Origin of the sequence: Candidatus Marithrix sp. Canyon 246 (assembly GCF_001723685.1) — a bacterium.
Taxonomy (GTDB): Bacteria; Pseudomonadota; Gammaproteobacteria; order Beggiatoales; family Beggiatoaceae; genus Marithrix.
This window is the reverse complement of sequence record NZ_MCBX01000037.1, coordinates 1-57671: the sequence shown is the minus strand read 5'-3', so window position 1 is coordinate 57671 and position 57671 is coordinate 1. Positions and strand designations below refer to the sequence as shown.

Below are 57671 nucleotides of genomic sequence, written 5' to 3'. Positions count from 1 at the left end.
ATTGACATGATCAATACCAACACCAATCTCTGCATTAGCCTTAACAGCCGCGATTTGTTCTGCATTTAATTGAAAACGTAGAAAGTGTACTGCTGATGTTTTATCACTGGTAGTACGGTCTAAATCTTCGTCTGCTATTGCATAAATTCGATCTGTGTCAGCAATTTCTATCCATACTTGGTTTTCAATTTCAACTAGTTTAGCTAGAGCCGCTTGGCGTTCTGCAACATCGCTGTATTCTATCATAAATGTGGCTTTCCAATTGTCTCCATCTGGAATTAGTGGATTATAAGCCGCTAATTCTTCTTCAATTCCTGCTGGTTCAAAAATCCGCTCAACTCGCAACATTTCTTGAATTTGATATTGCATAGTTAAACGATCTTCAAAATATAATGTCGCATGGTTTCCAATCGGCACTCGGCGATTTTTTTTATGCGCCATTACTTGTGCGCGAAATTCTGCGCGTTTTTCCGCATATTGTTCTAAGCTGTATAAATCACTACGTGTTAATTTTTGCATAATTAAATTCCATAAGCTTGGCATAATAATGTCATTGGATGAGTAGGTTTTGCTGCATCTGCTCCTAAACCATTTTCAATTTGATGCCCTGCCATTGGGCAATCGCTACTGTAATAATCGGCTTCGGCTTTTTTGACGCGATTTACTACTGGCTTGACTATTTTCATTGAAGCGGCATGAGTTTCAGCTTTGATCGCATATGTGCCATCATGCCCACTACAACGTTCTATTGCTTCTATTTTGGTTTCTGGAATTAATTGTAAAATGTCACGAGTTTTCATTCCAATATTTTGTACTCGTAAATGGCAAGATACTTGATAAGCAATTGTTCCTAATTCTTGTTTAAATTCAGTATTTAATTTGCCTTCTTTATGTCGTAACATCAAATACTCAAAAGGATCAAACATAGCTTGTTGTACCTTTTTAACAGCGGCATCATCTGGGAATAATAAAGGTAATTCCTGCTTAAACATTAATACACAAGATGGAACTGGTGCAACAATATCATAACCTTGATCAACTAATTTTTCTAAAATTGGAATATTGGCTTCTTTTGCTGCTTGTACTGATTCTAAATCTCCTAATTCTAATTTTGGCATTCCGCAGCAACGTTCTTTTTGTGTTAAGATTACTTTTATGCCATTATGTTCAAATACTTTTATTAGATCTTGATTTATTTCAGGTTCATTATAATTACCATAACAAGTTGCAAATAATGCTACTTTCTTTGCAGATTCAATTGCTGTACGTGTTTTATCGCGTTTACGTAAAGTATTAGTATGAAATTTGGGTAATATAGCATCAGCACTAACTCCAACTACTTTTTCTGTTATTTTTCTTAAAGTTTTATTATTATTAGCGGCATTAACTACTTGTGATATAACTGGAATACCTAATAAAGTTCCTACTGTATCTGTAGATGTTAAAATTTTATCACGTAATTTAGTCTTTTTATTTTTAAATTTAACTGCTTTAGCTCTTAACATTAAATGTGGAAAATCTAAATTCCAAGGATGTGGAGGAACATAAGGGCATTTAGTCATATAACACATATCACATAAATAACAATGATCCACTATATCCCAATAAACAGATTTGTTTACAGAATCTAGTTCACCAGTATCAGATTCATCTACTGCATCAAATAGAGTAGGAAATGATTGACATAAATTGAAGCAGCGGCGACAACCGTGACAAATATCAAAAACTCGTTCTAATTCTTCAAATAAAGAACTTTCCTTATAAAAATCTGGATTTTGCCAATCAACGGCATGTCTGGTGGGAGCTTCTAAATTACCTTCGCGTTGCATAATAAAGTCTCTTTGTAATGTTGTAAATCCCCCATAAGGGGGAAGGAGGGGGTGATTAAGCGTCTAAATTATCTAAAGCTTTTTGAAAACGGTTAGCATGTGAACGTTCTGCTTTAGCTAAAGTTTCAAACCAATCAGCTATTTCATCAAAACCTTCTTCATTGGCTTTTGTTGCCATGCCGGGATACATATCAGTATATTCATGAGTTTCACCAGCAATAGCGGCTTTGAGATTATCAGCAGTTCCACCGATAGGTAAACCAGTTGCTGGATCACCACAAACTTCTAAATATTCTAAATGACCATGAGCATGACCAGTTTCGCCTTCAGCAGTAGAACGGAAAACTGCTGATACATCATTGTAACCTTCTACGTCAGCTTTAGCTGCGAAGTATAAATAGCGACGATTAGCTTGTGATTCACCTGCAAAAGCATCTTTTAAATTTTCTTCAGTGTTACTACCTTTTAGTTCCATAAAGGATTCTCCAAGAATATGATTGAAATTTAATCGTTTACAATAATGCTACTATTTGCTTAATAAGTCTAATTGTTTTTATTGTTTAGTTTAATAAGTTAAACTTATTACTAAACTAATTCATCCCGTCGTTCTTGTAAACGTTCAAGTACTAATTTAATGTGCATACGCAGACCATAAAATTCACCCATATGTGATAGGGGTACTGACACTTGTTCAATTAATTCTTTTTGTAGAAATTTTAATCGCTCAATTTTTTCATCAATAATATTGACTTCTGAAAACTTATGAATTTGTTCATCAATTTCACGTAACAATTCATACCAACGAAATATTTTACGGCGAATAGTAAAAGTATATATTGGTAAAAACCCTTTAAATAAAGGTAATAAAATAGCAATTAATGGAATTAACAATATTTTTAATCTATCAATAGAAGTAGCTAACCAAAAAGGGAAAATCTTTTCTAAAAAGCTGGGTCCTGATACCAAATAGTGTTCTGCTGTTGAATTCATTGGGAATTCTACAAACCTATTTGATGGAAATTGATCTTGTTGTTCTAACATCCCACCGTTTTTATGAACTTTGATTAAGCTTCTTAATAGTAATGGAATCAGATCAGAATGCAAATCTTGGCGAACTACAAGACTTGCTGTTGCCGCTAATAAAATTTTATTGTTAGCAGGAATATTGTTTTCTAAGTCAATCATGCCTTCTCCAATTTCAATATGAGTTAAAAAAGGATAACGGCTACTATAAGCTAGATGTCGTCTAAAATTTAGAAGTTCAATTGCAGGATTACTTAATAATTCAGTAATAATACCAGCTTTAGGAGAAGTTACAAAAAAAGCTGCATCAATTTCTCCAGCTGCTAATTTTGCTGCCGCTTTCCGACTAGACAAATTTAAAAAGTTAGAATTGTCTGGAGTCACATGATTAAAACTCAATAATTGGATAGCTAAAGGCTTGGTACCACTACCATTTTCTCCCACTGCTATGCGTTTGCCGCGCAAATCAAATAAATATTTAATTGGCTGATCTTTACGATGAAAAACCCAAACTGGTTCATAAAATAAACTAGCTAAAGATTGCAAACCTTCAACTTCTTTTGCGGTACCACCTTGCACTAACCCAATTGAGGCTTCTCCAGATTTGAGTTTTTGCAGAACTTCAATTGATCCTGCTGTTGGTTGAATTTCTAAGTGAAATCCTTGTGCCGCTAACTGCTTTTGGTATTGCAAAGAAGACTTGTAATAGCCTCCACCTTCTCTACCAGTAGCCATACTGATTTCTTTTGGTGGTGGTGGCTCAACAAATTGGTATGCGATTAGAAAACTTAAAAAAATGATTGCAATAGTCACAATCGAAACCTTACAGAATCTACACTTCATTATATAAACCTTTTTTTAATTAATGGAATAGTTTATTGGATAAAAGTCATTTTGACATATTCTTTACAATAAATTCAAGATTCTTTATAAACATTATATTTTATAAGTGAATGCTTTACTAAATATAAACTATAAATTGGTATTTTTTGTGCTTAGGTACTTAGTAAGTATTAAGTTCATATGGTATATTTACTGCTTATAATTAATAAAATAATCATGAAAACTTTAAAAAATATAAATAAACACATTCAAAAAACAACTAATACTTTTATTCTTATAACTATTGTTTTAGGAGCATTAACAATATCAACAAATAGTCAAGCAAATGAATATATAAATATTACAGAAAGTGAAATAATTTTTGATTGGAAAAAACCAAAAAAAGATATGCCTTAATTATTCATATGGTAGGGGTTCTAAATATTCCCCTACAAAATTAATGTTTAATCTCTTCTAATTTAGGTAATTCAATCTCCTTCACAATTTGTGACTCTGTCAGAGTTGCGTTTGATTCTATAGTTTGTGCTGTTTTTTCGGCTGAATTAAATTTTAAAAATTTTGGCACCAGAAAATAACCAGCTATCAATAATCCCACCATTATCAACAAGAAGACACGAGTTTTACTCTTTTTTTGTCTTGAATCATATGAACTATTCAGATTTGCATTAAAAACCATATTAAAATTCCTTAAAAAAACCTAGCAATAGATGATATTATATATTAAGATATTATCTTAATCAAAAAAAAGGATAACTTACTATGAAAAAACTTTTATTATTATATATTATAATAATACCTATATTATTAAGTTGCAATGAAACTGATACTAATGTTCTACGTTTTGGATTATCAGCAGCACCAATAAATTTAGATCCTCGTTTTGCTACAGATGCTACTTCTGCGCGAATTTGTCGTTTATTATATCGTCGTTTAGTTGATTTTGATAAAAGTTTACTTCCTATACCTGAGTTAGCTACTTGGAAACAAGTTACACCCACACATTATCGTTTTAATTTAGGAACTGATGGGCGAAAATTTCATAATGGCAATGATTTAACCGCGCAAGATGTAAAAGCTACTTATGATTTTATTTTAGATAAAAAAAATGCTTCCCCTCATAAAGGTAATTTAAGCGTCATTAAAGAAATTAAGGTTATAGATGATAATACAATTGAATTTTTCCTAGACAAAGCTGATGCTTTATTTCCCGGGCGTTTAGTTATCGGCATTTTGCCAATAGATATGATAAATAATCAACACCCTTTTAATAAAAAACCAGTTGGAAGTGGCGATTATAAATTTATTAAATGGGAAAAAACTGGTAATTTATCTATACAACGACAATCAGATGGACAAATGGTTCAATTTGTAGAAGTGAAAGATCCTGTTGTTAGAGCATTAAAGTTAGTGCGAGGAGAAGTAGATATATTACAAAACGATTTACCTGCTGAGTCAATTGAATGGTTAAACACACGTTCAGAGATTAATATTACTAAAGTTCAAGGTACTAATTTTAGTTATTTAGGTTTTAATTTAGAAAATGAAGTGACTGGGAAATTTGCTATTCGGGAGGCAATTGCATATGCAATCAATCGTGAAGAAATTATTAAGTCTGTTCTTGGTAATGCTGCTCGCATAGCACGTAGTTTTATGTTGCCTGCCACTCATTGGGCTGGGCATCCAAATTTACCAACTTACGATTATAATCCTGAAAAAGCTCGCGCTTTATTAGCAGAATTAGGCTTTAACAAAGAAAATCCTTTCAAATTATCTTATAAAACTTCTAATAATCCTGTTAGAATTCGTGTTGCAACAGTTATCCAGCAACAATTAAAGTATGTAGGAATTGATATGGATTTAAGAACTTATGATTGGGGTACATTTTATGGCGATATAAAATCTGGAAGCTTTCAAATGTATAGTTTGTCATGGGTAGGAATTAAAATGCCTGATATTTTTCAATACGTGTTTCATAGTAAGTTTATGCCACCTAATGGTGCAAATAGAGGGCGTTTAAATGATTCTGAAATAGATGCTTTGATTGATCAAGCTGGTGCTGCAACGAAGTTATCAGATCAGGCTGTTTTATATAGGAAGTTGCAAGAAGCTTTATTAAAGAAACTGCCTTATGTGCCTTTGTGGTATGAAGATCATGTTTTGGCTACTACTAAACATATTAGCGGCTATGAGTTAGCCGCTGATGGTAATTATGATGGTTTAAAAACTGTGATGATGGATTAAACCCGTCATGGTTTTTTTAGAAACCATATACTAAAGTTACAGCAGTAATTCCATCAGTTTTTTCGACATTGGCGGGAACTTCGCTATTGTTTTTAAGTGAATATGAGAATTTCATAGCGATAGTATCAGTAATACTAACCTTTAATCCTGTATTGGCTTCGCTATGAATATTTTCACTACCAGCATCTATCGAAAAATCTTGAGTAAATGTGGTATGACTACCAATTTTTTTGCTATAGTCAATTTTAGCAACTGCAATTGGTTCTTGTTCAGCATCAGTAGCACCAATTAATTGACTTTGTCTAAAACCTATACCGATATCTAAACTTAAGCTAGTCATTTTCGTTTTAAAGACATTAAATCCATAACCTGTACTAATTGAAGTTTGATAATCATAGCCACTGAAACGATCATCTTCATATTTAATTCTATTGAACCAATATTGTGTTTCAGACCATTTATAATTACTTTGAAATTTCAAGCCATAACTTTCAGCAGTTAATTTATTGCTATCTTCTGCACGCAAACTAGCGATATTGAATTGATGTTCCCAACTTTGTTTTAGATAATTAATTCCTAATTTTCCAATTATATTTTGAGTGTCAGTATTACCACTAGTTTGAGTAAAACCAAATTCACCTTCACCCTTCCAAGTTTTTTTATCATCATGATCTGATAGTGCTATTGTTTTTTCATCCTTAAAGCGATAACCATCTGCTAGTGCCATTTGAGGAATGGATACTAAAAACACAGTAGCTATAAAATATTTTTTATTCATAATCAAAATACCTTGTTGTAATTATTAATTTGAAGCTTTTAAACTAACATAGGTTTTATCTAATTTACAAGGATAAATTACGGCTTGTATTAGTTGTTATTAAAAAGAGCTTGACAAAAACTAATACAACAATTATGATAAGCAGCATGATTATTTCTCTATACACAGTAAAACCTTGGCAAAAATGTCTGCGATTATTCGTAGCTATTGTTGCGCTTGTCTGTGTGCCGAGAATGTCATGAATTAATTAATAATATATTAATAATTAAAAGAAGGCCACAGACGCTTGACGTTTGTGGCCTTTTTTTTTGCCTTCAGGAATTAATACAATGTCTGTCCCAATTGCCTATTTAGGTGTGATTATGATTTGGTCAACAACTCCTTTAGCTATAAAATGGAGCGGTGAAACAGGAGTTTTATTCGGAGTTACTACACGTATGCTCTTAGCTGCTAGTTTATGTCTGGTGATTATTGCCTTAATGCGTGTCAAATTTCCTTGGCATAAACGCGCACGCCGTAGCTATTTTGCCGTCAGTATCGCTATTTATGGAGCAATGATCACCACTTATTGGGGCGCACAATTTATTCCTTCAGGGCTGATTTCAGTTATTTTTGGGATGACACCAATCGTTACTAGCATATTCACTATGATTTTGTTAGGTGAACGCGACATTAATATCAAAAAATGGGCTGGAATGATATTAGGTATCATAGGCTTAGCTATTATTTTTCATGCTGAATTAAATATTAACGCCAATAGTATTAAAGGCTTCTTAGCTGTTTTGCTTGCTGTATTTTTATATTCTTTTAGTAGTGTTTGGGTAAAACGCGAAAATGTTTCCATTCCTGCATTAGCAATGACAGCAGGCGGATTATTAGTAGCTTTACCATTTTATGGAATAACTTGGTTATTAATAGGAACAGAAACTGTACCAACTACAATATCGACACGGGGCTTATTATCTATAGTATATTTGGGTATATTTGGCTCTGTTATTGGATTTATGTTTTATTATTATATAATCAAAAACATTGACGTTAAAAAAGTTGCATTAATCACTTTAATAACGCCAATTATCGCACTTATTTTAGGACAATATTTAAATGGTGAAAATATTCATATGACAATTTGGTTAGGCAGCGGTATAGTATTGATTGGTTTAGCAATATATCAATTTGATGAATTAATTTTCTAATTCCCGAAAACCATTAGCCCGCAAGCGGCAAGAGTCACAGATTCCACAAGCTTCGCCTTTTGAATTAGGCTGATAGCATGATATTGTCATGTTATAGTCTATTCCTAGCTCTATTCCGGTTTTTATTATTTCAGCTTTGCTGAGATTAATCAATGGTGTATGTATCTTGAATTTTTTGCCTTCTACGCTGGCTTTTGTCGCGACATTTGCCATTGTTTCAAAGGCTTTAATAAATTCCGGGCGACAGTCTGGATAGCCTGAATAGTCAACCGCATTTACGCCTATAAATATATCATAAGCTGATAATACTTCTGCCCATCCTAGTGCTAGGCTCAGAAATATGGTGTTACGAGCTGGTACATAAGTAACTGGTATATCATCTGATATACCTTCAACAGGCACTTTAATGTTATTATCAGTTAAAGCTGAGCCACCAATGTCATTTAAATTTAAATTAATGAATTTATGTTCAATAACACCTAATGTGTTTGCTACTTTAGTAGCAGCTTCTAGTTCAACGCGATGACGTTGCCCATAATCAAAACTGAGGGCATAACAATCATAAGATTGTGATTTAGCAATGGCTAAGGTAGTGGCAGAATCTAATCCACCTGATAGTAATATAACGGCTTTTTTAGTCATTTGATGATTTTACAAAAAAATGAAACAATAATCTCAACATAATGTAAGGTTGATTAGAAGCTAAGTAAACCTGACAGGTTTTAAAAACCTGTCAGGTTTGACTAGCTTATCTCAAACATTCAATTAAAAACATATTATAATTAGAACCTCCATCAACATCACCATAAAATTTAACTTTACCAAAAATGCCAGAGCGATGAGAAATAGCAACTCCAAAAAAACAATTTTTTAATTTTTTGCTATTAAAAATATCACCTAAATTCATATCAAAGCTTAAATCCATGTGATGCAGTAAATGTGAAGTATTTCGGTTTCTACCTTCAAGGCTTTCGCGTTCTACAAAGGGTATTTGATCTACATAAGATAAGCCATTGGCAAATCCTAAACGTGTGCCAATTGACCAAGGAAATTTTTTATAATAGGCTTTTATTGATAAGGTATATTGATTAAAGTCATCTTGTAAGCCGCGTTCAAAATGGCGTATCAAACCAACCTTAGCTACTAAATCTACTGGTAAACCATAAACATCTTCCACTAAAGGTTTACCTAATTCAAAGCCAAGAATACCTGTATGACGATCATCAATTTCCAGATCACCGCGCACAATTTTTTGTAAATCAGTATCCGTGGCTAAGCCACTGGCAATACGATAATAGAGTTTGTCTTCAGCGAAGACAAATGTTTGCCAGTGAGCAATTAGTATATAAATACTAAGAAATTTAATGAATTTTATCACTTTAATTTCTTATATTTAATACGATGTGGATTATCAGCATCTGTTCCTAAGCGGCGATGACGATCTGCTTCATAGTCTGCATAGTTGCCTTCAAACCATGTAACTTTGCTTTCACCCTCAAAGGCTAATATATGAGTTGCAATACGATCTAAAAACCAGCGATCATGGGAAATTACTACCGCACAACCGGGAAAGTTTAATAATGCCTCTTCAAGGGCGCGTAGAGTTTCTACGTCTAAATCGTTGGTTGGTTCATCTAATAATAATAAATTACCACCACTTTTCAATAATTTAGCTAAATGAACCCGATTACGTTCACCACCTGATAAGTCTTTAACTCGTTTTTGTTGATCAGTACCTTTAAAATTAAAGCGGCTTACATAGGCTCTGGATGGAGTTTCATATTTACCTACAATAATATTATCTTGACCATCTGATATAACTTCCCATACAGTTTTAGTATCATCAAGTGCGTCGCGCGATTGATCTACATATGCTAGTTCAACCGTTGAACCAAGGCGTAAATTGCCACTATTTGGTTGTTCTTGTCCAACCATCATGCGAAACAGGGTGGTTTTACCAGCACCATTTGGACCAATAATACCTACAATACCACCTTTTGGTAAATTGAAATTGAGGTTTTCTACCAATACTTCATCGCCAAAACTCTTACTAAGATTTTCTGCTTCTACGACTAAATCACCTAGTCTTGGTCCGGGTGGAATATAAAGTGCTTGGGTAGCATTACGTTGTTGTACATCTTGATTATTCAATTCTTCAAATCTAGCTAGACGGGCTTTACTTTTGGCATGACGACCCTTGGGATTACTTCTAACCCATTCTAATTCTTGCTTAATAGTTCGTTGTCGAGATGATTCTTGTTTTTCTTCAAGAGCTAAGCGTTGTTGTTTTTGTTCTAACCATGAAGAATAATTACCTTCCCAAGGTATTCCATAACCTCGATCTAATTCTAAAATCCAACCAGCAACATTATCTAAGAAGTAACGATCATGAGTAACAGCGACAATGGTGCCGCTATAATCTTGTAAGAATCTTTCTAACCATGCTACTGATTCAGCGTCTAAATGGTTAGTTGGTTCATCTAATAATAACATGTCAGGAGCAGATAATAATAATCTACATAATGCAACACGACGCTTTTCACCACCAGATAATTTAGTAACATCAGCATCCCAAGCTGGCAGACGCAGTGCATCAGCGGCAATTTCTAATTGTCGATCTAATTCCCAAGCATCAGCGGCATCAATAGCATCTTGTAATGTGCCTTGCTCTTCCAATAAGCTATTCATTTCATCATCGCTCATTGGTTCAGCAAATTTCATACTGATTTCATTAAATCTATCTATGATAGCCTTAGTTTCAGCAACACCCTCTTCAACATTGCCACGCACATCTTTATCAGGGTTTAATTGTGGCTCTTGAGATAAATAACCAATACGAATACCGGTTTGTGGGCGTGCTTCACCGGTATATTCTGTATCGATGCCAGCCATAATGCGTAACAAGGTAGATTTACCTGAGCCATTTAAGCCTAAAACGCCAATTTTCGCGCCGGGAAAAAAGGATAATGAAATATCTTTAAGTATTTGTCGCTTTGGTGGAACGGTTCTTCCAACGCGATTCATTGTGTAAATATATTGAGCCATAGTTTTTCTTTATTAAATTAATACAAAAATCCAAATAACCAAAGAGGAATTTTATTAGCAAATCCCATATCTATATCATCAGCGACTACAAAAGAGTTTTTGATATTTTTTATCTGCTGAAACGATTTGTTTTTCCCACCTATCTCAACAGTATATTGGTTTGAAATAATAAAGTCACCGTAAGAAGATAAAAGTATATTTTCATCTATAAGCGTGGCTTCATTATAAAAACTACTCTTGATTTGATTGACAAAAAAAGTCTCTCTTTGTGTACCCTTATTGCAATTTTGAGATATAGCATTCATTAGGTTAGTGTTATACATAAAAAGTTTATCAGGTTTTTCTATAACACCATAGCCTCTTGCTTTTTGATTAACACTATTGGTTATGCTACCTAATTCCAGATAATGAATATATTCTAACAATGTTAATCTGGAAATCTCTATTGCAGTAGCTAGTTTGCTAATATTAGGTTTCATGGGAACAGAAGTGCTTAAAAGATAAACCAATTTTTTGATTTTATCTATTTGTGAATAATTTATATTAGTCACATAAGGCAAATCACCTTCTAATATCTGATTGAGTACACCTATAAGCAGATGATTATAACTATCATATCCTTTCAATATAAAAGGATAACATCCACCACTAAGATAATCATTAAAATGTTCTAATGGTTTAATCTTAGTTAGTATATCATTTGCAATAGTTATATGATTTTCAAAAATATCTGGAATTGAGTATGAGGGAAAAATAGCAATATCTTTAAAGATTAGATATTCTCTAAAAGAGAGGTTTGCTAAACGATACAGTCTAATACGCCTACTCAAATCAGCTTCTTGACTATGAATCTGTATCATAGATGAGCCTGATATAACTAACTTGAGTTCAGTTGTATCATAGATAGCTTTGATATGTGATGACCAATCTTTATATTTATGTATCTCATCTATAAAAATTATCTCACCTCCATACTTCTCAAAATCTGAAGCAAACTCATAGAGTGATATGGTTTTAAAGTATGGATTATCTACTGAGATATAGAGTGCTTTAGGTGAATTAGGGTATTGTTCTTTAAGGTACTGTAACATTAAAGTGGTTTTACCGACTCCTCTTTGCCCTACGATTAGACTAGATCGGTTATGCCAATTTATCTCTTTGTAAAGATAACGCTTTACTTTAAGTTCAATATGCCGTAATAGCTTTTGTTGTTCTTGAAAAAAAATTGTAAAATGTAACATTCAAAATATTGTAGTTTTTGTAATGTGCATTTTACAATTTTTTATAAAAAATTACATCCTAAACATTTTCCAACCGGTTTCAATTGTCCACCACCATTGGCGTATGTTGCCTTCGGTGTTGATCTAGTAGGAACTGTTATGGTTCTACTTTTTAAGACATTATTAATTTTTACATCTTTTCCCGGTACATACCAAGTAACAGTAGTCTTATCATTTTCAGGATCAATTACTGAATGAACAGTTGCATTCACTGTCAAAGGATCATCTGTATTTGCAATATAAAGCGTTGCGCTTGGTGGGCGATTCCATACACCAGAGTTTTGCCATCACCAATTACATAAAAATGCCATGTTCCAGGAAAACGATTTGATTGGCTGCCCCTACCCAAGCAGCAAATACGCGGTGTCACTTTAGTACCGCAAGATGTAGAACTAGGGCAAGCGGTTTTATTACCTTTGTACTCTGAGCAAAGTGAAACTTCGCAATTGCGTTTACAAGGTTTGCAAACCACTGATATAATTTTTTTATTGGAAACTGAACAAAATCAATCATTGTCTATTTACCTAATGCTATGCCTCATTTATATGCATTAGGTATGACTAGTATTGGAGAATTACCTAATTTACAATGGCTGAATGCCATGAGTTTAAGCCCAGCCGATGATATAACCAACAATCAAATCACTTATAATTTATCTCAAACTCAACAACATTTAGATGCATTTGCTGATGTCAGTGATTGGCTTGCCTATAATGATGATAAAGTTACTGCTTTAGCATTATCTCCAGACATTAAAACTTTATTTATTGCAACTAAATCAGAAACAACATCGGAACATCAAGGGCAAATCAGTTTACGTTGTATAGCTTTGAATGATAAAAATGAATGGCAAAGTAGGGGCTTACGTTTAGCAATTAATGGCGAAGTTGGATTTTTAATCGATAGTGCGATTGCAGGAATTCGCTTTGTCGGTAAAGGCTATAGTGGCTATACTGATAGCAAGGGGATGTTTATTTATCAATCTACTGAAAAGGTTAGTTTTTATCTTGGCGATAAAAGCACAGGTATTATTTTAGGAACTGTTGTTCCTAATTCAACCGATAATAAAGGCAAAAAGATTGTTACTGTGTTTGATTTGAGAAAAGTATATAAAACTCTCATTAATCTTAGATTATTAGATTAATATTTAATAATCTAAGATTAGCAATTATTTAGCACTACATTTACACTAGTAGATTCTTATCTATTTCCTCTTTTTCTTAGATGATCTCCTCTTTTTCTTAGATGATCTCCTCTTTTTCTTAGATGATCTCCTCTTTTTCTTAGATGATCTATGATAACCTCTCAACACTTTATTGACATAACGTTTTGTATAAGAGGGAACTTTACCGCCGTTGCGTCTCACCCTACCTTCACCAGCATTGTAGGCAGCCATAGCTAATCTTTTGTTGCCACGATATCTTTTCAATAAATAGCGTAAATAGCGAGCACCACCCATGATATTGGAACCGGCATTACGGCGATTTTTGACACCAAAGCGTCGAGCAGTAGCGGGCATTAATTGCATTAAACCCACAGCACCAGCACTAGATCTAGCTCTAGCATTGAAATTAGATTCAGCTTTAATTACAGAACGTAATAGTCTCGGATCAACTCCTGTTCTTCTCGCAGCCCGTGCTATTTGTTTGCCATAAAGACCATTAACTTTGTAGTATTTACTGGAACGAGACCGAGCAATTTTATATCGCTTTTTACCTAGTCTCTTTTTACGCGCTATTTTCAACCTGCGTTTCTTTTTAGCCTTGTTACGCGCTATTTTCAACCTGCGTTTCTTTTTAGCCTTGTTACGCGCTATTTTCAACCTGCGTTTCTTTTTAGCCTTGTTACGCGCTATTTTCAACCTGCGCTTCTTTTCAGCTTTGTTACGCGCTATTTTCAACCTGCGTTTCTTTTCAGCCTTGTTACGCGCTATTTTCAACCTGCGCTTCTTTTCAGCTTTGTTACGCGCTATTTCCAACCTGCGTTTCTTTTCAGCCTTGTTACGCGCTATTTTCAACCTGCGTTTCTTTTCAGCCTTGTTACGCGCTATTTCCAACCTGCGCTTCTTTTCAGCCTTGTTACGCGCTATTTCCAACCTGCGCTTCTTTTCAGCCTTTTTACGTTGCTCCCGTTCACGCTCAACAGCTATATGACGCTCATTCCATTTGCGCTTAGCTTCAGTCAGTTCATCACTTTCCAATTTTGTAATGAACTTTTGGGTTTCAAAGTTTTTAGAACTAAGACTAACGTCTGTCTTCAGAGAAGCAGGTTTGTTAGGTACAATTTTATCAAGCTTAGCCACTTTTTGATCAATCGCAGTTAAATCAACCTTTTTACTAACAACAGGGTTTTGATTTACATACGGGGTATGTGAACAAGCCGATAAAGCAATAATGACAAAAGCCCAAATTACTATTTTTACCATAAATGTGATCCTACGGAGATTTAAAGATATAATTATAATTAATTACAGTCTCATTATAACTTAAAATGTGATTATATGTTATTAATATATAATATCTTAGCTATTAGTATAATTAATTACCCATTGGTATTCATCTGCCTTAAGTTCTAGTATTTTTTAACGATTTATATTTATACCTTATAATCTAATATGGAATTATTATTCCATTTAGTTCCCATATTACATTTGTTAGAATGCTTTTCAATTTAATGTTCTCGTGTTGCTAAAAATTTTACATTTTCCCAACGTTCTTCTATTACTGATAAATTAACTTTTGTAGGAGCAATATATGTAAGATTTTCTGCACCATCTAATGCTAGATTATTAAATGCTTTACGTTTAAATTCTTCTAATATTTTGTCATCTTCACAACTAATCCAGCGGGCTGTTGCAACTTGTACGTTTTCAAAAGTACATTCAACTCCATATTCATTTTTTAATCGCCAACTTACTACGTCAAATTGCAATATTCCTACTGCGCCTAAAATTAAGTCATTATTGCTTAGTGGGCGAAATGTGGAATACCTGTGAATTTTAAATCTTCTCCTTGAGTAAAAGTGTCACCTATTTATTTGTACATCTCGATTTAAATGCACATGACGCATTTTCATAGCTTGACGATATTGCCCTGAACAAACTCTTAAAAAGGCGATTCTATCGCGATGATATGGATCCATATTTGCTTGAATTTTAAAGATAAAACCTGAAAATTTAGATTCTGATGCTATTTAGGTTCATTTTACTACCGCCATTAACAGTTCAAGAGGAGATATCATTTTTGTAATTGTTCTGATAAGTAGGTACGCAAAAGTTTATTAACAAAAATAAGTACAACGAATTACGTGGATAAACTAATAAAGTTTAATCCAAATAATTTGTTTATCCACGTAATTAGCTGTACTTAATATTATGTAAATATGTTAAAAGATTTATACGTACCGACATATAAATAAATAATCATAGTTTATGTCTAATATTTAATGTTCTCGCGTTGCTAAAAATTTTACATTTTCCCAACGTTCTTCTATTACTGATAAATTAACCTTTGTAGGAGCAATATATGTAAGATTTGCTGCACCGTCTAATGCTAGATTATTAAAGGCTTTACGCTTAAATTCTTCTAATATTTTGTCATCTTCACAACTAATCCAGCGGGCTGTTGCAACTTGTACGTTTTCAAAAGTACATTCAACTCCATATTCATTTTTTAATCGCCAACTGACTACGTCAAATTGCAATATTCCTACTGCGCCTAATATTAAGTCATTATTGCTTAGTGGGCGGAATAGTTGAGTTGCTCCTTCTTCGCTTAGTTGTTGTAAGCCTTTTAGTAGAGCTTTCATTTTTAATGGATCGCGTAAACGGGCGCGACGAAAAATTTCTGGTGCAAAATGTGGAATACCTGTGAATTTTAAATCTTCTCCTTGAGTAAAGGTGTCACCTATTTGAATGGTGCCATGATTGTGTAAGCCAATTATATCACCAGCCCAAGCTTCTTCTGTGTGTTCACGTGTACCAGCCATAAAAGTTAAGGCATTATTTATTTGTACGTCTCGATTTAACCGCACATGACGCATTTTCATAGCTTTGCGATATTGCCCTGAACAAACTCTTAAAAATGCTATTCTATCGCGATGAGCTGGATCCATATTTGCTTGAATTTTAAAGATAAAACCTGAAAATTTAGATTCTGATGCTGTTACTTCACGTGTTGTACTTGAGCGCGGCTGTGGCGGTGGTGCATATTTTATGAAGCTGTCTAATAAGGCTTTGAGTCCAAAATTATTTAGAGCTGAACCAAAAAATACTGGGGTTAATTTACCGGCTAAAAAGTCTTCTAAATCAAAGCTATGACTGGCACCTTGCACTAATTCAATTTCGTCTTTTAATTCATCAATTGTTGTTTGATCTAATTCTGTATCATCAAGATTGTTAAAAGTTTTAGCTTCACCTTTAATGCTATTTTTACCCGCTTCAAATAAGGTGACGCTGCCATCTAATAAGTTAAAAATGCCTTTAAATCTTGATCCCATACCAATAGGCCAATTAATAGGGGCACAATTTATATTTAGGACGCTTTCAATTTCATCTAATATTTCAATAGGTTCTCGACTTTCTCGATCTAGTTTATTAATAAAAGTCAGAATAGGCGTATCTCGTAAGCGGCATACGTCTAATAATTTTATAGTACGATCTTCAACCCCTTTGGCTGCATCTATTACCATTAAGGCAGAATCAACCGCAGTAAGAGTACGATAAGTATCTTCTGAAAAATCCTCATGCCCCGGAGTATCTAATAGGTTGATTATATGATCTTTATAAGGAAATTGCATCACAGAAGAAGTGACTGAAATACCACGTTGTTTTTCCAGTTCCATCCAATCAGAAGTAGCATGACGTGCGGCTTTTCTGCCTTTAACTGTACCAGCTAAACTAATGGCACCACCGAATAATAATAATTTTTCTGTGACTGTGGTTTTACCAGCGTCAGGATGAGAAATAATTGCAAAAGTACGGCGTTTTTCCGTTTCATTGATTGTCATATTAATATAAAATATAGGTTTTCGATTATAGAGTAATAGAATGCAAACATCTAAAGTTAGAATTGATAAGTGGTTATGGGCTGCGCGGTTTTTTAAAACTCGTAGCATTGCTACTAACGCAATTAGTGGTGGTAAGGTTCATGTAAATCAACAGCGTATTAAGCCTTCTAGGGAGGTTCATATTGGAGATGAATTGCTTGTACGTACTGGTTATATTGAACGTACAGTTATTGTAAGGACTTTATCTATACAACGTCGCCCAGCAAAAGAGGCGGTGTTGTTATATGAGGAAACTGCTGAAAGTATTGAACGTCGCGAACAAGAGACGAATTTACATCGTCAAGCGGCTGCTTTACGCCCACGTGGTGTTGGTCGTCCAACTAAAAAACAGCGTCGTCAAATACATAGTTTTACTGAAAAGAATGAAAATGAGTAGATAAATATGGGAAAATTTTTAAAAAATAGCCTAGAATTTTTGGCTATAACATTAGCAATAGTGTTGTCATATTATGAGCTTAAAGAAGCTATTCCGAATGAATCGCTAATTGTTTTTGAAGTTGAACAATTAAAAATATCAACAGATACATCAACATATTCTTTAACTGGAATTGTTGCTGATCAGGATTATTAATTAACCAAAATTTCAACATCTGAACCACCAACTTATCTTATTTCAAGACAATCTTTAAAGCAACAGTTGCAAGAAGATGATAGTTTTTCTTGGGCATTTTTAGAAGATGATAGTTTTAAGTTTTTGTTTGAGTTTAAAGGTGCAGAACCAGAAAAAATTAAATTTGAATGTAAAGTTCAGGCGATTGAAAATAAATCAGTGCCTTGTGAAATCAAACAACAAGACTATATGTCATTGTATAGGGGTATTCCTTGGTATTTCTTCGTTATTGGTATAGGCTTGTTTATTATAATAATAGAAGTTTTTTATATATGGTTAAGAAATCCTAAAAAATATAAAAAACGCAATCAGCTCACAATAGATGAAGATTAAGGCATAGGAACAGAAATATGGAATGGCATATAATTACTGGTAGTAAAGGTGGTGTAGGTAAAACATTACAATCATTATTGTTATCATCATACTATATCCAACAGAAAAAAGTATTTTGGTTCTTGATTTAAATAGCATGAATGTGGATTTTTCGCGTTTGCTTTTTTATAAGAAGGAAAAAGATGCAGCGAAATTTATCCCAATTCCAATGGAATCTGGTCAAAGTGAAAGATTAGCTTTACAAAAAACTTATACTGTAAATCAAGATGGACACAAATATGAGTATATTGTTGGTTCACCATTAAATCCATTTCATGTATATGATCATTCAAGATTTAAAAGTTTACTGGCTGCTATAAAAAATATTAATATTACAAAGCTATTCAATCTACAGCCCTTAGATGCGGTAATTATTGATACAAATTATCACTTTTGTAATATTTTTCATGAGCAAGATGGAGAATATGAAGAATATAAAAATGGTCCATTAAAAGATGAAAGTATAACTATTTGGTTTATGTGGGTTTATCGACAATTAGAAAACCTAATACGTTTAAAATATGATGATGCAGATGTAATAATAAATACAGCGGCAGCAATTGAGAGAAATATTAAAAGTAATCTTACACATAAATCTCCTTTTATGCACGTATTTGGACCTGCTACATTAGTATCTTCTCAAACTGATAAGAAAACTGGTATTGCTTCAGCACTTGCGAGTAAAATCTATGAAGCAATGACTAAAAATACAGATATTCATTTAGATGAATTAAGAAAAATAGAACAATTATCTGTAGGTGATAGTATAAGTTTTAATGATTGGTTAGAAAAGTTGGATGTAGCGCATATTGCTGCTCCGAAAAACAGTGATCCACGTCATCATTTTTTAGATATACTGATTAATGCTACAGAAACATTTGCAAAAGATCATGACGGAAAACGTCCAAACAACATCATTCCATTATCGGTATTTCATCAAGGTTTAAGGTATTATACTGATGGTTGCATTTTTTTCATTCCATATGATATGAAAGAGACCTTTCTCAATTTATTAAAAATTATATTTAAAGATGCAAACTGGCTAGAAAAACCTTCCAATGAACAACTTGGAATAATTGGAGGGGATCAATTTTCCAATTTTTATAGCGAGAATACTAAAATACAATCAACAATAGAGTATGAAGTTATGCGAAAAGAACAACAAGAGTTAGTACAATTATTTGATAAAATTTCTGAACATAAAAATGGTATTGATGCAGTTTTGGTTTGTAATCATGATGATATGCTGTTTTCTAGTACACCCAAACAAGGATCTGAATATGTAGATACAGATTCATTTGTCATAAACATACTTTTTTAGTTTTTGTTGGTACCCAACCAGACGAACTTAAAATAATGAATTATCATATCAATGCACATCTGGATGAAATATATGTTCTGTTGGATAAATTATTGAAAACTGCGTAACATCAGTTAGTTGTTAGTTCTTTCCGCTACTCTCATAATCGCGCTACGAGAGCGCGGATTGTCATTAATTTCTGTTTCATCAGGGAATATTGGTTTACCAATGGCGCGTAAAGTGGGGCATAAAGCGTCAGCGGTAATTGGTAAATCAATGGGAAAATCGTCTCCTCGAACGCAATCACGAATAAAACGCTTGACTATACGATCTTCTAGTGAATGAAAACTAATAATTACTAAACGCCCACCGGGTGCTAATAGTTCTAATACTTGTTCTAATAATGTTTTTAATTGTTCCAGTTCTCGATTAATAAAGATACGTAAAGCCTGAAAAGAACGAGTGGCTGGATGCTTTAATTCTGGTTTTCTGCTTTTCGGATATACTGCTCTAATTAGATTAGCTAATTGATGAGTTGTTTTAAGTTCTGCTTCTTCTTCACGCGCTGCTACAATTGCTTGTGCAATACGTTTAGCATGACGTTCTTCTCCATAAATTCTTAATACTTCAGTTATTTGTTCTAATTTCGCTTCAGAAAGCCATTCAGCTACTGAGATACCTTGTGATGGATTCATACGCATATCCAATGGTCCATCTCGCATAAAACTAAAACCGCGACTTCCATCGTCAAGTTGCGGTGAAGACACTCCTAAATCTAAGAATATTCCATTGACTTTGCCTGTTATATGTTTAGTTAATTCAGCAAAATTACTATGAATAATAGTAAAACGACTATCAGTTAAAGACTGTGCCGCTTGAACAGCGTCAGGATCTTGATCAAAGGCTAAAACCCTGCTATTTTGATCTAATTGATCTAAAATAGCTTGTGTATGCCCACCACGCCCAAAGGTACAATCTACATAAATACCATTGGGTTGTAGATTTAAGCCTTTTAATGCTGGTGATAATAAAACTGGTTGGTGGTTTAACATTGTTAATTGATCTCAATTGACTTGTTAGCTGTAATATCATATAGACTACCTGAAACATACTTATGGAGAATGCTGGCTACCAATGTTTGATAAGGCATACCTTCTTCTAATGCTCTTCTTTGGATTGCTACAAGATCTCGATTTGATATTCTGATATTAATTCTTTTATCTTTCTTAAACGTTTGTGCTGCCGATTGCTCAATAAATTCCTTGCGTGAAGGAGACATATCAGATTCAAATTCTCCAGATTCAAATGCTTGCAAAAGTTCTTGTTCTTCTTCATCTAATTGAAACTGTTTCATTTTTTACCTCGAAGATATTGTTTAGTTGCTTTCCTGCTTGGTATTATTGTTTTAAGGAAAATTTCATGATCATTCTCGACATAGGGAACCAAATAAGCATATTCATCAATAGAAACAATGAATATTCGTTGATTTGGATGAGCAAGATCATCTAATAATCCACCTGATTGCAAGCAGAAAACAACATCTTCAAATGAAATATTTCTCTCAGCAATAAGTTTTTTATTTTTATCTGGGTTCCAGTTAATAGGTTTCATGATTAGTTATTTTAACATATATGTGTGCCTATTGTCATCAAATATTTACATTGAATTCAATTTTTTAAATTTTCCCTATCGATTCTCTCAGTAAAGCAGCACTGATTGAAATAATTGAAGAAAAAAGGCAAATAAAAGCCATCAGACCTGTCAGGTTTTTCTTTCAGCTATTTATTATAAATTAAGGCTTGTAGGGTCGGTGATAACCGACCAAATTAATCAATTACATCATAAACATTTGCCAGCCAGTTTCAATTGTCCACCACCATTGACGTATTTTGCCTTCTGAATCGATGGCAAAAATTTGTTGTTTACCATTTTCATTATAATAAACAGGATCACTAGCAATAGTTTGTCCACCTACGGCAATGCTTAAATCTTCTAAATGCCAACCGCTATCCGTTGTCCACCACCATTCACGTAAGTGATTATTAGTATCTCTCACAAAAATATGCTCAGTTCCATTATCTTCACGATAATAGACTGGATCACCAGCAATGGTTTGCCCATCTACTGCCTTGCTTAAATTTTCTAAGAAACCAAAATATGAACTAAACAATAGTGCGTATAAGTTATTTTTATCATCCCTCATAAATAGATACTCAAACTCTGAATTACTAGGAGCATAGGTTAAATTACCAACAAATTTCGGTAGGACAGTAATCGGGCGATTAAGCCAACTATAATTATTTTCTTTCACACTATCCTCTTCCAGCCTAACATTAGCTGCTAAATAATATCGACCAGCCTGCACATTAGATGGAATCTTTAAAGTTCTCTCTACTGAAGTCCTTGTAAATTGTTTATTGGGGCTGAGAGAAGAATATGTCGTCAAACCAAGGCTAATAGCATCATTGAAACTATGTATATTAGGCGTTAAATACCACTCAATTGTTGGAGATGAAATCGTGTTAGTACCAACATTTTCAATAATGTAGTTATTAACAGTTAAATTGCCACCAGATGAAACCTTTAAAGTCACATCTGCGTCTGAAACTTCTTGTATCCCAGATGAATAATAAAGATGAACACCTAAATCAGTTCTAGCTATTACATTTGATGGAAAGGCTTGACGGATTGCTATTATATCATCACCATACAAGCGTTCATAAACCATATATTGAGGTCGCATATAGTTCATAATAGAAATTTCCTTGAAATTATGGTCCAGCCCCCAAGCATGTCCTAATTCATGAAGACATATATAATTAAAATTAACCAGATTATTATTCTGATTAGTGCTAATCCCATTAGTAGTCCAATCAAACTTACTGTTGAAGGCTATATCTGACTCTATAATGGTATTCGGTTCCAAGTTGTACCAACTAATAAAAGTTATAGCTAACATATTATCGTCCCAAGGGAAACCAAATCTCAATAGCATATCAGCAGAACTCAGAAAGCCAGCAATCTCATTACGACCATTTCTCCAGCCCCACTTATTGTCACTCTTAGTTCTGATTTGGAATATATCAGCATATTTATTCCAATATTCCATTTGATACTTATCATATGGAGAAAATTTGGAGCTTTCTGGAAGCGGATAAAAGACAATTGGTGCTGGCTGCTTCTTTCCCAGAAATATAAAATTATGCGCAATTTATCCACTGTTTGATGATTTTTCAGATGGTGCTATTGGGGAAGGATCATAGGTTTTGGAAGGCAGATCTTTACGGTTAAATTGTCTCAAATTACTAGGGACAGATCTATCTGGTAATGGCTTACTTTTAGCGTTAGGTATTTCTTGCTTGATTATATTGATGAAGTTTTGAAAAGAGATTGGCTTATTTCTGTTGCTTCTGATATTTTGAGTATTAGTATCCCAATTCTTTGCCGAAAAACTGCCTTGATACATTCCGGTAACTGGACTAAACGATGGTCTATCATGACTATCAAGCATTAATAGAACTTGTTCTCCAACTGTGAAACTAGGAACCTCAGAAATGCGGTGTCCGCCTTCACCCGGCAAAAAACCACCAGCAAAAGTTAAAGTTAGCTCTTTTTTTGCTTTTCCAAATAGCACTTCATCAACTTTCAAGCGATAATCAGTTACGATCAGGTTTTTTTCTTATTCCAACGAGGTGTTTTATCTAATATAGTACCCACCAAGATCAACTTGGAACGCTGAATAACTTCTTCTCTATCCATCTGGATGACAGCAGCTTGTGCCGTCGAGAGATAAACAAAGGTAAATAATACACTTGCTAAAAATATTAACAAGCTTCGTACATTATTAATTTCCTATATTTAATATTGATATAAATTTCGGCATAGCCTACCTATTAACTATACCTATATTATATATTAGCATATAATATAAATTGATGTAATTTTTTTTGTGGGCATTGTGATCATCAAATCATAAAAGAATTGAATTATACCAATTTCCAATTCAATCATGGTAAGATTCGTTATCTGTGAGATTTAAGAAAAGGTTGCTATTATGAATATGGTATCTTTTGATAGTCAATTATTACCAGAGGGTAATTTAAGTTTTGATGAGAATGATATTGAATTATCGGCTATCAAAGATAACTCAAATGATTTTCTTTCTCAGGAAGAATTGGATTATTATCTAAATTTGGAGCGATTATGAGACTATTTAACCTATAACTACAGGGATTGCATATAAGCAAAGATTATATAAGAAGGCAGAAAAAGTCGTGACTTTTGTGCGATGCTTGCATCGAAGAGATTTCTATAAATATTTTCCTTAAAAATTATGTCAAATTCAATCATGGTAATATTCCCCTATCGTCATCAAGGTACTTGGATGTTTGATGATGAGCGTGTGGGGCTTGTACAGGAACCTTTTGTTGAAGGTATGCCTGAAATTATAGATTTATTTGTTCAAAATATTCCTAATGCTGAAAAAGGTTTTAAGTTGTTATTTTCTGCTAAACCATTTCCTAATCATCAAGCTAAATTAGTATGGGATAGAGAAGAAGATGAAGGAAATTGGTATCGTTGGGATGAACAAGGTTTAGAAGGTTGGTTGTGCCCAGCTTTGTATCATTATTTTAGTAAAGCACCTTCAGAACTTTATTGTAAAGCTGAAGTTATTGAATTGTAATTATGAATACTTATCTGTTTTATGATTTAGAAACTACTGGTTTAAATAAAGCTTTTGATCAAATTTTACAATTTGCCGCTATTCGTACTGATATTCGCTTTAATGAAATTGAGCGGCATGAGTTTTATGTCAAATTACGCCCCGATATTATTCCTTCTCCTCAAGCTAGTGTTACTCATCGTATTTCTATCGCTAAATCAATGCAACAAGGTATTTGTGAATTTGAGGCGGTTCAGAAAATACATAAGTTAATTAATCAGCCTAATACTATTAGTATTGGTTATAACAATTTAAAATTTGATGATGAGTTTTTACGTTTTTGTTTTTATAGAAATTTACTTGCTCCTTATACTCATCAATATAAGAATTCTTGCCGTCGTATGGATTTGTTGCCAATTGTTACTATGTTTTTTTTGTATAAAAATGATGTATTTAAGTGGGCAAATAGTGATGGTAAGATTTGTGCTATAATGTATGTTATGAAACGTATTGAAATAAAAGACCATGTTTGATATAGAATGGATAAAAAATAAGATCAAGAATGATGAAGATTATTTTTCCATACATGCCGATCAAGAAAGTGGAAGAGGTGAAAGTTGTAATGTGGTAGGCTTTACTAATAATGGATGATGTTCCTTGCTAACAGTGCGAATTTTGTGGAGAGCAATACTTTGAAGGAAAAAGAGTTACGTATTCCTATTGAACCATTTCCAGCAGTGGAATATGTTTAATAGTTTGGTTTGCTGTTTTAAAACAAGAATAAAGTCTCTTTTTTTCTCAGCAATTCCCTCAAAGATGACACTAAACTTGAAAGTTGGTTATATCAGATAACAACAAATGCAATTCTTGATTATTATCGTTCAATAAAACCAACAGAAGATTTGCCAGATTGGCTTGCACAGCCTCAGCCTTCAATGTAATCAAAAAAGAATTATTGTCAAAAACAACTATCTGAGATGAAAAATATTTCATTGTCTGGTGCAAAATATTGAGGTGCTATTTAAAATTAGCTGCGCTGACTTCTTTTCGTTTATTCCGTAAATTCGTTGTACTATTTGAAGTTAATGGCATTACTCCTTTAGAACTTCAACTCTTAACATAATAATCAATAGTAGGAGCAGCCATATTCATCAACAACACCGCAAAAGCCACCGCATCAGGATAAGCACCCCAAGTTCTAATCACATAAATTAATCTAGCTTTATTTGAGGTTGCCGCTGTTGGATCTGTTGCGATAAAAAATGTTCCCATAATTGTTGCGCCACTTAGAAGATGAAATAGTGGATTTGGGTATAAATTTGGGTTGATCAGAAAAAATATTCCTGATATGATAATTAAGCTAATTAGCATTGCTACTGGAATATGCCAAGTAATTATGCGTTTATACAGCAGCCAGCAGCCACCTAACAGAAATGCAGCATAGCCAACCATATAAATGTTTAGCTATAATCCACCACGGCACAAATGGTGGCAAGGCTAAAGCTAGTAAAAAGCTGTTACTATCGCGCTATAATCAGTAATAAATTGGCGTACAGGGCGTTTGCGTATATAGCATCAAAGTTTCACAAGTCAATGCTGTAATACTAGCTAAGGTGTCAATATATCAAATAGTTTTTGAGCTAAATTAATTTTTTTAGTAACATAATTATGGGTATAAATTTGGGTTTATCAAAAAAATATTTCTTATATGATAATTAAGCTTCAATTTTCAATTTTGGTAATTATTTTAACTGCTCCAAATCTATCTGCTATTTGTTCTTGTGTCAAACCTTTATATGAGCGAAGTAATTTCAATTTTTTAGACAGCGTCATAAGTTTAAAAATCCCTTATTTTAGCATAACTTTGTTGCTAAATCATATTAATAATTGTATAATTGTATAATTGTATTAATAATATAATTGTGGAAATGATAAGATGAGAATTGACCATCTTGAAGTAACAAACTTCAAAGGTTTTGAACACAAAATGATTGATTTTTCGCCACGATTTAACGTTTTAAGTGGTGATAATGGTATTGGAAAAACTGCAATCCTAGATGCCTTGGCAGTGGGAATGGGTGCCCTATTATTAGGTTTTGATGATATTAATTCCCGTACTATCAGCTCAACCGAAATACGTCATATTGGATATAAATTAGGACAAGATCTAAAACTTGAACCGCAATCCCCAACAATTGTAAATTGTAAAGGTGAAGTAAATGATACCGGTATCATCAATTGGCAATTGATTAAGGAAGGAAATAAAACAACTCTCCACGAAGCTTCACTAATCATTGAGAAGGCGAAACAATTACAAGAAAGAGTGAGGGCTGGTGATAAGTCTCTTATATTACCCGTGCTAAGTTATTATGGAACTGGTCGCTTATGGTTACAAAAGCCGGAAACAGTTGAAATAGTTAAACCTAATTCCCGATTGTCAGAATATAATACTTGCCTTGATCCTGCCTCCGATGAAAAACAGCTTATGCGCTGGTTTAAAACTATGGAAATTGCTGCCTTACAGCGAAAAGTTTCTATTGGAGTATTAGAAGGCTTACGATCTGCGGTTAAAAATTGTTTGGAAGGCTGTGAATTTGTCTATTTTGATATACCATACGATCAACTCATAGTAATGAAAGCTCAGCAGCAGATTCTTCCCGCTCATCTATTGAGTGATGGACAGCGTACTATTTTAGCAATGGTGGCAGATATTACTTATAAAGCAGCTTCTCTTAATCCACAGTTAGAAGATCAAGTAGCCTTAGAGACTCCGGGTATAGTATTAATTGATGAAATAGATTTGCACCTACATCCCAATTGGCAACGGAAAATAGTCAACAGCTTAAAAACTACTTTTCCTAAAATTCAATTTATCACAACTAGTCATTCTCCTTTTATTATCCAATCTTTGCGTGATGGTGAGTTAATTGATCTTAATAAGTCTCAACCGACTGAATACGAAGATAAGAGTATTGAAGACATAGCTGAATATCAGATGGGGGTAGAAATTCCACAACGTAGCCAACGTTATTTAGAGATGATGGCTGCTGCTAAAGAATATTACCGTGTTTTAGAACAAACCAAGACAAGTTCATCAGAGGAGAACAAGCAACTACTAAAGAATCGATTAGATGAGTTAGCTGCGCCTTTTAGCGATAACATCTCCTATCATGCTTTTTTAGAAATGCAACGTGAAGCGATGGGGCTAGGGTAAATTTGATATGAGACCAGTTGAACGAGGTGATATTCCTACTGATGCCAAAGGTCAATCTAAACAATATAATCAATACAACCAAGCACAGCCGGACTTAATTAGTCGTATAGGCGAATACTGTTCATATTGTGAAAGACCAATAAAAACTAATTTGGCTGTTGAGCATATTCAATCCAAAAATTCTCAACCGCAACTTGAATTATCGTGGAATAACTTTTTATTGGCTTGTACTAATTGCAATTCTACTAAATCAACCAAAGTTCGAGATGATATTACTCAGTCTTATTATTATTGGCCTTCACTAGATAATACTTTTCGTGTGTTTGTTTACAAACCGAGTGGTATGATTGAAATTAACTCTGCATTGAAGGCTTTTGCTTACGCTAAGGCACAAAAAACACTTAAATTGACTGGCTTAGATAGACATCCAAATACCCTGAATAAACCGAGTCCAAAAGATAAACGTTGGCTCCACCGCCAAGAGGCTTGGGATTTAGCATACTTAGCGAAAACTCAGTTGGCTCAGAATAATAATCCTAAAATGCGGAATTTCATTGTAATGAATGCAAAAATTCAGGGGTTATGGTCAATCTGGATGACTGTTTTTCATGATGATTTTGATATGTTGAATAGGTTGATTCAAGCTTTCCCGGGCACTTGTTGTCTATGCTTTGACTCAAATGGTCAGCCGGTTCATGGTCTCCGGGGAGAATTATAATTTTTCTTTATCTAACAGTTGCTGATAAACAAGTGAAATTTAGAATGTTTAAGGAGTTTGGCAGCAGGCTATTCAAATATTAATATACCAATATAAGAATATTTTGGTATGTCTCCGGTTGAGTCAATGACAGCCGGTAAGCCAGTAATTGGTGTGGCAGAGGCTGTGTCTGTTATGTCTAAAGATAAGGCTTTGACTATGCGTGCCGCTTGTGAGAAAAGGGCGCAGTTGTTTAGAACTGAGGTGTTTTTGGAGAAGATGCGGAGGTTAATTTAGTAGAGTGGGCAACAAGTTTGCCCACCCCACTAATTCTATGGCTTTTGAAGTAAGTCAATTATCTGTTGTCTTAATAATTCATTTTCTTTATCCCGCAGTTCAATCATTAACTGTGCCTTTTCTAATTCATGTTGAAGTTCTGTTTGATCAGCTAATTGTAAATTAACATTGCATTGAGTATTGTTATCATTAGCATCAAATAAATTAAATACACTTTTTTCATCCAACCTCAGCAATTTGCCTAAGCCTATCATGACCAACATTTGTCTCACATCGCTCTATCTTAGCATAAGCATAAGTTGATACCCCTAATTTCCAAGCTTGCGCAAAGTTGTTTTTGGCAAGGCTTCTAAAGTATTCATCCATTTATTAAATAAATAACATTTTTTCCTAATTAAAGTTAAACCTATAAATTCTGCTGCATCACATCTGTGAGTTATTTTCTCATATCCTTCGTATAAATTTAATAATCTTTTGGAAGGTGCAGTGTTTGGAAATAAAATTTAACCTAGTCCAATCGCTTCCTTTAAGATACTTCATTAATCCTTTGTGTGACAATCACATCATCCGCTTGAAATTGATCAAGCAAACTCACTGATTGTGTTAATAAAATTATTTGCTTTGATTTAGATAGACTGCGTATTAACCCGTCTAAAATATTTATAGCAAAAGGATGTAAGCCTAATTCAGGTTCATCAAGAATAATGCTTGTAGGTGCTTGTGCTTGAAGCAAAACCGTCGCCAGACATAAGAATTTTAGTGTACCATCGGAAAGATGATGTGCTGTCTTCCATAATTTAAAAAAGCAAATGAAATTGGACTTTCCAGCTCCATTGGCACCAATAAATACATTTAAGTTATGTAAATCAATTTGGGTGTTATTGTGTGATTTATAAGCTTTTAAAATTAATTTTTTTAGTAACATAATTATGGAGTTCAGCTAAAAAATATATTAAGAAATCGTCTCATGTTATTAACTGTTCAACAACTTTATAAACATGTGTTCCAACTTGATTCAGCCATCTTGCTTTAAAATAATTAAACAGGCTTAAAATTGTTTTGTTAGTACAACGAATTAAGAAATAAACGAATTTGATATGATTCGTTTCGTTTATTTCTTAATTCGTTGTACTACAGACCAGTTTTATTTATTAAGGGAGATGTCTATTGAAAACCATTGTCTTTAATTACTGATTCCTCAGAAACAAAAGGAATTCCCCCAAATCGCCCTTGAAGATAAGCCTTTTAAATATTTAAATCTGAATTCATTTTGAGATTTATTATCTAAGAATAGTTTGGGTAGTAAGGCATGTAAACTGTGATCTAGTTCGTCAACTATATAAACTTTTTCTGAGCTTAATAAATCAAATAATATTGGTAAGAAATGGGCAAGTTGTTGTGTACCCGCTGATTCTTTGGCAAAATCAAAAGATACAACGCTTCCATCATTTCCATGATGTTGTGCTTCTAAACGAATAAGTATTGGTTCGCCTAATTCGTTAGCAGATAAGGTATAGGATTTGCCTTTACTAGACATAATAACTGAGGGTTTTTCTTTATTGGCTCTAATTAGAGTTGATTTGGGCGTGTGCCTTGGGCAACAAATTCAAGAAATTGTCTTTGTTTAGTATTTTTACGCGCTAATGAACCACCTAATTCAACAGTAACTTTGCCCGTTTCTGAAGTAACACGCTCGAAATAACGTAATTCTCTTTTGTTAGGAGCATTCTTCAAGCACTCGTTGGTTATTAATAATAAATCCATAATGATAGCGAATATTTTGATAAAAAATAATAAATTCAAACTGACTTGGCTGAGTTCGCAAGATTTTATCAAGACGAAATGGTTTTACTGGAATGGATTTAGTGCCTTGAATTCCATTAACAATAAGCTGTTTGGCAAAGCCTATGGCTTCAATAAATTTGGTTTTACCATGCGCGTTAGCACCATAGAAAATATGGTTTCTTCGGCAAAGCACATAAAATTTTTTACTATAAATTGGAGTAGCATTTTTATTCAAGTCTTAACATAATAATCAATAGTAGGAGCAGCCATATTCATCAACAACACCGCAAAAGCCACTGCATCTGGATAAGCACCCCAAGTTCTAATCACATAAATTAATATCCCAATTCCAGCGGCATAAATTAATCGAGCCTTATTTGAGGTTGCCGCTGTTGTTGGATCTGTTGCGATAAAAAATGCTCCCATAATTGTTGCGCCACTTAGAAGATGAAATAGTGGATTTGGGTATAAATTTGGGTTTATCAGAAAAAATATTCCTGATATGATAATTAAGCTAATTAGCATTGCTACTGGAATATGCCAAGTAATTATGCGTTTATACAGCAGCCAGCAGCCACCTAACAGAAATGCAGCGTTTATCCATTGCCATCTTAATTCAGTTTTCATCGTCTCTAAAGGTGTTGCGCCACTTATTGTATCTAATATTATTGACCAATCACTCATCTGTAATGGAAATGAAATCAATAACACAGCATAGCCAACCATTGCCGGATTAAACAAATTATAACCTAAACCACCATATAAATGTTTAGCCACAATAATCGCAAAAGCTGTTCCTAATACAGTAATCCACCACGGCACAAATGGTGGCAAAGCTAAAGCTAGTAAAAACGCTGTTACTATCGCACTATAATCACTAATAAATTGGCGTACAGGGCGTTTGCGTAGCCATAGCATCAAAGCTTCACAAGTCAATGCAGTAATAGTAGCTAAAAATAAATTAACAACAATATTCCAACCAAAAAAATACGCATATACAACAATACCCGGTATTAGAGCATAGAGTAATTGTTGCATCATTTTGGAGACTGTATTGTTATTATGTATAAACGGTGCGCTTGAAACTTTAAATTCCATATCTTTAATATATTACCTTAACTTGATCTTCCCCAAGCAAATTTTTTAATTCATCCACTAAGTTGGTATCAGGTTTAATACGCCAATTTAGTTGTAAATCTACTTTTGCATCTTGACGCTTATAATGAATTGTAACTGGACATTTTCCATCACGATGAGAAGTCAAGCTATTAACTATTTTTTCAGCTAAATTATCAGATGTGTTTGAAACATATATTTCCAAACTCTTGGCTAAATTTTCACGAGCTATTTCAAGAGTTGAAACGCCTTGTGCAGTCATACTATAACCTCCAGTGTAATCATCTGAACGCACTGATCCGTCTATAATTAATAGAGTATCTTTAACCAACAATTCAGAGACTTGATTATAAACTTCAGAATAAACTTTTACATCTATACGCGCGGTATTATCATCTAAGCTTAAAAAAGCCATACGCCCACGCTTAGTATTAACACGCACATCCATCAACCAACCAGCAACACGTACAGTTTTCTTTCTTTCTGTAGGTTTAATATTTGCTAAACTAGTATGGATAATTCTTTTTAATTCAGGCAAATATGGAGTAATAGGATGCCCACTTAAATAAAAACCTAAGCTTTCTTTTTCTTTATTTAAACGTAGAGTTTCATTCCAATTAGGTACATCTTTAACAAATTCAGGTTTTTTGTTACTAGTTGAATTACCAAAAATATCATTTTGCCCAGCGGCAGTATTACTAGAATTTTGTTCCGCAGTTTTAATAGCAGTATTTAAAGAAGCCATCGTAATTGCACGATTAGGACCTAAATCATCAAAAGCACCTGATTTTATTAAAGGTTCTAATAAACGCTTACTAACTTTACGTAAATCTATGCGATTACAAAAATCAAATAAATCACTAAAAGTTCCATGTTCTTGACGCTCCGCAACAATACTTTCAAGAGCCGCTTCACCAGCTCCTTTAATCGCACCTAAACCATAATAAATAGACAAATCTTCATTATCTACCACAGTGAATTTATAATCACAGAGATTGATATTAGGCGGCAAAATTTTCAACTTCATAGCGCGACACTCATCAACCAACATCACAACTTTATCAGTATTATCAAGATCAGCAGATAACACCGCAGCCATAAAAGCGGCAGGATAATGAGCTTTTAACCAAGCAGTTTGATAAGAAACCAAAGCATAAGCAGCACTATGACTTAGATTAAAACCATAGGCGGCAAATTTCTCCATCAAATCGAAAATCGAAGTGGCAACTTGTTCATCAACATTTCTGGCAGCAGCACCTTTTAGAAATATGGTTCGTTGTTCAGCCATTTCAGCCGGAACTTTTTTACCCATGCAGTTATGGGCAATAAAATCATTCGCTATAAAGTTATGAGTTTCTGGAATAGTTAAATCAAAAACTTCTTCTTTACCAATATGCTCAATACTAACAATCTCATCCCAAAAAATATCCGATTCTGCAATTTGCATCAATTTTTTATTTTCTAAGGCTGTTGCAAAGTTGCGAACCCTATGACGAGCTAAACTCCTAGTAGGAGGCTTTTTAAAATTTAAACCTGATGACATTGAGCCACTTTTCATACCAGCCGCTTGATCAATCAGCTTCCAAGTCATACAGCTGCTTTTTTTTGCATCTGCAATTAGTGTAATAACTTCTGGTGGAATTGTATGTTTTGAGTAATTTTTTAATTTATTTTTAATTACTAGATAACAAATATTAGCTCTATTCGACTTGTCTTCACTAAGAAATGGTTGAATCAACTTGCAAAATTTAAGCATATCTTCACGCCCAGTTATTTGCGCTCTATAAGATATGTAAGGTTTATTTTTATAGATACTGTTTTTGACATTAAATAGAGCAACTATACCTAAACGCAATAATAAATGCTGAATTTGGATTATTAGAATTTTAGATGTTGAATTATAATCACTATGTCCAATTGTTTTGTCAAAGCTCCCATCTGTTGACCATAAAGTTCCTAAAAATAATTGTAATTGATTACTAGATAATGAAAATACCCAATCAGGAATCTCTTTATCTCTGGATAGTGCGCATTTAATATGCTGATCTATCCAATCTCTGAAAGCTGCTAAATGACCAACTCTAGCATATGCTACAGATTTACGCCCGGGGTGTATTTGGTAATCAATTGGTGCTGGATCGCCAAAAAGTTCATTACAACAATTATTAAAGTCAGTAATTAATTCAGAATCAGTATTGCAGAAATAACTATTATTTTTCTTTTTGACAGGAAGATGTCCATCACCAATAAGGTAAGCTGTTAATTTTATTTGAGCATCAGAAATCTTTGATTTATTTGTTATAGGAAGTGTTTTAGCTAATCCTATGCGATCTCCAACCTTAAAAGAGTCTAAAGGTTTCCAGCCTAATAATGTATAAAAAAGATGATCACCTGTAGCTTTAATTTTACGATTAGTTTTAGTTGTTATTTGCCATACATCTTTAACCCCATTAGGATAAATGGCTGTAATTTTTTGCTTACTAATCTTTTGTGTCTGTAAATTTAGACAAAATATCTTACGCCCTAGCCAATATTTTGGTTTTGAAGCTATTTCTTTAAGAGTAAATAAATTTCCTGTTTTTACATCTACAATTTGAGTTGAGCCACTTAAACAACGACGCAATATATCTGCCCCACCCAAACTATACCCAGCCAACACCTGAGCAATTTGCATAACTTGTTCTTGATAAACAATTACACCATAAGTTGGTTTCAAAATATGTGCAAGATCAGGATGCGGATATTCAACTTTAGCACGTCCGTGTTTTCGCGCTATAAAGTCTTCTACCATCCCAGATTGCAAGGGTCCGGGACGATATAATGCTACTAATGCAACTACATCATCAAAACAATCTGGTTGTAATTGTTTTATCAGTTTTTTGATGCCAGATGATTCTAATTGGAATACTGCTGTAGTATCAGCTCGTTTGAGTAATTCAAAAGTTGCGGCATCATCCAGAGGAATTTTCGATATATCTACTGATTTCTCAGCAAAACGATTGATTGTGTCTAATGTCCACTTAATAATAGTAAGTGTTCTTAAACCTAAAAAGTCAAATTTAACTAAACCGACTGCTTCTACATCGTTTTTGTCAAATTGAGTCATTAAATCTGTACTGTCTTGCTCACAATACAGCGGCGTAAAATCTGTTAAAACAGTAGGAGCAATTACAACACCACCAGCATGTTTGCCTGAATTACGAGTTAATCCCTCTAATCTACGCGCCATATCTATTAAAGCGCGTACATCTTCTTCTTCCTCATAACGGCTCTTTAAAGCTGGTTCTTTTTCTAAGGCTTTCTCAAGCGTAATTCCTACTTCAAACGGAATCAGTTTAGCAATTTTATCTACAAAACCATGCGGATGATTTAAAACACGTCCAACATCGCGTATTACCGCTTTGGCTGCCATAGTGCCATAAGTTATAATTTGTGATACGCGCTCGCGCCCATAACGCCTTGCAACATACTTGATCACCTCATCGCGCTTTTCCATGCAGAAATCAATATCAAAATCTGGCATAGAAACCCGTTCTGGATTTAAAAACCGCTCAAATAATAAATCATAGCGAATAGGATCTAAATCGGTTATACGAAGTACGTATGCTACCAATGAACCAGCACCAGAACCACGCCCCGGTCCTACTGGAATATCATTATCTTTTGCCCATTGAATAAAATCCGCAACTATTAAAAAATAGCCCGGAAAGCCCATTTGTATAATAACATCCAATTCCAGAGCTAAACGCTCATCATAAGGCTTACGTTGCTTAGCAAAATCCTCACTGCTAGTATCAAACAAAGTAGGTAAACGTTGTTCTAAACCTAATTTGGCTTGATTACGAAAATATTCCTCAACTGGTTGATCTTTAGGAATATCTGGAAAATCAGGCAGATAATTTTTACCAAGGCTTAATTCTATATTACAACGCTCAGCAATTAACCATGTATTTTCTATTGCTTCTGGTATATCGGCAAATAATTCTGCCATTTCTTCTGGAGAACGCAAATACTGTTGAGAAGTATAACGGCGTGGACGGTTTTTATCCTCTAATACCTTACCATCATGAATACAGACACGAATTTCATGAGGTTCAAAATCATCAGCCTCAAGAAAACAAACATCATTAGTAGCTACAACAGGAACATCCGCCTCTAAAGCTAAATCAACAGCGGCATGAATATATCGTTCCTCATTGGCACGACCAGTGCGTTGTAACTCCAAATAAAACCGCTCTGGAAAGAATTTTTTCCATGCTTCAATATGTTTTCGTGCTAATTCAAAATTTTCCGCTAATAAAGTTTTGCCTATATGACCATGAATTCCAGCAGATAAAGCAATCAAGCCATCTGTTGCACCTTTTAACCATTGAGTATGGATATAAGGCACATTATCACGTTGCCCTTCAGTATAGCTACGAGATATTAAACGAGTAAGATTATTATAACCAATATTATTTTGGCATAATAATACTAAATGAGAAGCTGAATTATCATTATGATACAATCGCGCATCAACGCCAATAATAGGCTTAATGCCTTGAGATTGTGCTGCGCGATAAAATTTTACCAGCGCGAATAAATTACTATAATCAGTAATAGCACAACTTGGCATCTTCGCATCACGTACCGTCTGTACTAACGGTTTGATACGAATCAGACTATCAATTAATGAATATTCAGTATGAAGATGTAAATGAACAAAACGTTTCACGCTTTACTTTGTGGGCCAATTGCCTAATGGGAAGGGTTTTTCATCGCTATTAAATGTTAAAAAATTAAATATTTGATGAATTAAAATGCTAAGACTTTGACTAAAAGGCAATAAACGTTGATTCAACTTACCTGTAAATAATAGGCTGCCGAACTGAAAAAATATCACAAAAAAAGTCAAAGAAATAGCGACATAAGAAATCATAGCATATAAAAATATAAAAAAACCGCGCATCCAGACATTGCTGGATTTGATATTTTCTTTTAATTGCATAATAATTAATAAAACCTGACAGGTTTTTAAAACCTGTCAGGTTTGTTTAAATTTTTAATATCCGCCTTTACGCTTACTTTCTGGTAAGCCAGCAATTTTACTACCTTGCTTATCAGGGCTTTTAGGAAATAGCTGGTAAAGAGATTTACTATCTAACTTGCTATCATTCATAACCTTTTTCATGGCTTTAACGATATTTCTCATATTAGGCTGATTACCAGCATTATTAATATATTCATCACGTAGATAATTAATGACATTGAAATGGCGTTCAGTCAACTCAGTAACACCTTCACCATCTGCGATAACTTTTGCCACATCTTCATTCCAATCATCTATATTATCTAAATAACCATTTGCATTAGTTTCAATTGTTTTACCATTAACTTCGTATGCCATCTTTTTAATATCTCTTATTATAAAATCTATATTTATATATAGAAGAAAAAAAATATATCAAGAGTGTAAAATAAAGGAATACTTGTCACAATCATTGCACCTTATTTACAAATACTCTTAATAAAAACATGCTTTTTTAGGATCGGCTATGCCTCAAAAAAACTGTAGATTGATTGTCGATGAAGAACAACAAGGACAATCAACATTAAAAAAAATACTTGCTGAAAATGATTATGAATTTACGAATGATGAAGATGCTACAGCAGATTTTGTTGTATTAGATATAAAAAAATATCGTCGTTTATTAACAGAACGGGTTCGTTTTGAATGGGCTGTAGAACAATCTAATGATGGTTATTTATTACTAAATAACGGTAACATTATAGAATATGCTAATTCATCAGCGCGTTTTTATTTGGGATTAAAAGATGATTTGACTCCCGAAGGATTTTTTGATTATATAGAAAAACAAAATTTAAAATGTGAACCAGCGGCTGCATGGGATAGTTGGCCAGTTCCAAATATAGGAACCTTGCCTCGTTATTTAGTACGCCCAGAATCTAAGCAAAGTGCTGCTTTATGGTTGCAAGTTAATATTTTAGAACAACCATCTGATAATATTAATAATCAATTAGTACACTTACGCGATGTAAGTGAACATATTAATTTGCAGCAACAAGTGTGGTCATTTCAATCTATGATTTCACATAAATTACGTGCGCCTTTACATGGTTTAGTTAGTCTTCAAATTTTAGAACAAAAAGACGATTTATCTTCGACAGAAGCAAAAGGTTTGTTAAAAATTGCACAAGATAGTGCCAAACGCTTGCGCAATCAAATATTAGAAATATTGCGTTTTATGGATTCATCAAAAGCAATTAAATATCATGATAAATTTAAGTTATCAGACTTATCAACATTATTAACAAAAATCAGAACAGATTTAGAGATAAAAACTATATCTATAGAAATAGACAAGGAACTAGAAAAAAAATCTATCACATTAACTTATAAGGCACTAGAATTAATTATACGCGAATCCTTTACGAATTCAAAAAAATTTCATCCTGAAGAAAATCCTGCGATAGAAATCGCAATTCATGCACAAGATAATAATAGAATTATGTTATCTATTACAGATAATGGTAATGGACTTCCGAATGAAGAATTAAATAAAGTATGGACACCTTACTATCAAAGTGAAAAATATTTTACAGGAGAAGTAAAAGGTATGGGATTAGGTTTAGCAATGATTTCTAGTATAGTATGGGGAAATGGCGGCTCTTGTCGATTATATAATCGTGAAGATGAGTCTGGATTAATTATTGAATTGATTTTACCAATGTTCTAGTCTTGGCACAAGCACATATTCACCCAAGTAACTATGCTTAATCATCCAAGGTTCATTATTTAAGCGTAGTTTCAATTTATAAACGCTCTTATAAATTTGCTTTGGAGTATTTTCATTCCATTCCTTTTCAAGGATTTCTGCAAGTTTTTTCGCATGAATAGGATTAGGAGAAAATTTCCATAAACATTGCCAAATCAGTTTTGATTGTTTTGATAATCCTTGGGGAGTGTAATTTGTTTCTTTTTTCTCAAAGAATTCTCCCCAAACACTGTTATACAACTTTATAACAAAGTCTTGATCAGAATTGTAAGTTTCCAAATACCATATTCCTTTACCTTTTTCACCACCGATTCTCAAACCAAGCGGTTTCAGTTTTTTATTTATGTCCCTTTTTAAACCATCAATTCTATTTCTTAATTCAAAAAACTTCTCATGATATTTGGGATTGAGTTCAGCTTGAGATTTCCATTTTAACTTTTCCTTTTTAAAAGCATCTAATTCAATTAGCCATTGTTTTATATGCTCAACTGTTAAACCTAATTTTCCAGCAATAACTAAAATGGAAAGCAAATTTGTCTGTTGCAGACCCAGTTTAACTGGAGAATTTGCTGAGTTTTTCTCATAAATCACACGATGATCTAAATCTAAAATAAATATTTTGCCAACTTCATCCTTAGCGGCAGCATGGGCAGTTCCTAGTAAAGATTGGCTAACTAATGCCCAAGACGATGGCATACAAATTGGAAGAACCTCAGACATCTTTAATAGTTCCTCAACTTGCTTTGGAAAGCTTTGTTTACTATTAAAAATTGAATATATTTCTTGTTGAATTTCCTTATACAAAATATTATTTAATAAGGCATTTCTAATCATTAACCATTTCTGATCGTGGGCTACTTCACATAGGTCCTTCACCGACAAATTATTGATTAATCTGTCTAAGTTTAAATCCATGTGTTTAATGCGTTCTTTGACTAGGTACAAGTTACCGGGATAAATAACTGCATTATTATTAAACTTAGCACCGGCTCTGATAAATTGGGTTTGAATCAAATTGGCAATTTCAGATAAATCCGCTGGATAAATTTTGCCACGTAAATTAGCCAATATTGCTAATGTTTTTTCTTTATTGAAATCCTGCATATTCTGAACTGCATCAAGTAAAGGAAATAATGATTTATTATTCTGATATTTATATAAATAATCATTAATATTCTTTAATACCCAATTAGCTTGGTCATTAGCGTTTCTAGTAATTTTCCATTCAGCCGGTATGATATCCAACCACCTGTCTTTAATATTATCCACCGCGCTTATTTTTTTGACATAGTCGCTGTTAAAAAAATCTTTTAACTCTTGCGTTTTTTGTTCAAGATAATTCTCAGGCGAACCGTCGGATTCATTGGCACTAGTCCATAATTGACCACATTGTACAAATGGTTTTAGTATTTCAAAGGCTGGTAATGTTAGAGGATGTTCCAATACATTTCTACGATGCACAACAACCACATCATAAAATAGACAAGCATATATTAAATGCCGAATCAGACGAGGCAAATCTGAAGGATTATGACTAATAGAACCACTATAGGGTTCAAGTTCACTGTAGAGACATACTGATTGAGACATGATAATTGATAGGTTTGGCGAACATAAATCAGATGATGATTATTTTATCATAGACTATCATAAAAATAAAAATATTATCCAAAGCATTTGGCGAACATAAATCAGATGACACAAATCATTGAAACATTGATAATCCACAATTTGAACCACCTATTATAGGATATAAAAATTATGAAATTGTGGACTCAGATATTATTGCTAGGTTTACTAGCAATAAATCCAATAACTAGTATGGCATCTAGTGATGACAGTAATAATTGTCAAACCATTTATTTGCCAGAAAAAGAAATCTTGCATGTACCATGCATAGATATAGTTACTAAAGACGGTGATTTATTATTACAATCTTATGCTGTAGATATGCAGCTAGTGCCTAACACTGATCCTCTCCAATTTATACCTCAAAATATATTGGAAGTATCTTGGGATGGTATGAATGCAGCAAATTGTAGAGCAACTTATACTCAAGAAAACGGTACAATTTCTATTCCTTGTATAGAAGTTCCCAAACTCAGTGAAGATGGAGATTATGCAGTTGGTATGAAGCAAGTGCTTTCCGAAAATTCATCGGAATTACCACAGTTTATTATTACTAATATAAAACAACAAACAAAACAAGTAGAAGAACGCTCATTGCGTTCTTCTACCAGAAGTGCAACAAGCTTCAGTACTGGTCGTTATGAAAACAACCAAAACATAAATCGCACACTTTCAATCTCTGGAGTCAGTGGTTTGGAGGTGGAAATTACCGGTGAAACAGAACGGAATTATGACTGGATAACCATTTACGATAGTAATGGACAAGAAGTAAGAAGAACAAGTGGTCCCCTCAATGTTAGTTTTACGGTAAATGGTTCATCTATTCGCGTTAATTTTAGCTCAGATGGCTCAGTTATAAGAAACGGTGCTACAGTCTCTATAAGAGAATTGATAATAGATCGTTTGTCTCCTCCTAACTTGGTCCGTCCTGCAAATAACACAAACAATGTCTCAGACATCGGTCAAACTTTCAATTGGAATCGAGTAAATAATGCTAACACTTATCGTATTGTAGTAAGTACGACAAGTGATTTTAGTGGTTTCAGTGATCAAGGTGCTAATAGTATATGTAATAATACTTGTTTTACAGCAAAAATATCTAGCACTTCCTATAGTGGCTTCAATTTAGCCCAAGGTACTAGTTATTATTGGAGAGTTCGTACAGGTAATAATAGTACTGCTAGTAATTGGTCAACTACTAGACAATTTACTGTAGCACGAACTACTAGTAATCAAGCAAGCTTTAGCACTGGTCGTTATGAAAACAACCAAAACATAAATCGCACACTCTCAATTTCTGGAGCCAGTAGTTTGCAGGTGCAAATTACCGGTGAAACAGAACGTAATTATGATTGGATAAGCATTTATGATAGTAATGGACAACAAGTAAGAAGGGTAAGTGGTCCCCTCAATGTTAGTTTTACAGTCAGTGGTTCATCTATTCGCGTGAATTTTAGCTCGGATGGTTCGATTACAAAAAGTGGTGCTACAGTCACAATAAGCAGTTCAACTGTTAATACTAGCTTTCCAAGCTCCGCATCAGTTGATAGTTTTGTTCAAAATAAGACTGGTACATGTACTGATATGGACGGTAGTTTTGGTTGCCAATGTGTGGATTTGATGCACTCATATATTCAGGATGTTTTAGGTGTTCCACGTTTAACACATGGTATAACAGGTCATGCTTATCAGCTATGGAGTCGTCTTGCAAACGTTACTATATCTTCAGGAACACGACGTGTCCGGTTGGAGCAAGTTCAAAATACTCCTAATGGAGTACCACAAAAAGGAGATATCATCTTCTGGAGGTCAAATGATGGTATAGGACATGTAGCAATTTTTATTGATGGTAATGTTAATGATTTTAGAAGCTTGGATCAGAACTGGATTAATGCAAATTCTAGTCGTGGATCGGCTGCTGCTATAATCACTCATAATTATAATAATGTAGTTGGTTGGTTACATCCAGTATTAATTTCTAATTAAGTATAGTTTCTCAAGTTTTATCTGAGATTAGAAAAGGAGGTCCCTCTTTTCTAATCTCATATCATTATATCAAGGGGGCATAAGGTAATTAAATATGAAAATCGCAACCTCACTATCAGCAAGTTTGATAGCTACATCATTTTTTTGGAGTTCAAATACTTTTGCTGTAAATAAATGGGATACAGTTTACGGTGTATCTGGAAACAATAATAGCAATCTACAAATATTAGAAGGATATGTAACGGATCCCGGGTATAATAATAGCGTGGTACACTGGTATTCTTGCGATTGCAATAAATTGGTAAGCAATAGCAGTTTATGGTATTCACAGTCATCTGCTCAGGAATATGTAGATAAGATGGATTCAGAACATACGTCTGTTGGCGAAGCTGCGGGAGTAGCAGCAGGACTAGGATTATTCTACCTTTTCCTTAAATCTCAAGAGTAAATTTTATATAAACAAATTTAGCCAACCATCATAGCTTTAGATTTGTGGTCGGCTGAAATGTTATCTCGCAAATTGTGTTATTTGATCAATTTAGTTTTAAAATCGTCCATTTCTAACATCATCAATAGATACCCATTTAATACCTTTTGCACCTTTCTCTTCCCATTTACATGATTTACATTTAATAAAGCCTGCTGAGGTTAAAAAACCACTTCGTTTTAAATATATGTTATAAACACGCCAAACATCTTTATCATGTTTTGATACATATTTACTACCAAAAAAACCTTTTTCTCTCACTTCTCGAAAAAATTTTATTTTTCCTATTTCAACAATGAGTCTATTCCCATCCATTTTATGACCACCACAATTTGGACATTGATAATTTTTAAAAAGTAATAGTCTTTTTCAACTCTTTTTCTGTTGAAAAATCAGAATTTGCCTCTATAGCATTATTTCCATGCAACTCTTTAGTTTGTATTTTTTCATATTCAAAACTAATACCCATTTATTATCTCCTACAAATATTTTTTTTGTTTACATTCATCACAATTGTTGATGCCTTGATTTTCTACCAACGAGTCGCACTTATGTTTCAGGGGCAGAGCTAACTGGGGTGATAAAACATCTATCACCTTAAGACTAAAATACTACAAATAATTATTGTCTGTCAAGATATTTGGTGATTTTTTTTATAATTTTCTCCACATCATAAAATAGACAAGCAACAGATGATTATTATTTTATCATAAACAGCCGTGAAATTATCATATGTTCGCCTGATAATTAATTCTTTCCTTAAATATAATGAGTATATAGCTTAGTTATTTACCAACATTTATAACAAATACCTTACACCATTCATTCTCCTTAACACTACCGTCCGCCAGCCTTTTTAAGGCGTGACGATCTTCCTCTCCAATATAGCGTTTGTGATAATTACACCATACCGCCCTTGCTATCTCAAAATCAAAATCATAGCTTGGTCCCGGATAATTATCATTTGTAGCATGAAGCGTGCGGTTACTATCTTCATAGTAACAATGATTACAATTTTTTCGTATTCCTGATGTCATAGAACTAAAAGTTGCCTCTTGTTTGTCTCGTAATTCAGGTTTAAAACAAGCAATAATTGTATCTTCCTTGCTTACTGTCATAACTTCTTTAACTTTTACAAAATATCTTTTTCTTAAATGCTTTCCTTTCCATTTATTTCCTTTTATTCCAAAAATAACAGATAAAATAATAAGTAATGCAATATTAACAATACTTATATTACTTACAGCAAGCATGAATATAAGCATTCCTACAGTACCTAAACCATACATATTATTGATAAAAGCCCAAATCCAAGTAAAGAAAAAAGCTGACCAAGAGAATCCTACTTCTACTACTTCTACAATATCATCATCTTCTACAACATAGTCTTTTTCTAAAAATAATGAGTAGAAACTGTAGTCATTGTAATTTATAGATGATGGTTTTTTATAGACAGTAAATGTCTTCAGTAATTTTCCTTGCCCTGTTCTTATTTTTTTTGGTCTTTTACGCAGTTGCATTAACGATGATTTAAGACGTTTAAGTAAATTTTTCAGGGTTTTCGTGAAATAATTAGGAGTATAGCCATTTTTAAAAAGGAATTTACGGAAAGGTGTCAATTTAGCAAGATCTGTATAAAGCTTACGAATATCTTCATATTCTGGATCCAATTCTCTCGCCCACTCTAAGTATTTCTTTGCCTTATCATATTCTTGTAAGTTAATCTGTAAAAGAGCGATCATGTATAGAGGACCAGCTTTAATTTTATTAAAAATTATTGAATTTACATTAACTTGCAATATTGATATAGCTAATTCCAAGTTTCCACGTTCATAAGCTACTTCTGATAATCTAAAGTAATCACGAATGTCATTACAATCCTGTGTAGCTTGTTTAGCAGCTTCGCTAATTTCCTCAAACTTGTATGTATTTAAACAAAATCCATCTTCAATTTTTGCTGGAACGGGAATTCTTTCCTGTTTCCTACGTTCAAGGGATAAGCCAGTCTCCTTATTTTCTAACTAAAGTTGCTGAACATCATCTTCTCCCTTTGAAAATATACTACTTAAGTGACGATCAGGAGTGGTAACAACAGCCTGAGACATAAATAATTTGGCAAGGTGCAATTCACCCAGTTTATGACAGCACTCACCCATGTTAAACCAATCACCACCACGATTTTTACCATCGTTACAGATATTCTCATATACATAACAATCAAAAGCCTTTACCCATTGCTTACGGTCCTTGTAATTAATGGCTTGGTTGTTTTTTTGGTTCTTTTGGTTCTTTATTTGACCAAGAATATTTACTGGATTATCATCAAAAGCTTGTAATATTCGTTGCTCGGCAACATTGGATTTCGGTATAAGTTTTTGGTATTGCAAGGCTTCTCTCATAGCAATAAAAGCTAATCCTTTCTCATTATTTTTAGAAAAACAGTGGGAAAGGTATATCCAAGCTAGAGGAAGAATGCTGGAGTTTGACTCTGCTGTCCATTGTTCTTGTAATAGCATGGATGAACAAAGGTATGGAATCGCTTGATTATATAACTTTTTTGCCATAAATTTACGAGCTTGTTTCCATGTTTTTTTCTGCTGTTGGTTAACATCTACCTTTTCTGAGACTAAATGTTGGCCCCAATCTCTTTTATCTCTGATTTCTCCGGCTGTTTCAGGATCTATTTGATTCCATAATTTGCAGGCTTGTATTCCTCCTGCGTAGTAGTGATTTATTTTACAAGGGAAAAAACTGCACTTAGGACATTCACTGGATCCTGTGTATTTCTCATCAGTGTGAATAATAATGCCTGAGTCGATATTACGACCAATACGAATTGATCTAGTGTATGGTATTTCCTCTTCATCAGGGCTTGCGCCAAGTGTTTTTAGTGCAGTTGCTGTGAAAGATTGGTCACAAAAATGGTAATGTTTTGTTAAAATTTCGCCGAGCAAATCAACAAAGCTAGTATTATCTGAAATACCCATAAATTTTATTAGATAATAACGCGCATCTCTTGATGCCTTTGGCGAAGTGAATGAATCTTGAGCGAGAAGTAGTTCCCGCAAATAGGCATCATCATCTGCTCTTTGAGTTACTAAATACAAACAAGCTGCTGTAAGACATCCTCCAAAGTTATTATCTGATAATAAGATGCTGTTTAAGCTTGTTTGACTAACAGCTACATCTGTGTCTTGAACCGCAAGGTATAGCAACGCTTTGGCTTGCTCAAGGCAAGTGTTTGACGATTCGCTTAGAAATTCTTGAATAATAGAGACTGGATTATATCCTTTAGCTACTTTTCTTACATCCGCTAGGAATGTTTGATATTCTTCAGTATTGTTAATTTGGTTACAACGTTCTATAAACTGGTAGTCTAATATCTGGATTGACATATAAATACCCTATTAAGCTGACTGACTTTGGTGAGAAATTAACCAAGGAATAAAAAATGGCGATTGCCTAATCTCATCAGGAATAGGATCAGAACCCGGAATAAAAGAAACATGAGAACTCAAAGTACTACCTGCGAATGCAGCAGCGATAACTGATATGACATCAATCCCCGCCGTATAAAGTCCTATGGCAAGTGCCCCTGAACCTGCTGCCACAAGAGTGGTTTTACGATATTTTTCTTTGGCAATTTTGTACTTGTTATCAAGTTCTTGAATACCCTCATCTACAGCTCTGAGAGCATGTCGAAGTCCCTGAGTATCATCTTCAGGATTAATCGAAGTTATTGTATTCTTTAGATGCGTTTGGAAATATTCATAGGCTTGCGGATTAGCTACCTCAATTATTTCCATAATCTGATCAAGCGGTAATCCTCCACTATTGGGCGAATTAAAAACAAGGGTACCTTCCCGTTTCAACATTTTACCTTCTTTCATAAAAAAACTCTTAACAACTGGATCATTTAAATCCACTTTTATTGTTTCTAATTCTTGTACATTAAACAGGACTTTTTCGTTAAAATTCTTACCTTCAATTTTCACAACTTCAGGCACAATACTCATTTTACCAAGTTCTATAAGTGGACGATGCTGAAGTAGCATATTTATTGTTCGTTCGTCAATATTTTGAGTTGGATTTTGAAAACTGTGTGCATACTTACGTTCAGGATTTGTAATTGGAGCAATGCAGATAATCGAATGATCAGAATAAACCGCTGTTTTACGGTGTAAGATATTCCACGGATCTTGATTTCCTTTACTATATTTTTTTACAAGATTAGTTGGAAATCTGGTATTGAGATGATTCAGTTCCAAAAGTTGATCCGGTGATCCACCAAGACCAATCATTTTACTGATAATTTCTTTATTAAAAGCTAAACGTTCTTGTTTATCCAATGTTTGATACTGAGATAATGAACTAATTCCTAGATCATCGAAAGTATCATAAATGTCTTTTTGGAATTCATTGAGTCTTGTTATTTCATCATCATCAATAAATACAAATCCGGGATCGTCGTCCACCAAATCATTCCAACTCAACGCTGCTACAGCCGAATTTTGGTAAATAACTGGTAAACTCATAATACCCGGATACTTCTGTTCAAAGCCTCTTAAACTTAAACGGGCTTCTAGCATTGCTGAATATAGTGATTTGTTTTCTTTAGCAAAAGCAGTGAAAAAAGCTTCTAAAAAACTCAAAGCAACTTCATCTGGAATATTCTCTCGCATGACAATGCTTTGAGGTAAGTGCAATTCAGCTAGTTGGTTTGCTAAGCCAATACCATTACAAGAATTAAAGATCATCAATTGTAATCCCTTTTCAAGGGCATTGGAAATGGCATATTTTAAATCTTCGATTTCGACACTATCTTGATTCAGATAGAATTGACCTACTTTTCCTTCATCATCGCTGGCACTATGCCCAGCAAAGAAGAAAATATGCCATTCTTGATTTATATGTGTTAATAATTCCTTTTTAGTTTCTGGTTTTTTTAATTGAATCTCGGCTTGTTCTGATGATACAATTTCATTTAATACCTTATGATCAAAGTCAGTATTAAGATCATCACTTTGACCGATAATACTTAAAATTTTTACCTTATTTTGTGGTTGAATGCTGGCAAGCGAATTTGGAGATTGAAATGTTTTAGGACCAACAGCAATGGCTGCTCTGCCGAGACAAATGTTTTTAAATAAATAATCTTCCCATTCATGCCAAGGCAATTGCCCTAATTTTGGATTATCAGTCTGAATAACAATTCTTGCTTGCTCCTCACTTGCTTTCAAAGAGGATAATTTTTCTCGAATAAAACTTCGACACCGCTCTCCACCAGCTTCTTGAAGCCAAGACTTAAAACAGTTTTGCAAGTCAGAGTATGAATCCTTACAAGTTTCAAGATCAAAATAATCTTCATCAATTGGCATACCTCGCGGAGTATCAAGGTTTTCTATATGGTTTTTTCGCCATGTTTGATACTTTTCAGGCAGTATGGGGTTAGAAGACAAGGAAGAAACATCTTGTGATAGATTAGTTCCTTCATCCCGCAGCGTTATCTCAAAACCTTTCTCAAAATCGCCAGAAAAATTTAAAGTGATTAATTTTGCCATATAAATTGTCACAAACAGTTAGAAATACTGCTATAATAATCTAATTTAATTTAAAATGGAAATCAAAAAACTCAATATTGTAAATTTTACGCAATTTACGAATTTAACTATAGAATTTTCCAGTGATTTTACGGTCTTTATCGGCAATAATGGGGCTGGTAAAACATCTTTATTGCGGGCATTAACAATACTTTTAACTTGGCTTATTGCTAGGATTGAACGGGAAAAAGGTAGTGGTAGTCCCATTTTAGAAGCGGATATAGAAAATGATGCTAAGTATAGCCAAATAACCATTGAAGTTGGTGATTTATCTGATTTTTTTCAGTGGAAATTAGTAAAGCAACGTAAGGGATTTAAGAGTAAACAGAGTAGTGACTTGAAAAATGTCACTCGTTTAGCAGATAGGTATCGCAACTGTATAAGTCAGGACAACAATAGTAGTTTACCACTAGTGGTTTATTATCCAGTCGAACGTGTGGTTTTAGATATTCCACTGAAGATTAAAAAACACCATAGCTTTGCTCAATTGGATGGCTATGATAATGCACTTACGCAAGGGGTGGATTTTCGTAGATTTTTTGAATGGTTTCGCGAACGCGAAGATACCGAAAATGAAAGTATGCAGCAGATTTTGGAATCACTTAAGGATAATTACCAAGATGAGCGCGGCGGGGGAAAACTATCACAACTTCCTTATGATAAGCAGCTAACTGCGGTGCGTAATGCGATTGCAATTTTTATGCAGGGTTTTTCTAAATTGCGAGTGCAACGTAAGCCTAGATTACGAATGACAGTGGAAAAACATGGCAAAACCTTAGATGTGGCACAGCTTTCCCAAGGTGAAAAATTACTAATGGCATTAGTGGGTGATATTGCACGTCGTTTGGCGATGATGAATCCCGGCTTGGAAAATCCATTAGATGGTGAAGGCATCATACTTATTGATGAGATAGATCTACATTTGCATCCACAATGGCAACGTGGCATCATCCAACGTTTACGCGATACCTTTCCAAATTGTCAATTTTTGCTGACCACACACTCGCCATTGGTGATCAGTGATGCTAAAGATGTACACTGTTATGTCCTCAATGATAGCCATTTAACATCAATAGAAGATTTATATGGTTTAGATGCCAATCAGGTTCTTCTAAAAGTCATGGATACCGAAATTCGTAATGAAGTTGTGCAGAAGCAACTTACTGAATTATTAGAACTAATTCATCATGGAGATTGTAATAAAGCTAAAGTTTCATTATCTGAATTAGAAAAAGAATTGTCTGCTGATGACTTAGAATTAGCTAAGGCTCGCCTATTGATCAAACGATTAGAGGTATTGCGTGCGAAAAATCGTTAAAGGAAGCGAGCCAAAAACCTTAAGCCACTGGAAGCGACATAATCCTAACGGGAAATATCAGGACTTAAGCAAGGTAGAACGCCAAGCCATTAGTAATACTTGCTTAGAAGAACAATATTATCTATGTGCTTACTGTTGTCAATGCATTACTGATAAAAAATCGCATAATGAACATATCCAACCACAACATGTTGCGTCTAATCAGACGCTGAATTTCCACAACATAGTTGCCAGTTGTAACAAACCTAAACAATGTGGTGAAGCACATGGCGCAAAAATAATACCATTAACGCCTCTAATGAGCGAATGTGAGACGGAACTAGAATTTTATCTTTCTGGCCATGTAAAAGGCTTAACAGCACGCGCCACCAAGACTATTGATGTTTTAAACTTGGGCGATAGCAACAAAGCATTAATTTATACCCGTAAACAATTGGTTGAAACGCTAATTTTTCAGTGGGATTCACCCGAAAATTTTGAGCTGCTAGATGATGAATCACTAGAAATAATAATGACAGAACTGAACCAGCCTGAAGATGGACAACTTTCCGCATTTGCCCCTATATTACAAAATATACTGTGTCAATTTTTAAAAAATCAAAAAGCTACTGAAGAGTAGCACTTAAAGCATAAAACTTTCAGTAAAGCTCACATCATCTAATTGTATTGCAATACAAAATTCTTCTTTAATACTAAATGACCATTTTATATTTAGGTATTTTTCAGTGCCATTAGCGGTTTTTTCCCGATCTATTCCAGATGATTTATCAAACAGCGTGAATTTGATATTTTTCGGTAAAGCAGTTTGTTCTGCACACAGCCAAAATACTACTTCGATATTCTCATTATCAAATTTACGTATATCAAGAACAAGAACCACCTTATAATCCTTGCCTAAATTGATCTCTTTAGCTCGTTTAACTGCCTTTGTTCTAACTGGCAGAAAAGCCAGATTGGTCGGGATACGATTCAATTCTAGCCAATCAGCAAAATTATTCTGAAACCATTGAATCAAGTTCACCACTGGTTTTTTGAATTTCAAAGTTTCCCGTTCTTGAATTACCTGTTCCATCCATTCTTCATATTCAGGATCAGCCTCAGTTTCTCTTTGCCAAGCGGTGCTTTGTATCTTGCCTTTGACCTTATCAATAGCACGGTATAAGTGCCAATTTTCTAGGACTCCAACACGTAAGCTCAAATCCAAATTTGTTTCTGGTATCCATATTCCTTGGCTACAGCGCAATGTCAATGGTCCACATAGGGCTTTTTCTGAAATAGCAATGTCAGTAGTGCCTGTCATTGGATTATCATCTGCTGGTACTATGAACCATTGTTCTGCTTGTGAATATAGTAGCACCCATTGCAATAATCCTATTGTTTTCTGATTATCAATTCTAAAAATATCTCCAGCTTGTGGAGTTTTTGGTAATTGGGAAAGCTTATTGGCTACTTTCTCCAATTTGGTCTTCATTGTATCTGCAAGTTGATGTAATCGTTCTAAAGGGTTTTGGCTCATTATATTTCCCTAGTGTTAGGTCTTTGGAGTAATAGTTTACGGAGCCTTTTCATATCTTGATTAAGTGTATTTTTGGGAATTTTTAGGTATTTTGCCAATTGAGCTTGAGAAGGCGGTTCTTGGTCTTCTTCAATCAAAGTGACAATTAGTTGAAATTCTTCAAAAATTCGTTGACGAACCTTAGAATGACAATTCATATTATCAATATCATTATTAATTTGTTTAATTAAATTTTGCCAACTTTCCCACTGTTCATCAGTGGTATCAAACTTTAGCGGTTCGGCAATATTGTCAAGTTGTTTGAAAATTTGATTAAATTCATCGCATTCCAATGCGAGGTTTAAAGATTGCCATTTTGAACGAACTTCATCCTTAATAATTTTCGCCAAATCTCCAAACTTGAAACTGCTTATATAACCTTGTTCAGCTAATTGGCAAATTACTTGACACAGTTAAGCTTGGACTGGTTTTCTCCTTTCCACTAATTTTAACTGTATTTGAAGCCATTTGGTTTTACCAAGTGCTCTTTTTAAAGCTTCCTTATTAGATGGTTCCTCTGATGAACTATTAGCAGAAACTGTCAGTATTGTTTCATTATAGACTTTTCCTTGGTTATTTAATTCTTGAGCGGTGAACACACCCTGTGTAACCGCTTGTTGAACCGCAACTTGGGTATTTATGCCTACAGCATAACCAATTGGATCACAATGTCGTTGTCTATCATGTAGAAAAGATTTGATATTGTTGTAAACAAGATAGTCAATATTGTCATACTTTTTTAATGCTGAACATAATCCAGTAATTTTTTAACTATAGCATACTCAACACAATCTATCAATAATGCATCAAATGCGCCTCTTTCTCCCCAATCAGCAAAAAATGGATAACAAATAAATTTTGGGTAAACATTTGATAATCCACGCCAACGCATACGGTTACATAATCCGTTTGCAAAGTTAGCCAAAAACTCTCCAGAGTATATATCTAAATTTCTGATATATGATGTAAATTTATTATCAGTTTTTTTAGGAGGATAATGTTTTGTCAATAATAAGACCAATTCTGATGGTGGTGATTCCATTTTACATCCACAACACCATAAATATTGTTTATATTCTTTCATTATTTTTTTATAGAAAAAGTGGGACGATTTTTTTTAGTGTCTGTTATGAACTATATAACCGAGCTCGGATGGTTTTTAAATTCACAATATCGGAAAATATCATGAACCATTTCGGCAAAAAAATCGTTGCCCATTCCATCGTTGATGGATGGACTAGTTATGTATCATCTGTATTCAATAATAGCACAATGGGTAAGGATGATGATCAAAAGATTCGAGAACAGTTTGGAGTGAGTGTTTATTTTAGTCCAGATGCAGATTTTGAATCTATACATCCATTAATGGATATGGCGCGGCAGACTCAATATGTAAGAAAAATACTAACCACCAAAATTGATAAAGAACTTGGTGGCAGTTATGGTTATCGTATTTTTGTTAATCCTTATGGTAATCAATTTGAAACCGCAGTTGAACAACTAAGAAAACGCCCAGAGTCCAAATCAGTTATCATCAACTTGATACATCCACTTGAATGGGAACGAAAAATTCAACCCAATATCAAACGTATGGCATGTTTAACTCACATTCAAGCTCTAATACGCGATGGACAATTGCATTTTTTTGCACAGTTTCGTTCACAAAATGTGTGGAATTCTCACGGCAATTTCAAAGGATTGTATGAACTTCAGCGTATGATGCTTGTTCGTTTACAAGAAAGGGGATTAAAAGTCAATCGTGGTGGATTGACTGTGGATATTACTGCCGCTCACCTTTATGAATTTGACTTTCAGGAGGCGGAGCGGCTGGTAAAATAATTGCTATATTATGTGATAATATATTGTTGAATCTCATCTGTTGAAGCCAATCTTTGACCTTTAATTTTTAGTTCACCAAAATCTATTTCATATTCTTTATTTGCTTCAGTTTTACCATAAGTGATAATGCTATTAGCAGCTAATAGCTTATCTTGTTCACTAGCATTTTTATCAAGCAATACACATGGACCAACAGCATCAACAATTTTACCTTTTAGATATTTTTTGCTATGAGTTTTTTCTAGTTTATCATTATCTTCTTGATTTCTCCCAATAATCAGTTTTGCACCATCTGGTAATCTTAATTGCCTTCCAAATTTTAATGTATTGATGTCATCAACTTCAAGTCCATCATGTTTAACAAAATCTTTTAGTCTATTGCTAAATTGTATTTTGGTTAATAAACATCCACCTGCTGGTAGTTCAAAATCCTCTAATCCTATCTCTTTTGCTAGTTCTAACTGTCTTCCTCTTCCTCGTCCAGATATATCTAATAATTTTTCTCTATCTACCCAAGCTTCTCTTTCTGGTTTACTAATTGGTAACAGTTTTGCACTCATTGGTCTTACAATAAGTTCATCAATTTCACTTAATTTTTTTACTTTATTTAAAGCATCTTTATTTTGACTCATTGGTCGTTGCCCCAATACTTCACCACTTATGACAAAAGAAGCATCATATTTTTTGAGTAAAGCACTGGAATGTCTAAACATAAATCCATGACAATCTATACAGGGATTAAAGTTTTTACCATAACCATATTTCGGTTCAAACAATACTTCATCTAAATATTTTTCTCTTAAATCTAATATTTCTAATTCTGCTCCAACTTGATCACACATATTTTGCATATGTACTAATCTATCTTGTGTACCTCCAAATCCAGTATTGACATTTATTGCAATAACTTCAATACCTTGATTTACTATCAGTTTCATAGCTAATGTTGAATCTAATCCACCGCTAAATAATGCTAATGCTCTCATATATTATCTCTAAATTAACCACTAAAATGTCAAGCAATGTTATCATGAAAGCAATCCATCAAAAAAATCTTTTGTTAATTTCAGTTGTTCAGCACAAGTATCTACTTTATTAACCACTTGGCGAAAATTTGCCCCATAACGTTGTCCCTTACTATACCATGATAAATGTTTACGTGCCATACGTACCCCCGTATATTCACCATAAAATTGATAGAGATTATCTAAATGTTCTAACAACACATCGCGAATTTCAATAATAGAGGGTGGAGCTAAATGCTCAGACTTAGTTAAAAAATGATCAATTTCACGAAAAATCCAAGGCTTACCTAAAGCAGCACGCCCAATCATAACTGCATTTGCCCCAGTATAATCCAAAACATACTTAGCCTGTTCTGGTGTACGAATATCACCATTTGCAATTACAGGAATATTAACACTAGCTTTAATCGCAGCAATAGTATCATACTCAGCCTCACCACTATAACCACAGGCACGAGTACGCCCATGTACCGCTAAAGATTGAATACCAGCCTGTTCAGCTATTTGAGCTACTTTAACTGCATTACGATTTTCTTTATCCCAACCTGTGCGTATTTTTAAAGTTACTGGTATTTCAACTGCATTAACCACAGCGTCCAAAATATCAGCAACCAAAGCCTCATTTTTCAACAAAGCTGAACCCGCCATAACGTTACAAACTTTTTTTGCAGGGCAACCCATATTAATATCAATAATTTGCGCCCCATTATCAACATTATGTTGCGCCGCTTCTGCCAATAACTTAGGATCAGCTCCAGCAATTTGCACATAACGCGGCTCGATTTCACCCTCATGATTAGCGCGACGCTTAGTTTTTTCACTACCCCAAAGTAGAGAATTAGACGAAATCATTTCAGACACCGCCATTCCAGCACCCATTTTCTTACATAATTGCCGATAAGGGCGATCAGTAACACCAGCCATTGGAGCTAGAACCAAGCGATTTTTTAATTTATATGGACCAATTTGCATAATATTTATTATTTATATTTGATAGAATAGTTAAAACAAACCAAATTATTAACCTTAATAAGGAACGAACTGTGAATTTACAAATTGCCCAACGAGTTCAAACTATAAAACCTTCTCCTACTTTAGCCATTACAGCTCGTGCCGCTGAAATGCGAGCCGCTGGCAAAGATATTATTGGTTTAGGTGCAGGTGAGCCTGATTTTGATACTCCACGTCATATAAAAGAAGCCGCTGTTGAGGCACTGAATAAAGGTTATACTAAATATACGCCTGTTGATGGTATTCCTGAGTTGAAAAATGCAGTCATTAATAAATTTGCGCGTGATAATCAACTTGATTATGGTATAAAACAAGTTTTGGTTTCATCAGGTGGCAAGCAAAGTATTTATAATTTAGCTCAAGCATTTTTAAATCCCGGTGATGAGGTTATTATTCCATCCCCTTATTGGGTATCATATCCTGATATAGTCATGTTAGCCGGTGCTATACCAGTTATACTTCAGACTGGTATTAAACAAAACTTTAAAATCACAGCTAAACAATTAGAAGCAGCTATAACAGATCAAACCAGATTATTTTTCATAAATAGTCCGTCTAATCCTACAGGTGTACACTACACCCCCGAAGAATTAGAAGCTTTAGGTGCAGTTTTACGTAATTATCCTAAAATTTTAGTTGCAACAGATGATATGTATGAACATATACTTTGGGAAGGTGGTCCATTTAAAAATATCTTAAATGTATGCCCAGAATTATATGATCGTACCATAGTGCTGAGCGGAGTATCAAAAGCATATTCTATGACAGGATGGCGTATAGGCTATGCCGCTGGACCTGATCAGATCATTCAAAAAATGAAGATAATTCAATCACAAAGCACTTCTAATCCTACATCTATATCTCAATATGCCGCTGTAGCAGCTTTAGAAGGTGATCAATCATTTATTGAAAAAATGATCGCGCTATTTAAAAAACGCCATGATTTTGTGTTAGATTCAGTACTAAAAATAGAAGACATTCAATGCTTACCCGCTCAAGGCACATTCTACCTGTTTCCCTATATGGAAAAAGTGATGCAACGTTTAGATATCAAAACAGATGTAGAATTAAGTGAATTTTTAATTGAAAAAGCAGGTGTTGCCTTAGTACCCGGCTCAGCTTTTGGTGCCCAAGGTTATATACGTATATCCTTTGCAACCAGCATGGAAACCTTAAAAGAAGCAATGCAAAGAATAAGGAATGTATTATAGCACGATAGCAGATAAGATTATAATTGCTTTAGCAATTATGTTTATTATCTGGCTATATCAACACTACTGGATAAAACCAGACAAGGCAAATTATGCCCAAATCTTAGTAGCAAACCAAGCACCTATAAAGATTAACTTACATGAAGATAAAAAGTTTAATATAGAAGGTGCAATAGGAAAAAGCATAATAGAAATATCACAAGGACGTATTAGATTTGTAACTTCACCTTGTCACAATCAACAATGTGTACATACAGGCTGGCTAACTCATGGAAGAGAAATAGCTGTATGCCTTCCCAATAAAATCACCATTCAAATGCAAGATACTCAAGAGTATGATGCTATTGTTTATTAGAACATGAAATACAAAGATCTAAGAGACTTCATAAACCAACTAGAACAACAAGGCGAACTCAAACGTATTCAATTAGAGATTGATCCCTATTTGGAAATGACTGAAATTTGTGATCGTACTTTACGTGCCAAGGGTCCAGCTTTATTATTTGAGAATCCTAAAGGGCATTCAATTCCAGTTTTAGCCAATTTATTTGGTACTCCTGAACGAGTAGCCCTTGGTATGGGGCAAGATTCTATTTCTGCCTTGAGAGAGGTTGGAAAATTATTAGCTTTTTTAAAAGAGCCTGATCCTCCAAAAGGTTTTAAGGATGCTTGGGCAAAGTTGCCGCTGTTTAAGCAAGTATTAAATATGCCCGCTAAGGTGATTCGTAAAGCGGCTTGTCAGGAAGTTGTTATTACTGAACCTGATTTATCTAAATTACCGATTCAAACCTGTTGGCCTGAAGATGCTGGACCTTTGATTACTTGGGGTTTAGTTATTACTAAAGGTCCACATAAGGAGCGTCAAAATTTAGGGATTTATCGACAACAAGTCATTGGCAAAAATAAGCTGATTATGCGTTGGCTATCTCATCGCGGTGGAGCCTTAGATTATCAAGAATGGCTACAAGTTAATCCAGATAAACCTTTTCCCATTGCAGTGGCATTAGGTACTGATCCAGCAACTATTTTAGGCGCAGTCACTCCAATCCCTGATTCTTTATCAGAATACGCCTTTGCTGGTTTATTACGTGGTAGTCGCACCGAAGTTACGCGCTGTATTAGCCATGATTTACAAGTACCTGCGAGTGCTGAATTTGTCCTAGAAGGTTATATTTATCCAAATGAAACTGCCCCTGAAGGACCATTTGGTGATCATACAGGTTATTACAATGAAGTGGATACTTTTCCAGTATTTACTGTAGAACGTATAACTCATCGTCATGATCCTATTTATCATAGTACATATACTGGTCGTCCACCAGATGAGCCGGCTATTTTAGGAGTAGCCTTAAATGAAGTTTTTGTGCCAATATTACAAAAGCAATTTCCAGAAATTGTAGATTTTTATTTGCCCCCAGAAGGCTGTTCTTATAGAATGGCAATAGTAAGCATCAAAAAACAATATCCCGGACATGCAAAACGAGTAATGTTTGGAGTTTGGTCATTTTTACGCCAATTTATGTACACTAAGTTTGTAATTATTACTGATGATGATGTCAATGTGCGCGACTGGCAAGATGTAATTTGGGCAATGACAACTCGCATGGATCCAGCGCGTGATAGTACCATTATTGAGAATACACCTATAGACTATTTAGATTTTGCCTCACCAGTATCAGGATTAGGAGGCAAAATAGGTTTTGATGCTACTAATAAATGGCAAGGCGAAACTCAACGGGAATGGGGCAAGCCTATTACCATGACAGCGGCTGTTAAGGATAGAATTGATAAAATTTGGGATAAGATTATTTAGTTAGTAGGGTGGGTAGAGCGACAGCGAAACCCACCGATCATAATACCTGTCTCTTATACACATCT

Annotated in this window: 62 protein-coding genes and 4 pseudogenes (1 of these 66 running past the window's edge); 23 read left to right on the top strand and 43 right to left on the bottom strand. The window is 34.1% G+C overall.

The window, feature by feature from the left end:
* From BHU68_RS12510 to BHU68_RS12495, 4 genes are all read right to left on the bottom strand, one after another.
* Positions 1–519, bottom strand: the 5' portion of a protein-coding gene (locus BHU68_RS12510; protein ID WP_069471261.1) for a DUF3501 family protein. It extends 66 nt beyond the left edge of the window; the window shows 519 of its 585 coding nt (coding positions 1–519); the start codon lies at positions 517–519; its stop codon lies off the left edge, out of view.
* A gap of 2 nt (positions 520–521) precedes the next feature.
* Positions 522–1829: a heterodisulfide reductase-related iron-sulfur binding cluster gene (locus BHU68_RS12505; RefSeq protein WP_069471257.1), complete on the bottom strand. Its 1308-nt coding sequence runs from the start codon at positions 1827–1829 to the stop codon at positions 522–524.
* Positions 1830–1884: 55 nt separating this feature from the next.
* Positions 1885–2304 carry a rubrerythrin family protein gene (locus BHU68_RS12500; RefSeq protein ID WP_069471256.1) on the bottom strand — a complete coding sequence of 140 codons (420 nt, stop codon included), beginning with the start codon at positions 2302–2304 and terminating at the stop codon, positions 1885–1887.
* Positions 2305–2414: 110 nt separating this feature from the next.
* Complete coding sequence (locus BHU68_RS12495) at positions 2415–3695, bottom strand: TAXI family TRAP transporter solute-binding subunit (RefSeq protein WP_083234225.1); 1281 nt, start codon at positions 3693–3695, stop codon at positions 2415–2417.
* A gap of 216 nt (positions 3696–3911) precedes the next feature.
* On the opposite strand from BHU68_RS12495, the gene BHU68_RS12490 reads away from it, so the two are divergent.
* Positions 3912–4091: a hypothetical protein gene (locus BHU68_RS12490; RefSeq protein ID WP_069471254.1), complete on the top strand. Its 180-nt coding sequence runs from the start codon at positions 3912–3914 to the stop codon at positions 4089–4091.
* Positions 4092–4131: 40 nt separating this feature from the next.
* On the opposite strand, the gene BHU68_RS12485 is transcribed toward BHU68_RS12490, so the two are convergent.
* Positions 4132–4371, bottom strand: coding sequence for a hypothetical protein (locus tag BHU68_RS12485; protein WP_069471253.1), 240 nt, complete (start codon positions 4369–4371; stop codon positions 4132–4134).
* Between the two features lie 83 nt (positions 4372–4454).
* On the opposite strand from BHU68_RS12485, the gene BHU68_RS12480 reads away from it, so the two are divergent.
* Positions 4455–5936 (top strand): ABC transporter substrate-binding protein, encoded by a 1482-nt coding sequence (locus BHU68_RS12480; RefSeq protein ID WP_069471252.1) that lies wholly within the window; start codon positions 4455–4457, stop codon positions 5934–5936.
* A gap of 16 nt (positions 5937–5952) precedes the next feature.
* Here BHU68_RS12480 and BHU68_RS12475 read toward each other — a convergent pair whose 3' ends face one another.
* The gene (locus BHU68_RS12475) at positions 5953–6714 is read right to left on the bottom strand and encodes a DUF481 domain-containing protein (protein ID WP_069471251.1); all 762 of its coding nucleotides are present in this window, start codon (positions 6712–6714) and stop codon (positions 5953–5955) included.
* A gap of 329 nt (positions 6715–7043) precedes the next feature.
* On the opposite strand from BHU68_RS12475, the gene BHU68_RS12470 reads away from it, so the two are divergent.
* Positions 7044–7910, top strand: a complete 867-nt coding sequence (locus BHU68_RS12470) for a DMT family transporter (protein WP_069471250.1) — start codon at positions 7044–7046, stop codon at positions 7908–7910.
* Here BHU68_RS12470 and queC read toward each other — a convergent pair.
* The 5 genes from queC to BHU68_RS12445 all read right to left on the bottom strand — a co-directional run bounded on the left by queC (position 7899) and on the right by BHU68_RS12445 (position 12447).
* Positions 7899–8552 carry a 7-cyano-7-deazaguanine synthase QueC gene (queC, locus tag BHU68_RS12465; RefSeq protein ID WP_069471249.1) on the bottom strand — a complete coding sequence of 218 codons (654 nt, stop codon included), beginning with the start codon at positions 8550–8552 and terminating at the stop codon, positions 7899–7901. The two genes, BHU68_RS12470 and queC, sit on opposite strands and share 12 nt — an antisense overlap.
* 106 nt (positions 8553–8658) lie before the next feature.
* Entirely contained in the window at positions 8659–9288 is a 630-nt protein-coding gene (locus tag BHU68_RS12460) for a hypothetical protein (protein WP_069471248.1), read from the bottom strand.
* Positions 9285–10955, bottom strand: coding sequence for an energy-dependent translational throttle protein EttA (gene ettA / locus BHU68_RS12455; protein ID WP_069471247.1), 1671 nt, complete (start codon positions 10953–10955; stop codon positions 9285–9287). Before ettA ends, BHU68_RS12460 begins: the two co-directional genes overlap by 4 nt.
* Positions 10956–10972: 17 nt before the next feature.
* Positions 10973–12196: an ATP-binding protein gene (locus BHU68_RS12450; RefSeq protein WP_083234226.1), complete on the bottom strand. Its 1224-nt coding sequence runs from the start codon at positions 12194–12196 to the stop codon at positions 10973–10975.
* Positions 12197–12237: 41 nt separating this feature from the next.
* Positions 12238–12447 (bottom strand): hypothetical protein, encoded by a 210-nt coding sequence (locus BHU68_RS12445; RefSeq protein ID WP_069471246.1) that lies wholly within the window; start codon positions 12445–12447, stop codon positions 12238–12240.
* Between the two features lie 320 nt (positions 12448–12767).
* On the opposite strand from BHU68_RS12445, the gene BHU68_RS12440 reads away from it, so the two are divergent.
* A complete protein-coding gene (locus tag BHU68_RS12440) occupies positions 12768–13379 on the top strand; it encodes a hypothetical protein (RefSeq protein ID WP_069471245.1) in 612 nt (203 codons plus the stop codon).
* 60 nt (positions 13380–13439) lie between these two features.
* Here BHU68_RS12440 and BHU68_RS12435 read toward each other — a convergent pair whose 3' ends face one another.
* The 3 genes and pseudogenes from BHU68_RS12435 to BHU68_RS12425 form a co-directional block, all read right to left on the bottom strand.
* The gene (locus BHU68_RS12435) at positions 13440–14660 is read right to left on the bottom strand and encodes a lytic transglycosylase domain-containing protein (protein ID WP_069472919.1); all 1221 of its coding nucleotides are present in this window, start codon (positions 14658–14660) and stop codon (positions 13440–13442) included.
* A gap of 245 nt (positions 14661–14905) precedes the next feature.
* A pseudogene (gene prfC / locus BHU68_RS16620) lies at positions 14906–15424 on the bottom strand (peptide chain release factor 3); the annotation flags it as partial.
* A 252-nt stretch (positions 15425–15676) separates the two neighbouring features.
* The gene (locus BHU68_RS12425) at positions 15677–17242 is read right to left on the bottom strand and encodes a peptide chain release factor 3 (protein WP_069471242.1); all 1566 of its coding nucleotides are present in this window, start codon (positions 17240–17242) and stop codon (positions 15677–15679) included.
* Positions 17243–17282: 40 nt separating this feature from the next.
* Between BHU68_RS12425 and BHU68_RS12420 the strand changes: the two genes are divergently transcribed.
* The 4 genes from BHU68_RS12420 to BHU68_RS12405 all read left to right on the top strand — a co-directional run bounded on the left by BHU68_RS12420 (position 17283) and on the right by BHU68_RS12405 (position 19605).
* The gene (locus BHU68_RS12420) at positions 17283–17678 is read left to right on the top strand and encodes an RNA-binding S4 domain-containing protein (protein ID WP_069471241.1); all 396 of its coding nucleotides are present in this window, start codon (positions 17283–17285) and stop codon (positions 17676–17678) included.
* A 6-nt stretch (positions 17679–17684) separates the two neighbouring features.
* Entirely contained in the window at positions 17685–17873 is a 189-nt protein-coding gene (locus BHU68_RS12415; RefSeq protein WP_069471240.1) for a hypothetical protein, read from the top strand.
* 66 nt (positions 17874–17939) lie between these two features.
* A complete protein-coding gene (locus BHU68_RS12410; RefSeq protein ID WP_069471239.1) occupies positions 17940–18245 on the top strand; it encodes a hypothetical protein in 306 nt (101 codons plus the stop codon).
* 136 nt (positions 18246–18381) lie between these two features.
* On the top strand, positions 18382–19605 hold the full coding sequence (locus BHU68_RS12405; RefSeq protein ID WP_069471238.1) for a hypothetical protein: 1224 nt from the start codon (positions 18382–18384) through the stop codon (positions 19603–19605).
* Between the two features lie 113 nt (positions 19606–19718).
* Here BHU68_RS12405 and rsmH read toward each other — a convergent pair whose 3' ends face one another.
* The 5 genes from rsmH to BHU68_RS12380 form a co-directional block, all read right to left on the bottom strand.
* Complete coding sequence (rsmH, locus tag BHU68_RS12400) at positions 19719–20636, bottom strand: 16S rRNA (cytosine(1402)-N(4))-methyltransferase RsmH (protein WP_069471237.1); 918 nt, start codon at positions 20634–20636, stop codon at positions 19719–19721.
* A gap of 2 nt (positions 20637–20638) precedes the next feature.
* Positions 20639–20938, bottom strand: coding sequence for a CopG family antitoxin (locus BHU68_RS12395; RefSeq protein WP_069471236.1), 300 nt, complete (start codon positions 20936–20938; stop codon positions 20639–20641).
* Positions 20935–21195, bottom strand: coding sequence for a BrnT family toxin (locus BHU68_RS12390; RefSeq protein ID WP_069471235.1), 261 nt, complete (start codon positions 21193–21195; stop codon positions 20935–20937). The genes BHU68_RS12395 and BHU68_RS12390 overlap by 4 nt, the downstream gene beginning before the upstream one ends.
* 223 nt (positions 21196–21418) lie before the next feature.
* Positions 21419–22693, bottom strand: a complete 1275-nt coding sequence (locus BHU68_RS12385) for a matrixin family metalloprotease (RefSeq protein WP_069471234.1) — start codon at positions 22691–22693, stop codon at positions 21419–21421.
* 102 nt (positions 22694–22795) lie between these two features.
* Entirely contained in the window at positions 22796–23233 is a 438-nt protein-coding gene (locus BHU68_RS12380) for a hypothetical protein (protein WP_069471233.1), read from the bottom strand.
* A 405-nt stretch (positions 23234–23638) separates the two neighbouring features.
* Here BHU68_RS12380 and BHU68_RS17390 point away from each other — a divergent pair, with 405 nt between their 5' ends.
* The 3 genes and pseudogenes from BHU68_RS17390 to BHU68_RS12370 all read left to right on the top strand — a co-directional run.
* Positions 23639–23791 carry a hypothetical protein gene (locus BHU68_RS17390; protein ID WP_171899525.1) on the top strand — a complete coding sequence of 51 codons (153 nt, stop codon included), beginning with the start codon at positions 23639–23641 and terminating at the stop codon, positions 23789–23791.
* 126 nt (positions 23792–23917) lie between these two features.
* Positions 23918–24268, top strand: a complete 351-nt coding sequence (locus BHU68_RS12375; protein WP_069471232.1) for a DUF6717 family protein — start codon at positions 23918–23920, stop codon at positions 24266–24268.
* 2 nt (positions 24269–24270) lie between these two features.
* Positions 24271–24708 (top strand): annotated as a pseudogene (locus tag BHU68_RS12370) (exonuclease domain-containing protein); the annotation flags it as partial.
* A gap of 646 nt (positions 24709–25354) precedes the next feature.
* Here BHU68_RS12370 and BHU68_RS12365 read toward each other — a convergent pair.
* Positions 25355–25699: an RnfABCDGE type electron transport complex subunit D gene (locus BHU68_RS12365; RefSeq protein WP_069471230.1), complete on the bottom strand. Its 345-nt coding sequence runs from the start codon at positions 25697–25699 to the stop codon at positions 25355–25357.
* Between the two features lie 484 nt (positions 25700–26183).
* Between BHU68_RS12365 and BHU68_RS12360 the strand changes: the two genes are divergently transcribed.
* The 3 genes from BHU68_RS12360 to BHU68_RS16990 all read left to right on the top strand — a co-directional run bounded on the left by BHU68_RS12360 (position 26184) and on the right by BHU68_RS16990 (position 28455).
* Positions 26184–27461: an AAA family ATPase gene (locus BHU68_RS12360; protein WP_069471229.1), complete on the top strand. Its 1278-nt coding sequence runs from the start codon at positions 26184–26186 to the stop codon at positions 27459–27461.
* A 7-nt stretch (positions 27462–27468) separates the two neighbouring features.
* Complete coding sequence (locus BHU68_RS12355) at positions 27469–28179, top strand: HNH endonuclease (protein ID WP_069471228.1); 711 nt, start codon at positions 27469–27471, stop codon at positions 28177–28179.
* Between the two features lie 108 nt (positions 28180–28287).
* Complete coding sequence (locus BHU68_RS16990) at positions 28288–28455, top strand: glycosyltransferase family 1 protein (protein WP_141699491.1); 168 nt, start codon at positions 28288–28290, stop codon at positions 28453–28455.
* Between the two features lie 35 nt (positions 28456–28490).
* On the opposite strand, the gene BHU68_RS12350 is transcribed toward BHU68_RS16990, so the two are convergent.
* The 13 genes and pseudogenes from BHU68_RS12350 to BHU68_RS12315 form a co-directional block, all read right to left on the bottom strand.
* Positions 28491–28682 carry a hypothetical protein gene (locus tag BHU68_RS12350; RefSeq protein ID WP_069471227.1) on the bottom strand — a complete coding sequence of 64 codons (192 nt, stop codon included), beginning with the start codon at positions 28680–28682 and terminating at the stop codon, positions 28491–28493.
* On the bottom strand, positions 28675–28821 hold the full coding sequence (locus BHU68_RS17385; protein ID WP_171899608.1) for a hypothetical protein: 147 nt from the start codon (positions 28819–28821) through the stop codon (positions 28675–28677). The genes BHU68_RS12350 and BHU68_RS17385 overlap by 8 nt, the downstream gene beginning before the upstream one ends.
* Positions 28764–28895: a hypothetical protein gene (locus tag BHU68_RS18425; RefSeq protein ID WP_445082177.1), complete on the bottom strand. Its 132-nt coding sequence runs from the start codon at positions 28893–28895 to the stop codon at positions 28764–28766. Before BHU68_RS18425 ends, BHU68_RS17385 begins: the two co-directional genes overlap by 58 nt.
* Positions 28896–28981: 86 nt before the next feature.
* Positions 28982–29380: an AAA family ATPase gene (locus BHU68_RS12345; protein WP_069471226.1), complete on the bottom strand. Its 399-nt coding sequence runs from the start codon at positions 29378–29380 to the stop codon at positions 28982–28984.
* A 273-nt stretch (positions 29381–29653) separates the two neighbouring features.
* A complete protein-coding gene (locus BHU68_RS12340; RefSeq protein ID WP_069471225.1) occupies positions 29654–29992 on the bottom strand; it encodes an AAA family ATPase in 339 nt (112 codons plus the stop codon).
* Between the two features lie 32 nt (positions 29993–30024).
* Positions 30025–30189 (bottom strand): hypothetical protein, encoded by a 165-nt coding sequence (locus BHU68_RS17380; RefSeq protein ID WP_171899609.1) that lies wholly within the window; start codon positions 30187–30189, stop codon positions 30025–30027.
* Positions 30173–30475, bottom strand: coding sequence for an AAA family ATPase (locus tag BHU68_RS12335; protein WP_069471224.1), 303 nt, complete (start codon positions 30473–30475; stop codon positions 30173–30175). Before BHU68_RS12335 ends, BHU68_RS17380 begins: the two co-directional genes overlap by 17 nt.
* The gene (locus BHU68_RS12330) at positions 30472–31338 is read right to left on the bottom strand and encodes an RnfABCDGE type electron transport complex subunit D (protein WP_069471223.1); all 867 of its coding nucleotides are present in this window, start codon (positions 31336–31338) and stop codon (positions 30472–30474) included. Before BHU68_RS12330 ends, BHU68_RS12335 begins: the two co-directional genes overlap by 4 nt.
* A 4-nt stretch (positions 31339–31342) precedes the next feature.
* A complete protein-coding gene (locus BHU68_RS18165) occupies positions 31343–31618 on the bottom strand; it encodes a hypothetical protein (RefSeq protein WP_338140379.1) in 276 nt (91 codons plus the stop codon).
* A pseudogene (locus BHU68_RS17945) lies at positions 31610–32365 on the bottom strand (helix-hairpin-helix domain-containing protein); the annotation flags it as partial. The pseudogene BHU68_RS17945 and the gene BHU68_RS18165, both read right to left, overlap by 9 nt.
* Positions 32366–32674: 309 nt before the next feature.
* Positions 32675–36070: pseudogene (gene dnaE / locus BHU68_RS12325) on the bottom strand (DNA polymerase III subunit alpha); the annotation flags it as partial.
* Positions 36071–36073: 3 nt separating this feature from the next.
* Positions 36074–36343, bottom strand: coding sequence for a DUF4389 domain-containing protein (locus tag BHU68_RS12320; RefSeq protein ID WP_069471221.1), 270 nt, complete (start codon positions 36341–36343; stop codon positions 36074–36076).
* Positions 36344–36397: 54 nt separating this feature from the next.
* The gene (locus tag BHU68_RS12315; RefSeq protein ID WP_069471220.1) at positions 36398–36742 is read right to left on the bottom strand and encodes a TusE/DsrC/DsvC family sulfur relay protein; all 345 of its coding nucleotides are present in this window, start codon (positions 36740–36742) and stop codon (positions 36398–36400) included.
* Positions 36743–36890: 148 nt separating this feature from the next.
* On the opposite strand from BHU68_RS12315, the gene BHU68_RS12310 reads away from it, so the two are divergent.
* On the top strand, positions 36891–38093 hold the full coding sequence (locus BHU68_RS12310) for a sensor histidine kinase (RefSeq protein WP_069471219.1): 1203 nt from the start codon (positions 36891–36893) through the stop codon (positions 38091–38093).
* Here the strand turns inward: BHU68_RS12310 and BHU68_RS12305 are convergent.
* Positions 38079–39722 carry a hypothetical protein gene (locus BHU68_RS12305; protein ID WP_069471218.1) on the bottom strand — a complete coding sequence of 548 codons (1644 nt, stop codon included), beginning with the start codon at positions 39720–39722 and terminating at the stop codon, positions 38079–38081. The genes BHU68_RS12310 and BHU68_RS12305 overlap by 15 nt on opposite strands.
* A 171-nt stretch (positions 39723–39893) precedes the next feature.
* On the opposite strand from BHU68_RS12305, the gene BHU68_RS12300 reads away from it, so the two are divergent.
* Together BHU68_RS12300 and BHU68_RS12295 are read left to right on the top strand one after the other, a co-directional pair.
* On the top strand, positions 39894–41747 hold the full coding sequence (locus tag BHU68_RS12300) for a CHAP domain-containing protein (protein WP_069471217.1): 1854 nt from the start codon (positions 39894–39896) through the stop codon (positions 41745–41747).
* Positions 41748–41841: 94 nt separating this feature from the next.
* Entirely contained in the window at positions 41842–42195 is a 354-nt protein-coding gene (locus tag BHU68_RS12295) for a hypothetical protein (RefSeq protein WP_069471216.1), read from the top strand.
* A gap of 96 nt (positions 42196–42291) precedes the next feature.
* Here BHU68_RS12295 and BHU68_RS12290 read toward each other — a convergent pair whose 3' ends face one another.
* The 4 genes from BHU68_RS12290 to BHU68_RS12275 all read right to left on the bottom strand — a co-directional run bounded on the left by BHU68_RS12290 (position 42292) and on the right by BHU68_RS12275 (position 47795).
* Entirely contained in the window at positions 42292–42549 is a 258-nt protein-coding gene (locus tag BHU68_RS12290; RefSeq protein ID WP_069471215.1) for a hypothetical protein, read from the bottom strand.
* Positions 42550–43019: 470 nt separating this feature from the next.
* Positions 43020–44054 carry a DUF2628 domain-containing protein gene (locus tag BHU68_RS12285; protein ID WP_069471214.1) on the bottom strand — a complete coding sequence of 345 codons (1035 nt, stop codon included), beginning with the start codon at positions 44052–44054 and terminating at the stop codon, positions 43020–43022.
* A 201-nt stretch (positions 44055–44255) separates the two neighbouring features.
* The gene (locus BHU68_RS12280; protein ID WP_069471213.1) at positions 44256–45629 is read right to left on the bottom strand and encodes a hypothetical protein; all 1374 of its coding nucleotides are present in this window, start codon (positions 45627–45629) and stop codon (positions 44256–44258) included.
* 12 nt (positions 45630–45641) lie between these two features.
* Complete coding sequence (locus BHU68_RS12275; RefSeq protein ID WP_069471212.1) at positions 45642–47795, bottom strand: CHAT domain-containing protein; 2154 nt, start codon at positions 47793–47795, stop codon at positions 45642–45644.
* 55 nt (positions 47796–47850) lie between these two features.
* On the opposite strand from BHU68_RS12275, the gene BHU68_RS12270 reads away from it, so the two are divergent.
* Together BHU68_RS12270 and BHU68_RS12265 are read left to right on the top strand one after the other, a co-directional pair.
* Positions 47851–49152, top strand: coding sequence for an AAA family ATPase (locus BHU68_RS12270; protein WP_069471211.1), 1302 nt, complete (start codon positions 47851–47853; stop codon positions 49150–49152).
* Entirely contained in the window at positions 49136–49771 is a 636-nt protein-coding gene (locus BHU68_RS12265) for a hypothetical protein (RefSeq protein WP_069471210.1), read from the top strand. The genes BHU68_RS12270 and BHU68_RS12265 overlap by 17 nt, the downstream gene beginning before the upstream one ends.
* Before the next feature lie 3 nt (positions 49772–49774).
* Here the strand turns inward: BHU68_RS12265 and BHU68_RS12260 are convergent, their stop codons facing one another.
* The 3 genes from BHU68_RS12260 to BHU68_RS12245 all read right to left on the bottom strand — a co-directional run bounded on the left by BHU68_RS12260 (position 49775) and on the right by BHU68_RS12245 (position 51791).
* Entirely contained in the window at positions 49775–50668 is an 894-nt protein-coding gene (locus tag BHU68_RS12260) for a DUF1822 family protein (RefSeq protein WP_069471209.1), read from the bottom strand.
* Positions 50668–51057: a hypothetical protein gene (locus BHU68_RS12255; RefSeq protein ID WP_069471208.1), complete on the bottom strand. Its 390-nt coding sequence runs from the start codon at positions 51055–51057 to the stop codon at positions 50668–50670. The genes BHU68_RS12260 and BHU68_RS12255 overlap by 1 nt, the downstream gene beginning before the upstream one ends.
* Before the next feature lie 389 nt (positions 51058–51446).
* Entirely contained in the window at positions 51447–51791 is a 345-nt protein-coding gene (locus BHU68_RS12245) for a hypothetical protein (protein WP_141698808.1), read from the bottom strand.
* 101 nt (positions 51792–51892) lie between these two features.
* Between BHU68_RS12245 and BHU68_RS12240 the strand changes: the two genes are divergently transcribed.
* Entirely contained in the window at positions 51893–52546 is a 654-nt protein-coding gene (locus tag BHU68_RS12240; protein ID WP_141698809.1) for a thymidylate synthase, read from the top strand.
* An 8-nt stretch (positions 52547–52554) separates the two neighbouring features.
* Here BHU68_RS12240 and BHU68_RS12235 read toward each other — a convergent pair whose 3' ends face one another.
* Both BHU68_RS12235 and dusB read right to left on the bottom strand, forming a co-directional pair.
* Positions 52555–53532, bottom strand: a complete 978-nt coding sequence (locus BHU68_RS12235) for an argininosuccinate synthase domain-containing protein (protein ID WP_069471204.1) — start codon at positions 53530–53532, stop codon at positions 52555–52557.
* 42 nt (positions 53533–53574) lie between these two features.
* Positions 53575–54543, bottom strand: coding sequence for a tRNA dihydrouridine synthase DusB (gene dusB, locus BHU68_RS12230; RefSeq protein ID WP_069471203.1), 969 nt, complete (start codon positions 54541–54543; stop codon positions 53575–53577).
* Positions 54544–54614: 71 nt separating this feature from the next.
* Between dusB and BHU68_RS12225 the strand changes: the two genes are divergently transcribed.
* Genes BHU68_RS12225 through ubiD form a run of 3 tightly spaced genes read left to right on the top strand, consistent with a single transcriptional unit; the run spans position 54615 to position 57606 of the window.
* The gene (locus BHU68_RS12225; RefSeq protein WP_069471202.1) at positions 54615–55793 is read left to right on the top strand and encodes a pyridoxal phosphate-dependent aminotransferase; all 1179 of its coding nucleotides are present in this window, start codon (positions 54615–54617) and stop codon (positions 55791–55793) included.
* Complete coding sequence (locus tag BHU68_RS12220; RefSeq protein WP_069471201.1) at positions 55783–56148, top strand: NusG domain II-containing protein; 366 nt, start codon at positions 55783–55785, stop codon at positions 56146–56148. The genes BHU68_RS12225 and BHU68_RS12220 overlap by 11 nt, the downstream gene beginning before the upstream one ends.
* 3 nt (positions 56149–56151) lie before the next feature.
* On the top strand, positions 56152–57606 hold the full coding sequence (gene ubiD, locus BHU68_RS12215; RefSeq protein WP_069472750.1) for a 4-hydroxy-3-polyprenylbenzoate decarboxylase: 1455 nt from the start codon (positions 56152–56154) through the stop codon (positions 57604–57606).
* Positions 57607–57671 lie beyond the last annotated feature (65 nt).

Excerpts from the sequence above, each read along its gene's own strand:
- rsmH (WP_069471237.1), bottom strand. The coding sequence starts at position 20,636 with ATGTTAAACCACCAACCAGTTTTATTATCACCAGCATTAAAAGGCTTA.
- BHU68_RS12320 (WP_069471221.1), bottom strand. The coding sequence starts at position 36,343 with ATGCAATTAAAAGAAAATATCAAATCCAGCAATGTCTGGATGCGCGGT.
- BHU68_RS12490 (WP_069471254.1), top strand. The coding sequence starts at position 3,912 with ATGAAAACTTTAAAAAATATAAATAAACACATTCAAAAAACAACTAAT.
- BHU68_RS12235 (WP_069471204.1), bottom strand. The coding sequence starts at position 53,532 with ATGAGAGCATTAGCATTATTTAGCGGTGGATTAGATTCAACATTAGCT.
- BHU68_RS12440 (WP_069471245.1), top strand. The coding sequence starts at position 12,768 with ATGCCTCATTTATATGCATTAGGTATGACTAGTATTGGAGAATTACCT.
- BHU68_RS12415 (WP_069471240.1), top strand. The coding sequence starts at position 17,685 with ATGGGAAAATTTTTAAAAAATAGCCTAGAATTTTTGGCTATAACATTA.
- BHU68_RS12435 (WP_069472919.1), bottom strand. The coding sequence starts at position 14,660 with ATGGTAAAAATAGTAATTTGGGCTTTTGTCATTATTGCTTTATCGGCT.
- BHU68_RS12330 (WP_069471223.1), bottom strand. The coding sequence starts at position 31,338 with ATGGAATTTAAAGTTTCAAGCGCACCGTTTATACATAATAACAATACA.
- BHU68_RS12280 (WP_069471213.1), bottom strand. The coding sequence starts at position 45,629 with ATGTCAATCCAGATATTAGACTACCAGTTTATAGAACGTTGTAACCAA.
- BHU68_RS12245 (WP_141698808.1), bottom strand. The coding sequence starts at position 51,791 with ATGAAAGAATATAAACAATATTTATGGTGTTGTGGATGTAAAATGGAA.
- BHU68_RS12220 (WP_069471201.1), top strand. The coding sequence starts at position 55,783 with ATGTATTATAGCACGATAGCAGATAAGATTATAATTGCTTTAGCAATT.
- BHU68_RS12395 (WP_069471236.1), bottom strand. The coding sequence starts at position 20,938 with ATGAAACAGTTTCAATTAGATGAAGAAGAACAAGAACTTTTGCAAGCA.
- BHU68_RS12475 (WP_069471251.1), bottom strand. The coding sequence starts at position 6,714 with ATGAATAAAAAATATTTTATAGCTACTGTGTTTTTAGTATCCATTCCT.
- ubiD (WP_069472750.1), top strand. The coding sequence starts at position 56,152 with ATGAAATACAAAGATCTAAGAGACTTCATAAACCAACTAGAACAACAA.
- BHU68_RS12340 (WP_069471225.1), bottom strand. The coding sequence starts at position 29,992 with ATGTCTAGTAAAGGCAAATCCTATACCTTATCTGCTAACGAATTAGGC.
- BHU68_RS17385 (WP_171899608.1), bottom strand. The coding sequence starts at position 28,821 with ATGGATGAATACTTTAGAAGCCTTGCCAAAAACAACTTTGCGCAAGCT.
- BHU68_RS12310 (WP_069471219.1), top strand. The coding sequence starts at position 36,891 with ATGCCTCAAAAAAACTGTAGATTGATTGTCGATGAAGAACAACAAGGA.
- BHU68_RS12485 (WP_069471253.1), bottom strand. The coding sequence starts at position 4,371 with ATGGTTTTTAATGCAAATCTGAATAGTTCATATGATTCAAGACAAAAA.
- BHU68_RS12305 (WP_069471218.1), bottom strand. The coding sequence starts at position 39,722 with ATGTCTCAATCAGTATGTCTCTACAGTGAACTTGAACCCTATAGTGGT.
- BHU68_RS12450 (WP_083234226.1), bottom strand. The coding sequence starts at position 12,196 with ATGTTACATTTTACAATTTTTTTTCAAGAACAACAAAAGCTATTACGG.
- queC (WP_069471249.1), bottom strand. The coding sequence starts at position 8,552 with ATGACTAAAAAAGCCGTTATATTACTATCAGGTGGATTAGATTCTGCC.
- BHU68_RS12425 (WP_069471242.1), bottom strand. The coding sequence starts at position 17,242 with ATGACAATCAATGAAACGGAAAAACGCCGTACTTTTGCAATTATTTCT.
- BHU68_RS12420 (WP_069471241.1), top strand. The coding sequence starts at position 17,283 with ATGCAAACATCTAAAGTTAGAATTGATAAGTGGTTATGGGCTGCGCGG.
- BHU68_RS12375 (WP_069471232.1), top strand. The coding sequence starts at position 23,918 with ATGTCAAATTCAATCATGGTAATATTCCCCTATCGTCATCAAGGTACT.
- BHU68_RS12480 (WP_069471252.1), top strand. The coding sequence starts at position 4,455 with ATGAAAAAACTTTTATTATTATATATTATAATAATACCTATATTATTA.
- BHU68_RS12240 (WP_141698809.1), top strand. The coding sequence starts at position 51,893 with ATGAACCATTTCGGCAAAAAAATCGTTGCCCATTCCATCGTTGATGGA.
- BHU68_RS12505 (WP_069471257.1), bottom strand. The coding sequence starts at position 1,829 with ATGCAACGCGAAGGTAATTTAGAAGCTCCCACCAGACATGCCGTTGAT.
- BHU68_RS17390 (WP_171899525.1), top strand. The coding sequence starts at position 23,639 with ATGAATATGGTATCTTTTGATAGTCAATTATTACCAGAGGGTAATTTA.
- BHU68_RS12500 (WP_069471256.1), bottom strand. The coding sequence starts at position 2,304 with ATGGAACTAAAAGGTAGTAACACTGAAGAAAATTTAAAAGATGCTTTT.
- BHU68_RS12360 (WP_069471229.1), top strand. The coding sequence starts at position 26,184 with ATGAGAATTGACCATCTTGAAGTAACAAACTTCAAAGGTTTTGAACAC.
- BHU68_RS12275 (WP_069471212.1), bottom strand. The coding sequence starts at position 47,795 with ATGGCAAAATTAATCACTTTAAATTTTTCTGGCGATTTTGAGAAAGGT.
- BHU68_RS12385 (WP_069471234.1), bottom strand. The coding sequence starts at position 22,693 with ATGGAATATTGGAATAAATATGCTGATATATTCCAAATCAGAACTAAG.
- BHU68_RS18165 (WP_338140379.1), bottom strand. The coding sequence starts at position 31,618 with ATGACTGCACAAGGCGTTTCAACTCTTGAAATAGCTCGTGAAAATTTA.
- BHU68_RS12345 (WP_069471226.1), bottom strand. The coding sequence starts at position 29,380 with ATGTTACTAAAAAAATTAATTTTAAAAGCTTATAAATCACACAATAAC.
- dusB (WP_069471203.1), bottom strand. The coding sequence starts at position 54,543 with ATGCAAATTGGTCCATATAAATTAAAAAATCGCTTGGTTCTAGCTCCA.
- BHU68_RS12495 (WP_083234225.1), bottom strand. The coding sequence starts at position 3,695 with ATGAAGTGTAGATTCTGTAAGGTTTCGATTGTGACTATTGCAATCATT.
- ettA (WP_069471247.1), bottom strand. The coding sequence starts at position 10,955 with ATGGCTCAATATATTTACACAATGAATCGCGTTGGAAGAACCGTTCCA.
- BHU68_RS12470 (WP_069471250.1), top strand. The coding sequence starts at position 7,044 with ATGTCTGTCCCAATTGCCTATTTAGGTGTGATTATGATTTGGTCAACA.
- BHU68_RS12270 (WP_069471211.1), top strand. The coding sequence starts at position 47,851 with ATGGAAATCAAAAAACTCAATATTGTAAATTTTACGCAATTTACGAAT.
- BHU68_RS12260 (WP_069471209.1), bottom strand. The coding sequence starts at position 50,668 with ATGAGCCAAAACCCTTTAGAACGATTACATCAACTTGCAGATACAATG.
- BHU68_RS12355 (WP_069471228.1), top strand. The coding sequence starts at position 27,469 with ATGAGACCAGTTGAACGAGGTGATATTCCTACTGATGCCAAAGGTCAA.
- BHU68_RS12405 (WP_069471238.1), top strand. The coding sequence starts at position 18,382 with ATGAATGTGGATTTTTCGCGTTTGCTTTTTTATAAGAAGGAAAAAGAT.
- BHU68_RS12300 (WP_069471217.1), top strand. The coding sequence starts at position 39,894 with ATGAAATTGTGGACTCAGATATTATTGCTAGGTTTACTAGCAATAAAT.
- BHU68_RS12315 (WP_069471220.1), bottom strand. The coding sequence starts at position 36,742 with ATGGCATACGAAGTTAATGGTAAAACAATTGAAACTAATGCAAATGGT.
- BHU68_RS12290 (WP_069471215.1), bottom strand. The coding sequence starts at position 42,549 with ATGGATGGGAATAGACTCATTGTTGAAATAGGAAAAATAAAATTTTTT.
- BHU68_RS12295 (WP_069471216.1), top strand. The coding sequence starts at position 41,842 with ATGAAAATCGCAACCTCACTATCAGCAAGTTTGATAGCTACATCATTT.
- BHU68_RS12390 (WP_069471235.1), bottom strand. The coding sequence starts at position 21,195 with ATGAAACCTATTAACTGGAACCCAGATAAAAATAAAAAACTTATTGCT.
- BHU68_RS16990 (WP_141699491.1), top strand. The coding sequence starts at position 28,288 with ATGTCTCCGGTTGAGTCAATGACAGCCGGTAAGCCAGTAATTGGTGTG.
- BHU68_RS12365 (WP_069471230.1), bottom strand. The coding sequence starts at position 25,699 with ATGGTTGGCTATGCTGCATTTCTGTTAGGTGGCTGCTGGCTGCTGTAT.